The organism is Myxococcaceae bacterium, from assembly GCA_016000045.1.
GTDB lineage: Bacteria > Myxococcota > UBA727 > UBA727 > JABDBI01 > AER2-1.
In genome coordinates this window covers 1-56054 of sequence record JAECQY010000004.1, presented here as the reverse complement: position 1 = coordinate 56054, position 56054 = coordinate 1, and the positions used below count along the sequence as shown (strand labels likewise).

Genomic DNA, 56054 nt, shown 5'->3' with positions numbered 1-56054 from the left:
GCCCCGTTCGGACATTTTGAGCCAATTAGGTCGGATCTACTGCCGTTCGGTAGTGTGGATCTAGAATCCAAGCCGGAAACGGTTGCTCACAAGGATTGATCGCTTGTGCGAGACAAAAGCCTGACATCAAACACACTAGAAAAACATTGTACTTCGTCCGGTATTCCAATTGGGCATCAGCGTACTACTTTCTCTACCGGACGAGAATTCTGATAGTAAGGACGCAGGCTCAAAATCAGTTAGAACGTGCCAAACTAGCAGAGGACAAAACAATGCGACAGCGAAAATTCGATTCATAAAGCCAAGATTACTCTCGTTGACGAACTGATTTATGGCTGAGGCGCTTGAGGGAAACCGGAACGGTGACTGAAAATTCGGATGGCGGTGATACACCACCCAAATAAATTTTTCTGACCAACGTTTATGGAAATAGTTTCTCTACTAGATGGCCAGATGGTTTCGCCAGCGACCTGAATGAAAACGCCATTGAGTGCCAATCACTAGAACGGTTTCGTGTGCGATAAGAGACAGCCACATGCCGAAAACCCCAAGCTCCATGTGAATACCCAACAGATACGCTCCTGGAACCATGACGAACCAACTGCTGAGGATGAGAAGCACCATCGTAAATCGAGTATCACCGGTTCCGTTCAAAACTCCGGCGGTCACTAGTGAAAGAGCGGACAGAACTTGATAGCATCCCACCAGCATCAATACTTCGGACGCCACGAGCAGAACATCTGAATTATTTTGGAATAAACGGACCAAAGGGCCTGGGCTTAAAGCAAAAATCAAGCCGGTGATGATCATGATGCCAACCGATAGTTGCAAGGTTGCCCAATAAGAGCGCTTCAAGGCAGGGATATCTCCAGCTCCAACGGATTGACCCGCTAAAATGCAGGCAGCTTCCGAGATTCCATACACAGGCAGCAGGCTTAAACACATGATTTTGGTTGCAATTTGATTGGCAGCCAGAGGGACTTCGCCCAGCCGAGCGATCATGCCCACCACAAAGGTCCAGCCTCCGGTATCCAAGAGCCAACGAATTCCAACGGGTACTCCCAGCGAAAAAAGCTTGCGAATCATTGGCAAGTGGATCTGTGGTTTGAGGTCGACCCTTTTCAAAAAGGCCACTAAGATCACAACCATTCCCCCAAAATCGCACAAAATCGTAGAATAGGCCGAACCATCGATTCCAAACGCAGGAATGGGGCCAAGGCCAAAAATTAAAATTTGGTTGACTACCACATTGAAAAGACACATGAATAAGTTGATTCGCATGGGCAGGCGTGTGTTACCGGTCCCTTGGAAGTAGCTTGAGAGCACCAAAGTAACGAACCAAAAAGGGGTTGCCCAAAGACGCAGGCCAAAATAGTGCTCAGTAAGCGCCCGCAAAGATTCAGAACTTCCAAAAAATGAAAATAAAATGGGTCCCAAGTAGGTTAGCCCGATCACCGCAAAACCCATTGGAATGGCTAAGAAGAGCCCCTGCCACCCAGCAATCTGCGCAGTTTCTTGCTGTTTGGCTCCCATGGCTTGCGAGACCAAAATTTTAACACTTTCAAAAAAACCAATGAAAAAAGAATTGATTAAGAACATCACGGATGTAGACATTCCCACGGCTGCGAGTTCTCTCGTGCCGAGCCGTCCGACCATCAAGGTGCCTGTGACATCCATAATTGTAAACGAAAGCATCCCGACCATCAAAGGCCAAGAAACCTGAACAACTTCTTTAAAACTGCCGCGTGGATTCATATGAGTGTGCTTCTCTTGTTGTTTTGTTGTCAAAGGTTCCATTTAAAGATTTTTAAGCAAAGAGTCTATGTGTCGATCAAAAGCATTGGGATGAAGATGGTTCGTGAAAGCTGAAAAGGCACAAAGATTACCGGATTGGCTTAGAAAGTATCCTGCTAAAGCCCGGACGCCCTTCATCGTTCCGGTTTTGGCTCGGAGATGGTTGGTGGCAGCATTTCCTATCAATCTGGATTTCAAGGTACCATCTTTTCCTGCAATGGGAAGGGAAGCCATCAGTTCTGGAGAAATTTGAAAATTTTGAGCTTCTCGAAGTAAAAATTGAGTCATCTCCGTAGGAGTCACGCGATTTGAACGAGATAGTCCAGATCCATCCACAATTCCTTGAATCCGAGTAAAGGTTCTGACGATCTCCAGGCCTTTTTGAAAGCTTCCGTGTCCCAGAGTTTTCAATAAAGCTTCATGGGCTAAATTATTGGAAAATTTCGTGTAATTGATGAGCATTTGAGAAAGCAAGGGTGAATGATGATCCGTCAAAGTGGAAAGCCCACTGGGTACAAAGCCAATGCGTAGCTTGCCTTTGACCTGAATTCCAAAGCGTTTTAAGGATTCTTGAAACAGGGCAAGAGCCCATTTTTCCGGATTTTTGATCGCATAGCTTTTGTAGCGAATCTGATTCTCTATCGGTAAGGTATCCTCAATTTCGATGCCTGGGCCTTTCAGCTTGAATCGACGACCCTTTTGTTCCAATTGGATGAAAAAAGCCAAAGGATCCAGAAGAATTTTTCCATTGGGCAGAAAAGTCAGGATGAGGCGATTCAAGTTGAGATTAATCCCTGAAACGGGTGCGGAGTATGCAAAACTAAAATCTTCGGGCAACCAATCCTGGCCGTAGAGATCTTGATCAAAAACACTGGAATCAAGGACCAAATCTTGAATCGGGCCTGGAGCAAGTTGCTTAATTTGAGCCGCAAGGTTGTCTAAATCATGCAGTGAAAAACTAGGATCGCCGGAGCCCTTCAAATAAAGATTGCCATCGTAAAAAACATCCGTCCGAAAACGATAAGAAGGTCCTAATTTTGCTAATGCGGTAGCGATCGTTAAGAGTTTGACTGTACTGGCTGGAATAAATGGCTGATCAGCATTCTGTGAATAGATCACTTTGCCAGACGCAACGGAGCGAATTTCAATGCCTAGGTGGATAGAAGGGTGCTGCGTCACAGGAAGGGTTTGGCAGGCACTGAGCAGCATCAGCGCAAGCGCGTGTCCGGCTATTTTAGGATGAAAAAGGCCCGTAGCAAATATTTGAATTGCTACCCAAGACGCTTTGACAGTTGAAATTCTTATTCTCCACTCCACAAATACCATCTCCAAACTGGCATTTCTGCTTGCATGTTTGCAGGGTTTGATCAGCATCTTGAGCGTTGGTCGATGGGATAACATGAGGATAACAAAGCTGCCCGTTGGGGCACAGAGCAGAGCTACAATCTTTTTGGCAAAGAGGAAATGGGGCAGGTGATTGAACGCTTAAATCGCAGATGGTTCCCGGATCGGTGCAGTCTGTATTGCTGACACAGGTTTTTTGGCAAATGCCCGTCGGGTCACAGATTCTGCCATCCGGGCAGTTCGGATTCGTGACCGTCGGATCGCAAGTCACGGAGCTGCCGACACAACCAACCCAAAGCATTGTACTGAAAACGAGAACCTGCCTCCACATTTCGCCAAACCTCCTGACATCGTGTCAAGTAGTTTAGCATCTTTGGGTTCTGTTCCGATTTTAGGCGATCGATTTAATCATCAAGTCTCCTAAAGTACCAAGGCTTTTCGTAGAGTTCATAGGGGCTCCAGCAGAATTTTCAGCATCGGATTCTTTGAGCGTGAGTGAAATACGTTTCGTTGATGAGTCGGCTTCAAGAATTCGAACGGCTACGGTATCACCTAATTTGACAACTTCATCTGGATGACGGATGCGTTTTTGCGACAACTCGCTGATGTGAACCAAGCCATCGACTCCCGGGAACAAGGTTACGAAAGCACCGTATCCTTCGATCTTGGAGACAGTTCCGACGAGTGCTGCTCCAGAGAGCAATTGATTGCCATACACTTCAAATGGATTTGGGAGAGCTGCTTTGAGTGAAAGTGAAATGCGAGCTTGGCCGGGTCGTTTCGGATCGGGTTCAATGCGTATGATTTCTGCCAAAACGCGATCTCCTACTGAGACTTTTCCATATCCAATCTCGGACTGTGGAACGAGACCCTCAATTCCATGTCCAAAATCCACGAATACGCCGAAGTCGGCAACTCGTGAAACCGGTAATTCGAGGCGTTGACCCAGTGCCAGTGTTTCAAGGAGTTCCTTGGTCTTTTCTTGTCGATCTTTAAGAAGCAAAGCTTTACGGTTGAGAGTCAGGCGTTTGGCCGAAGATTGCGATACCAAGAAAGATAAAGTTTTGCCAATGAATTGGCTCGGATCCTCAATGTAACCAATATCCAACTGGCCAATGGGGCAGAAAGCTTTCTGACCAGCTAAATCAACTTCTACTCCACCCGAATTGGCTGCCGTCACTTTGCCTTCCACCAAGCTTCCAGTGGGACCTGCAGACTTTTGTCCTTTGAGAGTCAACCAGATTTGATCCTCGAAGGATGAAACCGTGGCTTCAATGATCTGTCCAATCGCTGGATTCTCCAATTCAGAGATAGGGATCATGGCCTCGTTTTTAGCATCCAGGCTTAAAAAAGCAGTATCTCTAGACAAATGAATGATGATACCTTGAGTTCGCTCGCCGACTCTGAGCTGCATTTTGGGTACGGAGGAAGAAGCATTAAATAGGTCGGCAAATGGGCTTTGTTCATTCCAGGTCATAAAAGATCCTTAACGCGTTCAAAGAAGCTTTTTTCGTGCATTTGACTATCGTCTGTTATCAAGACAGCAAATTGCTTCAGTGCTTCTTTCTGGGCGTCATTCAGTTTTTTAGGGACAGTCAGGGTTACTTGAATCAGTTGATCACCTCGAAGGTTTCCGCTCGACTTGAGTGTTGGAAATCCTTTTCCAGTCAATTTAAAAACGTGCCCCGTCTGAGTTCCAGGCGGGATAGACAAGATCGAAGGGCCGTAGAGAGTCGGGACTTCGATTTGATCTCCCAAAGCGGCTTGCGCAAAAGAAATGGGGAGGTCTATGAAGACGTGATGGCCATCGCGTCGAAAAATGGGATGATCCTGAACAGACAGAACAACGTAAAGATCGCCTCGAGGTCCCCCTTGAAGACCCTCATCGCCTTCTGCGCTAAACTTCAGTTTCATTCCGGTGTCAACGCCTGCAGGGACCTTGACTTTCAAAGTTTTCTCAACTTGTTTCAGTCGAGATCCTCGGCAATCGATGCAAGGATGTTTAATCGTCTGGCCCAGCCCTTGGCAGTGTGGGCAGGTTTGAGCCACAGCAAAGAACCCTTGAGAGATGCGGACCTCTCCGAGCCCACCGCAGGTTCGGCAGGGAACGGGCTTGGAGCCTGCTTTGGCCCCGGAACCTTGGCAAGAGCTGCAAGCATCGAGGCGTTTCAAGGTGATCTCACGCTCGATACCGAACGCAGCCTCCTCAAAACGAATGGCGAGATTGTATCTCAAGTCAGCTCCTCGTTGTCCAACCTGAGAACGGCGGTTTCCAGTCCCTTGGCCGAAGAGATCGCCGAGAATATCCCCAAAAATATCATTTAAGTTGATTGAAAAATCATCTTGATGATGGCCTGAGAATCCAGCATGGCCAAAACGGTCGTAACGAGCACGCTTTTCCGCGTCTGATAATACGGAATACGCCTCGGAAGCTTCCTTGAATTTCTCCTCTGCTTCTTGGTTGCCAGGATTTTTATCTGGATGAAACTCGTGAGCCAACTTTCGGTAAGCAGCCTTGATCTCGCGATCAGGCGCTCCTTTGGAAAGATTTAAAACATCGTAATAGTCGCGCTTCATAGCATGCTGTCGAGGACCCCATTGATAAATGAACCAGATTGTTCGCTACCATAACGCTTTGCCACTTCAATCCATTCGTTTAGGACGACTTTGGGTGGAAGATCGGGCGTAAAAGTAAGCTCGTAGGTTCCTAGCCTTAAGATGTTTCGATCGACCACGGGCATGCGGTCGAGGCGCCATTTGGGGCTGTGTGAAGTGATTTTCTCATCCAATAGGGCGAGTTGCTCAGTGGTTCCGTGTACCAGCTCGCGTGCAAAATCGATACCTTCTTGAGAGAGTGCAAAATGATTGAAAAAATCCTGGAGAGCCTGTTTGGGCTCCGTGCCCGCATCCACTTGATACATGACTTGAAGAGCCGATTCTCTGCCACGGTGCCTTTGGCCACTCATGCTGCGGCTCCCAATTTGTCCAATATCTGGACCAGATCAAACGCTGCTTGTGCTGCGTTAGAACCTGCATTCCCAGCCGTTCCTCCCGCGCGTTCGAGAGCCTGTTGAATCGTCTCTACGGTCAAAACGCCTGCGGTAATCGGCAAGTTTGAGTCTAGGCTGACTCGCGTCATACCCCGATACACTTCTCGACATACGTGCTCGTAATGGTCGGTATTGCCTTTGATGACGGCACCCAGACAGACAATCGCATCAAATCGCTTCAAACGAGATAGGCGTTGGGCTGTAATGGGGATCTCAAGAGCACCAGGTACCCATATGAACTCAATGTTCTGTTCCGGGATTCCTGCTTTCAAGAGCGTGTGCTGCGCTCCGCTCACAAGCGGGTCGACAATCAGCTTATTAAAACAACTTGCGACAATCGCAAACCTACTCATTGGCTTTCCTGTATTCGATTAACTGTTGAATGGAGAGGATAACCAAATTATGCTTTTTTGCAAACTCTTTCATCTCAGGCATCCGAGACATCGTTCCATCTGGATTGATCAACTCGCAAAGCACTCCAGAGGGAGCTAGGCCTGCGAGCTTCATTAAGTCAACCGAACCTTCCGTGTGACCGGGCCTTTCCAAAACTCCTTTGGCTCGAGCAATTAAAGGAAATACGTGCCCGGGTCTGGAAAGATCTGCTGGACGGCTATTCGGGTTGGCAGCGATTCGAATGGTCTGTGCTCGATCGGCAGCCGATACCCCTGTTGTGACACCGTGAGCGGCTTCAATGGAATGCGTAAAAGCAGCGACAAAATGGCTATGGCTGCTTTTTTTGGGTACCATTAGAGGTAACTCCAGCCGCTTCGCTTGCTCGATGCTCAGCGTCACGCAGACAATGCCACTGCCGTGCTGAATCATGAAATTGACAGACTCGGGCGTTGCCTTTTCGGCTGCCATCACCAAATCGCCTTCATTCTCCCTGTCTTGATCATCCACGAGCAAGATAAGCTTTCCTGCCCGTAGTGCGTCTAATGCAGAATCGATTGAGTCCATTCGGCTGCTCTATGACAAAAATTGTCGACAATGGCAATCGAGCCTCAAAGCCATAAAAGAGGGCTGGATAAATATTTTGCTTTAAATGGCTCGTTTTAGGTATTATTTGTGAATGCTTAGAAGTTTATTGGGCAGTTATTTTAGAAATCGCTTTAAAAATGCCTATTCAGAAGATTCAGACTTATTGCCGCGTTCGATGGATTCATACCAAGCAAATTCAGAAGGTTTTGCTAATATTGATCCGAAGTATTTTAACGATGACTTAAGAAAAGCATTCCTAGAAGTTCAACAAGCGAACGATGATCAGTCAAAAAACAGTGCTTTGAATAAATACATCATTGAACTTTCAAAAGAGACCGGATTAATTCAAGATCACGTTCTGAAGTCTGAGTTGCTGGGAGCCAAAGAAGAAAATAAAAAACTTAGAGACTTACATCCAGAATGGTACTCTGCTGCTCCTATCATTTTTCAAAATCAATCTAAAAATGATTACGATCCAGAACTCTTTGATGGGTTTGAACATCTCTTTAAAGTTCCTCAGACTCTTCGTGAAACCTACGAAGCGATAGGCAATGCCTTTGAGGATTCTCCCTCCACTGAGCAGCAACGATTCGATCAAGCCCAAATCTTCTATGCTCGCAGCAAACCCAAAATGACTCCAAAGGAATTTTCGAAAGAATCTGCAGAGCTGAGAGATGAAATTAAGTTTCTAAAAACGAAAAATGAACAATCCTTAGACTTAAGCGAAGCAATGAGTATTCAGGTTGATTATCAAGAAAAATCGAACAAATTAAAGAGATTAGTCGATGGCGCTTCGGAGGAAACCGTTGAAGCTCAGGCCGAACTTATCAAATTGATACCGGATTACCTCCGAGCCGCCTCTTCTTGGAAGCCCTTCGATATTTCACAAGGAATCTTTGCTTCGCTGCAAAAATGGACCCTTGGGTGGTTTGAAAGCAAGGAAGAAGCCGCTGGCAGAAAGCAAAGAGACGAACTTATCTCAAAAATTGGGCCGGATTTAATGGAAGCACAAAAAGTAGGGGCTGAGCTATTGTTGCAGCATATCCGAACGGATGTATTCGTGAATTTCGATTCGTCAGCCAGGCAATTTGATGCTGAGATTGAAAAGCTGAACCAAGCTCAAATACTCTTAGGTTCCTACATTCGCTTCCTTGCCAATGCTTATGGTTTGATAAATGGCAAAGTTTCAGAAATACAAGCTCAGATCAAAAACGAAATCATCCATGCTCAAGAGCAACTAGATCAAATCACGCATTATCTTGTATCAGAGAAAGAAGAAAAAATGCAAGAATTGAGAAAAAACGCTAGGATTTTTGCTGACTCTTCAGAAATAAACAAATTTATCGGTGAACTGATTGAAAAGAAAATGCTTTATTTACAAGCAGTCATGATTCGTACTGTGCCTGAATCGCATCTTGATTCCCTGGCCAATAATGAAGTTTTGTTTCATCGAGCTGTTCGTGACGTGTATCAGGAGTTCTCTCATCATCCAAATGCGATTGGATTTATTTCTCAGTTTACGCATGTCGTAGAGCAAATTGCAATCAAAAGAACGGTGATAAAATTTCAATTAAAAGAATATTTTTTATCTGAAAATTTTATTTGGAAAGAATCTGTTTATACTGGTTATAATTCGGATTTATCGCAAGAAATAGAATCCGAAATATTAATCAAAAGAAAAGACATATCAGATAGACAGAATGCGAATTTACTAAGACTTCAGGAAGTTGAGCAATCCATACCAGAAATGACAAACCAGGAACGTGTCGATGATGATATCCGTCGTGCGCTCGATACGCAAATGACCCAGGCAGAATGGGAACTCGAAAAATTTCAAGAGGATGCTGAATTTAAGAAATCAAAAGAAAATTTGCATGAATATTATCGAAATATTTTGCAATCAAAGCTTTCTGAAAATTCGAAAAAAATAATTGCGATTATAAATGAAAAAATGATACATCAAGACTCCGTTGAAACTCTGTTCGAGCTCCTGGCATCTGAACCAGCTGCCAACGTACCCGAAATTTCAAGATTTCTACATTATTCAGCCTTCGTCGAGAAAGCCCAGGAGCTTAAGCATTTTAAGAGTCAGCTCGACTATTTGAACGAAATCCAAAAGATACATCTCGATAAACGCGAAAAAGCTTATCGAGCTCGGTTTATCTATGAACAAGAGCAAAACGGTCTTGATATTGAAACCAATAACCTAAGAGCCCGCTGGCTCGTGCTTCAAAAAAAGTCAATCCAGTTCAGGCAAACTATGTTAGGCGCTGCGAAAGACCTGAATCAAACCGAAGCGTCAGAAAGAAAAAGCCTGGCCAGTGCATTAGAAGGCTTAGAAGAAGAACTTCAAAATCTTAACCTGCAATATCGTCAGTCCTTGCTCGAACTCCAAAAATTAGCCAATAGAGAAAACAAACGAAGGTACGACCGCGTTTCTCATTTTGAGAGTCTTCCGATTTGGAATCTGGTGAAGAATTTTGTGGTTCTCGATCGCCTGGATCTTGCTGAACAATTCCGTGAGATCGAAACCACTCGGCAACTCGCTCTCAATGGCTTAACCAGCCTCTCAGAAACAGTGCAAGGCCTTGCTCGAACAACCGTGAGCGCCCTGCGTAATTTGGTCACGATGAGACCGCTTCAATTAAATGGATTGAAGCCAACAGATCCGCTTTATCAAGTTGCAGAATACGCAAAAAAACTAACGAGTTGGGTGAACGCTCACCCTTTGGAGGCCCAAAAATTTGCCGGCAATATTCAGCATGCTTTCGATATCCTCAAGAACAAAGGCTTTATTGAAGCTGCTTGGAATCGGGGTAGCACAGAAAACATCGTGAAAGATATGCTTCTTGGATCGCGAGGCAATATTGCAGCGGCCAAGGAAATCGATGTGATGCCCCCAGAGGTCATTGCCATGCTGTATTTAGCCGATTGGCTTCCGGAGTCCAGCCGCATGGGTCAAGCATTGTTTGGCGAAACTCTTGCCAGTAAGACTGTGTTTGCCGTTGGTTCTTTGTTTGGGGGTCCCATATTGGGTGCTGTTGCTGCTTTGGGGGCTGGTTATTTACAAGGAAATGCGGAAAGAAAGATTGCGAAAGCAGCCACAGACCATCGCAATGCAGAAGTAACGGTGAATGCCTTAATCACCGGCGTCAATGCAAGTGGAACACTGCAAGATCGCGTTGCCGAAGCTGCGAAGTACGTGCTGATTAGGCAGAGTTTGCAAGCCGCTGGGAATTTGAACGTGGATATTCAAGAAAAAGGCATCCTGGCTGGCATCAGGCGAACCCTTCAAGAACGTTGGGCTTACATTCGAGAAGATTGGAAGCAAGCGGATCTGAGAGATAGGGCACTGAAAATAGCAGGCATTGTTTCCATGGGAATTGTTGGGGCTACGATCGCCATCGGAAGTGCCTTTGCACTGCCTTTTGCGCTGGTAGGCGCAGGGGCAGGATTGGTGGTGGGGGGAATTGCTTTAAGCATGCGGCAAGCCCTGTTTCCATCGGACCAGATCAAAGAGCCGATTACACGACGCCTTGAAGAAGAACGAATCCGCGAAACAGACGAACGACTCAAATCGGCTCTAGATAGGATGCAAAAAGAGATTCCTGAATTGGAGCAAAACTTTCAAGAGCGAGGGATTGATTTGGAGATGGTTAAAAAAGAAGCAGCACAAGAATTGTTAAAAGCCATTCAAGAGCAAAAGACCTCTAAGCAACTCGAAAAAGAACGTGTTGCCAAACTGGCTTTCCAGGCAAGGACTTCAGAAGCCGGAAGATCACTTCATCAGAATGAGAAATATTGGCAAGAAGAAGCACTCAAGCTCACTAAAGTGTTGGAAGATGAATTGAGGCACCGTTGAGTTTTGTTAAAAGTGCTTTGCAATTTGATCGTTCAAACCTATGTTCAACCTAACTTGCTTATCTACGAAGACAGCGATTGTGTGGCAATCAATAAACCAGCGGGTATGCCCTGTCATCCACTCTTGGCCTGGAAAGGGGATACCGCTTTGGAGTGGGTTGGGCAACGCTGCCCGGATGTCTTAAAAGCTTCGAGAGATTTGCGTGAAGGAGGGTTGGTTCATCGGCTGGACACCGGAACGTCGGGTATCTTGGTTTTTGCTCGCAACGAACAGACTTACGACGCTTATCGCGCAGCTTTTTCCCGAGCAGAGATTCGAAAGACTTATGTGGCGTTGGTGCAGGGTTTTGTGCAATCAGAACTCTGTATTGAATACGCGATTGCGCATCATTTGAGAAATCGATCGAAGATGATCGCGATAACGCCTAAGCATCGCTATTTTCGAGGCCATCCTCAGCCGGCTCAGACTTTTGTGAAGCCGATGAAGGTTGAAGGTCATTTCACACGAGTGGCAGTCCAAATTCGAGGAGGCCGCAGACATCAAATCCGCGTCCATTTAGCTGCTGTCGGGCATCCGTTGGTCGGAGATAGCCTATACGGCGATTCTCGTATCGATTGGAGGCAAGGCCATGCTCTTCATGCCGATTCTTTAGAACTTCGAAACGGAACACCGCTTTTTGTGGCAGCTCCGTTCTAGGCGTGTACGGCCTTCGAAGGCACCATATTGACTTTAATCCCGTTGCTGGTCTTTGATATGGTCAGAGTGAAACTTAGAATAGAAACGAATGAACACGCCATCACAGGCGTCTATTTTTCGGACCTTGCAATCAGCGATGGCCATCCGCCTCTCATTGCTCAGGTTTTAAAGGAACTCGAAGAGTACGAGCAAGGACTCAGGCAGGAATTCACGGTTCCACTGGAATTAAAAGGAACCGAGTTTCAGCTTCGTGTATGGGCAGCCCTTCAGCGTATTCCCTATGGGCAGACTCGAACTTACGCTGAGATTGCAAAAGAAATAGGTTCTCCGCAAGCAGCTCGGGCCGTTGGGTTGGCGAATTCAAAAAATCCCATATCGATTCTTGTTCCGTGCCATCGAGTGATTGGAGCCAATGGCAAATTGACTGGTTATGCCGGAGGAATTCCCAATAAAGCCAAGCTTTTAGAGATAGAGCAAAGATTTCGGCGTGGGGTAGCCAAGTCAAGAGCACAATGATACCTTCGGGGGTCTATGCGGCGTTGGGTTGAGCGAGAAATTGAACAAGAGTCGGTGAACCGTTTGGTGATAGAGCTGGATATTCATCGGCTTCTGGCTCGCATTCTCGTGGCGCGCGGCATGGATACTTTGGATAAAGCCAAGCTTTATCTCAAACCCAGCCTATCCGACTTGCCAGACCCCGATGCGTTGGCGGGAATGCAAGAAGCTTGTCAACGTTTGATGCAGGCTTTGAGCAAAGGTGAACGGATCGGTATTTTTGGAGACTACGACGTAGATGGAGTGACATCCAGTGTCACTTTAGCCGAGTTTTTGGAGAGCCTTGGAGCGTCTGTTTTTGTCACGCTTCCGAATCGCTTGACGGAAGGTTATGGGCTCTCTCAGGCGGGCCTTGAGCGCTTGGAGGCCCAGGGAGTTCATCTGCTGATTACAGTGGATTGCGGTGTCACCGCACACGAGGAAATTGCGCTTGCTCGCAGCAAAGGGATTGATGTGATCGTGATTGATCATCATACGGTTCCGGTGAACCTTCCAGAAGCGGTTGCTGTGATCAATCCTCATCGAGAAGACTGCCATCGAAATGCGGAGCATCTGTGCGCTGTTGGCGTCGTCTTTAATCTGTGTATTGCTCTTCGCAAGAGTCTGCGTGAACGTGGCTTTTTCCAAACACGACCCGAACCCAATTTGTTGAGGCTGCTTGATTTGGTGGCTCTCGGAACCGTGGCGGATGTGGTTCCGTTGATCGAGGACAATCGCATTTTTGTTCAGAAAGGTCTGGAATTAATTCGAAAATCCCCGAGGCCTGGAATCAAAGCTTTGCTGGACGCTGCAGGGGTGGATCTTCATAAAGTCAACTCAGGCACCTTAGGATTTCACTTAGGCCCACGCATTAATGCAGCAGGTCGCTTGGATAACGCGATGAGTGCTTTCGAGCTTCTGCGCAGCAAAGACTATTCAGCTGCTTTAACCATTGCCGAGCAGCTGGATGCTGCCAATCAAGAACGACGAGAACTCGAGCGACATATTGTTGCGGAAGCATTAAATGAAATCGCAACAAACGATCAACATCGAAATGCGATGATTTATGTCTTAGGACGTGATAGCTGGCACCCTGGGGTCGTGGGGATTGTCGCGAGTCGATTGGTCGAGAAAACGGGCAAACCGAGCCTGGTGATTGGAACCAATGGCAAAGGTTCGGGTCGTAGCATTCCGGGCTTTCATCTTCATGAGGCCCTCTGTGCGGTCCAAGACGTCTTGATTGGTTTCGGAGGCCATGCGCACGCAGTGGGGGTTCACGTCGATTGGGAAAATTTTGAACTTCTGCAAGATGCCTTGCAGGATCATGCTGCTCAAGTGCTAAAACCGGAAGACTTGGTGCCCCTTATTTGGCATGATGGTGAAATTGCTCCCGAAGATCTTGGCGAAGACTTGATTGATTGGCTCGCTCAGGCAGCGCCGTTCGGTCGATCCAATGCAGAGCCTGTATTTTGTTTGCGAAACGCTCGAGTCAGCCAGGTTCGAGAACTTAAAGGCGGGCATTTAAAAGCCGAATTGAATGCAACGCAGCCGATTGAAGTGATCGCTTTTGGAATGGCTGAACAGCGAGCGCTTTTCGATGAATCAGTGGATTTATTGGTCACTCCTGACCGAAATGAATGGATGGGAAGGCGTCGCATCCAACTTCGTGTCAAAGATATTCGTGCAAGCGATCGCTGAATAGGCTGGCGATGAGCCAAAAAAGATGTTTCGAAGAAAGTATCCGCTATGCTCGCTATCGTTCACTGCGCTACTGTTCAAGGAATTGACGCTGTTCCTATTCAAGTCGAAATTGATATTGCCAACGGCTTGCCAGGTTTTGCAACGGTGGGTTTGCCTGAAAATACGGTCAAAGAGGCCAGGGTACGCGTTCAAGCAGCCATTTCAAACTCAGACTACTTGTTTCCATCTGGGCGCATTACCGTCAACTTAGCTCCTGCCAATTTGCGCAAAGAGGGAACCGGCTTTGATTTCCCTATCGCCTTGGGCATCCTAGCGGCACAAGGGATTGTTCCTCCTCAAGAGCTTGAAGGAGTCTTTGTGTTGGGAGAACTGTCTTTGTCAGGTCAAGTTCGGCCGGTTCGAGGTGCACTCGCCGCAGCCCAACTGGCTAAAGAGATGGGGTTTCGCAGGCTGCTGGTTTCCCGAGAGAATGGATCGGAGGCTGCATTGGTCGAAGGGATCGAAGTCCGATCGGTAGAATGTTTTCGAGATGCCGTGGAGTTTCTGAATACTGGAAACGATGAGCGCGTTCCAAAAGCGGTTGCTCAATCGATGCCGGTTCATCTAGAACAAGAGCTTGATCTCGCAGATGTCCGAGGGCAGTATCAAGCACGGCGTGCATTAGAAGTAGCTGCAGCAGGGGGCCATAATTTGATTATGATGGGAGGGCCTGGTTCTGGTAAGACGATGATGGCTCGATGCCTTCCCAGCATTCTTCCAGCGATGGATCAAGTGCAGGCTTTAGAGGTAACTCGTATTCATTCTGCGGCTGGACTGACTTTAGCCAATGGTGGACTGATTGCGCAGCGTCCTTTTCGAGCTCCGCACCATTCGATGACTCGCGCAGGATTGATTGGGGGTGGCAGTGGAATCCCGAGGCCAGGAGAACTGAGTCTTGCCAGCAACGGAGTGTTATTTCTGGACGAATTACCCGAATTCTCTCGCAATGTTCTGGAAGTCCTTCGACAGCCTCTGGAATCAGGAGAAGTGGTTTTAAGCAGGGCCAATGCCACGATTAAATATCCTGCCAAAATCATGTTAGTCGCGGCGATGAATCCGTGTCCTTGCGGAAATTTTGGGAGCCCGAGGCGACGGTGTCGATGCAGCTTTATCGATATTTCAAGGTATAAAGGCCGTTTAAGTGGTCCGCTGTTAGATCGTATTGATTTGCACATCGATGTTCCACCGGTGGATTTAGTCGCTTTGCAAAGCGCTCGAGCGGGTGAAGATTCAGCGCGAGTACGGGAACGGGTGATAGCAGCCCAGAAGATTCAAACAACTCGTTTGGGAGCAGGAAAATTGAACGCGACCATGAGCAAAGCTCAGTTAATGGCATGCGCGATTCCAAGCCTTGGAGGGCAAGAATTATTGGCTCAAGCCATTGAGCGATTGGGGCTGAGTGCTCGTGCATACGATCGTGTCCTGCGAGTCTCACGAACCATTGCTGATCTAGAGGGATCAGGGGTTGTGGATGCACACCACGTTGGAGAAGCTCTTCAATATCGTGGGGATGAACGAATGCGATTGGCTGCCTAGACGGGCTTCGATCGATCAACGATCGCAGTTTTTTAACTCAACCAGCAGAGCAGTCAGTTCCATCGGTTGGCTATTTCCATCGGCTAGGCTTTTCAACTGAGCTGTTCCAGAAAGCACTTCGTTTTCGCCCAGAACAACCGCAAATTGCGATTGTTTTCGATCTGCGCGCCGCATTTGCGATTTCACGCTGCGATTTTTCGGATCCATGTCCAGATACAGACCTTGCCTACGACCTGCCATTAGAAGCTCAAAAGCTTTTTTTTGTCCGGGCTCATCGGCGTAAACGAGTGTGCAAACTGGGCGTTTCAGCTCAGGTTGATAACCTTGTTCTTCGAGGAGGATCACCAAGCGTTCAAGGCCTGCTGCCATACCGATTGCCGGAACCTTGAGGCCTCCAAGTTCCTCAACAAGTCCGTCGTAGCGCCCACCTCCAGCTATCGTATTTTGCGCACCAAGACCGGAATGCGACACAAATTCAAATACGGTACGCGTATAGTAATCCAGGCCTCGAACCAAATTATTCGAAACGCGAAAAGGAATGAAGAGATTTCGGAGGCCTTGTTGGACGGTTTCAAAGTGCGTGAGGGATGTTTCCCCAAGGTATTTTGATAGTTGCGGTGAATTCTCTGCGAGCGCGATGCATTTGGGCTCTTTGCAATCCAGAAGTCGTAAGACGTTTTTTGTTAGGCGCCGTTGACAGTCTGAGCAAAGCTTTTCTTGAAGCGGCGTGTAAAAAACTTGCAAAGCATCCAGGTAGTGTTGACGCTCCGAACTCTCACCGAGAGAATTAATGACCAATTCAATGGGTCCAATCGGAAGGCTGGAAAGCCAGTCGTAGATCATGGCTAAAAATTCAATGTCGGCTTCCGGAGTCGGGACACCGAAGTATTCAGCTCCAATTTGAGTAAATTCGCGCAAACGGCCTTTCTGAGGGCGTTCGCGTCGAAACATCGGTTCAATATAAAATGCTTTGACTTCAGGGTCTTGATTGAAATAACCCGAATCGACCAGCGCTCGAACAGCCCCGGCAGTCCCCTCAGGCCGCATGCACAGCAGCGTTCCATCTCGATCCTCGAGCGAATACATTTCTTTGGAAACAATATCGCTGTTTTCACCTGCGCTGCGCGCAAAGAGAGAAAGTTGCTCTAGAACCGGGGTTTGAAGTTGCTCGTAACCGTAAACCTGAAACGCATGAATCGCCTTGTCACAAATTACTTTTCGGATCTCGAGCTCTTTGGCGAATAAATCATTCATGCCTTTCATCCTGTGCACTCTGACAGCTCAAAGCCCTGTTGCAAAGGGGGGCCGAATTTCATGACCTAACACGGATTAGACGCTCTATAACGTTGATTTGACAGGAGGTAAACCATACTCGAAGAATACTCGGAAGCAGACAATGTATGTTGAACTTTTTGACAGGGAGAGTAGGTGCGATTGTGTACAATGAGAAACGAACGCCCTGTTTGTGTGGATACGAGTCGATCGTAAGCACGGCGATGCGATTCATCGGCACTGTGGACGGAACTAAGAACATACGCTGGTACACCTTTCTTCCAAAACCCCAATTGATTTTGGATGGCCTGAGCTTGGAAGGAGAGGAGAGGAGATCTTTCCGTTGAATTGATCAGCATGACGTGAGCGAGTCCGCGATCGATTAAATGTTTTGCCAAGTCGGGGCAAGAGACGAGCTGGCGACCGTATGTGTCTGAATGGCTTCCAGAATGGCAATACCAGCTTCCTTTGCGAGCTTCTTGGGTTGCTGCTTTGGCGATTCCAAAGAGTTCTTCCGGCGTCCATTGCCCCCACTGGTGGATGGGCCCGAACGACTCCAAAGTGTTGTACCCTGTTAAGCGAGCCGAAATGCGGGCTCCGTTCGAAAGATAATGAAAGGTATCGCCATCGTTAAAGTAGACCTGAATGGGCTTCGAATCGAGATAAAGTTTCGTGGGATACCACGTTCTTCCCGTTGCCATTGTGCTGATTAAAGTGAGGCTGACGAAAAAGAATATTCGCTTCAGCATTCTAGCACCTCAAAGGTTGGAGTTTTTCGAAACAGAGCTCCCACTCGAACACGGATCCCGGTTCGATAGCGATAGAGTCCCGATTTTTGGGTAATCACAAGCTCGTAGGTGTCTCCTTCACAAACTTCGTGAAGCCGTAAAATAGATTTTGAGGCGCTTTGAAATTCAAAGAAAACCTCGGAGACTAAAGGCAATAAGCCCGGGCTGCCTTTTATTTTAACAAACAAAGGGCCTTCCACAAAATACGGAGCAGCCTGAAACGGAAAGGAAGATGTGCCGCCAGAGCAGTAAGAACGATAGTAATTTAGGCAGCCATCCAGATCCAGTTCTTCTTGAGGTGTGCTAACGAGCTGAATAGAAAACGATTGATAAAAAGAACGGATTAATGATTTTGTATAAGGTACAATTGAATTGTCTTTTATGAGCTCATATCGAATCACCGACTCGTTCACTAAAAGATCGCTGAGGCTATTTTGCTGACGTAAAATCCAATGTTTGAGCTTTTCATAACTGACCAACGGAAGTTTTTGAATGAGTTCAGGATAGGGATCTCTTCGGTTAATATTAAAAAGAAGCCCGTACTTTGTGTTCGAAAGACAGGTGACAATTTGAGAAAGGACGAGATCTTGCGCTGCAATGGGCTTATTAAGATTTGCTAGAAATCGAAAATAGCAGGGCCAGTGGAGCATTTTCAATCCAAAAACGAAGGCTGCAGAAGGCATGGAAGGGAGATTAAGCGAAAGTACGACAGGAATCAAGTTTGTGTCTGCCTGGCTTCCATTTGATCACTTCGACTCATGGATCTTAAGTCGAAGGATCCCCAGGAAAAGGTTCATGCAGCGCGATTATTTTTTCGATGTTGAATATTCAAAAATTCAACAAATGCCGAAAATCCGAGCGCCGAGTAAACATAAGCTCTTGGAAAATGGGTTCCGAGTGCATCCGCAAACAACAGTACCCCGACTAACAACAAAAATGCCAGGCCTAGGATTTTCATAGAAGGATGCTTTTCGAGGAAATCATTCACATAGCGGGAGCCAAAGAGCATAATCACCACAGCAATCAAAATAGCAATCGACATGATCGCGATCTGGTTGGCTAATCCGACCGCAGTAATGATGGAATCCAATGAGAATACGATATCTAGAAGAAAGATTTGAACCAAAGCGGATCGCAAAGAAAGTACTTTGACTTCTCTTGCCTCTTCCCGGCCTTCGAGCGAGAGATAAATTTCTTGAGTGGCCTTGTAGATCAGAAATAGCCCTCCCAAGCCAAGGACCAGATCATGAGCCGAAAAAACGTAGCCCGCGAGAACCAATAGGGGCTCATGCAGAGAGAGAAGCCAAGACAAGCTAAATAAAAGTGACAAACGACCGATGAGAGCAAGAGAGAGTCCCAGACGCCTAGCGGTTTCTTGTTGATGTTTGGGCAGTCGAGAGGCAACAATGCTTAAGAACAAAATGTTATCGATTCCCAAAACAATTTCAAGCGCTGTGAGTGTCATCAGGCTGAGGTAGGTATTGGGGTCTGTGAGCAGGTCAAACATGAAGCCTCAATTTGGCATGAATTCCAAGCATTGACAATCACGCTGGGGTTCAAAGACTTGAAAGCTGGCACACATGGACGATGCTTTGATACACACCTTGGGTGATTGGACAGACGCTGAGTCGAGATTGTTTGACCAGTGAAATTTGGCTGAGAACCGGGTCTGACTTCAAGAAATCAAGCGAGACAGTGTTGGGAAATCGCGATCCCAGAGCAATGTCGACGCAAAGCCAGGAAGGGTCTTTGGGGTCTGGGTAGGCTTCTTGAGAGACTCTTGCCGAGCCTACGATTTTTTTGGGTCCAACGGATTCATAAATCAAGCAAGGATCGCCTGTTTTCATGGATCTGAGATTGTTGCGAGCTTGATAATTGCGGACTCCATCCCAACGGGTTATTTTCTCGCGTTCCAGATCCGCAAACGAATATTCAGAAGGTTCGGTTTTCAAGATCCAAGGCATAATGCAGCCTCCATGGCTTTCGAGAGTGTGCTTACCGAGATAACTTCGAACCCGCTGGGTACGCTAAGTCCTTCCAGGCTCACCTGCGGGAGAACAGCTCTTCGAAACCCCATGCGTTTTGCTTCTTGTAGACGGGATTCAACGCGGTGTATCCCGCGAATCTCTCCGGATAGGCCGATTTCTCCAAAACACACCAGATCCGCTTCAACGGCTTTGCCGGTCAAGCTAGAAGCCAAAGCAACTGCCACCGGAAGGTCGACCGCTGTTTCACTTAACATAGCGCCTCCTGCCACGTTGAGAAATAAATCATAGCCCGATAGAGCGATACCGGCGTGCTTTTCCAAGACAGCAGCGATCATGGCGCATCGAGTGGATTCGATTCCAACCGTGGTCCGTCTTGGGTTTCCGAACAAGGTCTGCACACAAAGAGCCTGAACTTCGACTAAGATTGGCTGAGAACCTTCGATGGCGGCGGCAATCGCAGAGCCAGGTCGGCCCACAGGGCGTTCGGCTAGAAAAAAAGCGGATGGGTTGCTGACTTCAATCAAACCCGTTGAGCGCATTTCAAACACGCCCAACTCTTGAGTGGAACCAAAACGGTTTTTGTGGGCTCGTAAGAATCGATACGGCCCTGAACGTGCCGTCTCAAAGTAGAGCACGGTATCAACCATATGCTCGAGCAAACGTGGGCCTGCGATTTGGCCATCTTTGGTGACATGGCCCACTAAAAAAGTTGCCATGTTGTTGCTTTTAGCTTGTTGAACGATTTGAGCTGTTACTTCTCGTATTTGCGATACAGAGCCCGCTACAGAACCAATTTCCGGAGAATAGAGCGTTTGAACCGAATCTAAAATCAAAACGTTCGGCCGAGTCTCTTCGATGGCTTGCCTGGCAGATTCTAAGTTGGTCTCAGCCAACAGCAAAAGTCGAGGATTTAAGGCACCGAGTCGTTCGGCGGTCATGTGAATTTGCGTGAGAGATTCTTCTCCTGAAACGTAAAGAACGGTTTGACCCAGCTCGGCAATGCGATGGGCGCAGGTGAGCAGCAAGGTGCTTTTGCCGATACCCGGTTCCCCGCTGATGAGGGTGACGGAGCCGGGAACAAGTCCGCCTCCGAGAACTCGATCGAGCTCAGCCAGACCAAAAGAGTATCGTTTCACAAATTCATGAACAACCTCTGTGATTCGAGTTGGTTTCGGCCCTGGAGTCCGTTTTGGCTTTTTGAGTCGGTCGGAAGAGACCTCTTCTGTTAGCGTGTTCCAAGATTGACAAGCCGGGCATTTGCCCATCCATTTTTGCTGTGTTTGACCACAAGATTGGCAACAGAACATAGGTCCTCGCAAACTATATTAGTTGTTGAACCATAGCAAGGCACCTACGATGAGTCCGGCCACCACAACCACCATTGATCCAATGTAGACATAGTCTAACCAGGGAGAGGGCATGCTCTGGGGTGTCGAGTCTTCCAAGAGCACGTTCGAATTTGCGATTGAAGAGCTCGAATCTGCCGTTTCTGCCTCATGGAACGCTGGAACAGTCGAGAGCTTTTTAAGAATTGCTGCATTGGAATCGGAAAAACGTAAGTGAATATCGCCCATCTGAATCTGCGCTTCATCTTGTAATAAAGCGGGCTTGGATATCTTGCTTCCATTCAACCAAACACCATTTTTGCTTTTCAGATCTTCAAGCCAAACGCCATCAATATCCTGCCGAATGAGGGCGTGTTTCCGTGAAACACTTTTGCTGTCTAAAACGAGGGTGCATGATTTTTCTCGCCCAATGAAAATTTCGGACTGCTTGGCGGCCAGCTCAAACACAAAGCCTTGGGAGGGTCCATCGGTAATAGTCAGTGATTGCGTCATTGGCCATTGCTGAGTGTGGTGATCACACGATTGCACTGTGCAGACTGCTCCGGGTCTTTGGTGGAGCTTGGGCAAAGTGCGAAGGATTGGCAATTCGTGAGGGATTGTGGGCTGTTTAAGGTTTTTTTGTAATACATGCCGAGTTGATAATAGGCCGAACAAAGCTTAGGGTTCAAAGCGATGGCAGCCTGGCATTCTGAGACAGCAAGGTCGTTCATTCCGTTTTCGAATAGAATGCTGCAATATCCATCGTGAGCATCGGCATTTTTGGGATCTTTCTTGAGTTGAGCGACATAGTCCTGGAGGGCTTGACTCTTGAACTGGATGCCTTGGTAAGATTGATCGATTCCGGAAATACAAACAGCATTCTTTGAATTGCTGGCTAAGCAGCCTGTAAATTGTTGCAGAGCTGCTTCGTATTGATGCTCAACCAATAGAAGTTGCCCGAAACTCTCGAGGCATGTTTCATGAGTAGAATCCAGTTGCAGGCAACTTTGAAAGTAGTTTGTGGCTTGTTTCAAGTCTTCTTCACGCTTGGCTTGCAAAGTTTGCATGGAAGCCCTGATGCTAAAGATCACGCCCAAATCCCGGTATCCGTTTACATAGGCTGGGTTAATGGCGATGAGCTTTAAATATTGGTGCAGCGAATCTTTAAAATTTTCGAGTGCTTTTTGAGAAGCTCCTTTGGCCAGGTTGGCTTGACCCATTCTGAGATAGCTAAGGCCCAAATTATATCGAGCATCTTCGTAACCTGGGTCAATTTCAACCGCTGCGCTAAAGTAAGGGATCCCGCCCGAAAAGTTATCTTCCTTAAAATAGAGGACGCCAAGATTGTTGCGAGCTTGCGCAAAATTTTTACTTTGCTTGATGGCTTTGGTAAAATAAGACACGGCCTTGTTACGGTTTCCTCGTGAATAAGCCACCAATCCGAGTCCATTCATGCATGCAGCAACGGATTCATCATACTCTAAGCACAATTCACAGCGGATTTGAGCTCCTTGGAAGTCTTCAATCTGAAGACTTTGGACGCATGCATTTTCTTGCGCTAAAGCCGCTGGGTTCAACGGTCTGGGCGCTGTACAAGAGAGAAAGACAAAACTGAAAGCACAGATCAGAAGTCGCATGAAATACCCTCGTGTATGAGGTTACAACGAAAGTGCGATAAGCTGCAAAGCAGAACCCCAACAGATTTTCAGAAAAAAGACTCCCATCAAGATGCAAACGATCGAATGCAGGTAACGAATTCCGTAAAATTTTTGGATACCCTTCATCATTAACATCAGAACCCAGATTTGAGCGATAGCAGGGCCAAGCAAAGGAATAAAAGAAAAAAGCCTGGGAAGCTGGCAAACAGCGACTAGATTCAGGGTCTTGTCGTAATCTAGCTCCGTTGGATTTGCTGAAGCAATTTTGAGGAACACATGCAGAAGGCTCGAAAACAGGTAAATTCCGAAAAAAGCGATCAAAGGAGATAGGACCAGCTGCAACACATTTTCATTCTGAATGAGATTGAATTGTTGAGCGGATATTAATTCAAGAATCCGTGGAGATGTCTTTGCGAGACGGGTTAAAAAGTAGAGAGTGGCTTGTTCGCTGAAAATGCCAAACCATAGAAAGAAAAATCCTTGAGTGATAAAGCGATTCCCTGGGGCGGAAAGCGATAAAGTCTCGAAGTAGGAAGAGGGAGACCGAAGAAGCTTGAACATAGAGCTCGCCATCTTGTCTTTTTTCGTCAAATAATCAAGGGCCAACGTGTGCCTGCTTGGCATGCTTGTTCGGATCACCGTTCATATCGTGTGGCTCAAAGTATGGAGGTAGGGTTTTCGGGGTGGGTTCTGGATTCGCCTTTCAAGAGGACTTTGGAGTAATTCGGGGTTGTTGGTTTTGAAAGGCGGTTCTTTTCCTACGGGCCAAAAGAAAGAGCCTGCAGGGCGTTTCGGAAGGGGTTCTGGAAGTGGCCGTTGATAGACGAGTGCTACCTTGGAACCAGAGATGCGAGCCAGTTGGTTGGCGTATCGTTCTGCGGCATAGCGACAATCATGTTGGAGTTCTTGATAGCTTTCGAATAAGTGATATTCGAAGATATGCTCTTGGGAGTCTCGAAACTGCCATACCCCGACGATTCTTCCTTGATCGACAATGCAACTCGAAGCATTGCCAAGTTGATCATAAACAAAATGAGAGTATTCGCTTTTGATCGTTCGTTTTCGATTGGCCCATCCGGTTGTAAAAGGATCCCAGGGGGGAAGAAAAATGGGAAAGCTGTGCGTTGTTTGGCTGGAGGCGAGCAGAGAAAGATTGTCTTTTAGGAACCATAATTCTTCCTTGTTGACCTCGGAAGATAAGACCGTGAGTTCGCGTTTGAGGTTGGAGAGAGAACGATTGACTTGATTGATATTCAACCCTGTCCACCAGAGAATATCTTGTTTCGATACAGGTCCATAGCAACGGATGTACTTACGAATCAATTGAACTCGAGCGCTCTCCTGGTTTTCGGTATTGAGCTTTAGATGAGGAATCCATCGCTTCATCAAAGCGTATGAAAAATCATTGCCTTTCCAGCCTTTGTGAAAAGTTCGTACGATAATGCCTAACTCGCAGAGTTTACGGATCAAGAGCTTCTGGGCATCCAGGGAGTAATGGTTACTTTGGTTCGGGTATAAGATGTCGATAATCTCTTCGTGCGTTTTAGAGTTGCCGAAATTGGACTCTTGTAATCGTATTTCGGCACGTTCGATATCGGCTTCAAGAATGCCGAACGGAGCGAGTTTTTCAAGTCCACTGGTCTTCAGAGGTTGATGCAAAGCACGGTAGTAGATCCCAAAGTCCTGTGAGTTCACGAGGGATAAAGAATTTCGGAAGACATTGGCTCGCAACAAAGTGCGATCTGTAAAAATAGCTTCATCCAAATCATTGAGACGCAAATTTGGTCGACGCGCATGGATCGAGAGAAAGGCAATGGGGTTTGCGCCGCACAGTCCCAGCATGTTGCTGATCGCTTCAATCAGAGTCTCTTGATCGTTAAAGTGGATTAAATTTCTATGATGGTAAAGTTGAATGGCTTTTTGGCTGAACTTTTCGGTGCGTGCATTCATAAACTAGGGATAATGGAAAGCCAAAGTGAAATGCAATCGATAAATGACTTAGAGATGTTTCGTTTAATTCCAAGGCCAGTTTACTGTGGGAAGTCTATGTCGATTGTGCTGATTGCTTTTGCTGTGTCCGTATTCATCACGCTAGGGAAGGGCAAGCTCATCGAGTTCTTCTGGACAGGATTCAATCTGCATTTTCAAGGCACTTGCGGCTTCATCGATCAATTCAATGGTTTTATCGGGTAGCTCGCGACCGGTGATATAGCGATTAGAGAGTACGCAGGCCGAAACAATGGCCCCGTCTGTGATGCGAATTCCATGATGCAACTCATGGCGTTCTTTAATGCCTCTTTAGAATGGTCACGGCATCTGTAAGCAAAACAGGCTGGAAACGATGTTCTAGCCCAGCATCTTTTTTTATGTGCTGACGATATTCCTTCCGAATCGTTGCTCCAATGTAGCGTCATTCTCCACGAGCCAGGGTTGCTGGCATTCATGGCTCCCCTTCCGCACCTCTTGCTCCTACGAGCGTGCGAAGCTCATCGATGTTAAATCGCTGTGAATAGAGCTTGTTGTTCAAACTCATTATTCTTAGGACTTCAATATATCTACTTCTTGTCCGGGTTCAAGACAAATGAGAGTGAAAAGAGCTCACCTGGATACCCAAGCCTTCTAGAAAATGTTGAGGGGTTTGTAAAGCAAGGCTTTCATGCGGTCAATCGTGCCGAGTCGCATTTGAGGGAAATCTCACCTAAACGAAATCAGTGAAGAAATAGGGCTTTGGCTTGCTCTCAATCATCACCCAAATAAGGAGAGGATCAGGGTCGTCAGGAACGAGACACTGAGGCTTTGAACCACCTCTCCCACGGGAATATGTGTATAATATTCTGCCCAATAGCCTAATTGGTAGGAAACCCATCCAATCCAAGGAGCTGTTATGGTACTTGCTACGAAAATAGTTTTGAGAGGAGAATGCATCGCAAGGTCATTAATAACCATCAAATGCATAGTCAGAAAAGCGAAAAACCCGCAGGCTAATAACCCAGCACCGGTTTTAGAATCGGTTCCCATTTCATAAGAAGCTTTGGCTGAATTGAGAATATGCTCTTGCGGAACTAAGCACTCTTGTTGCTTGTCTTGTTGTAATTTTAAAACAAGCTCTCTTGCTCCACCGTAATCCCCCTTCTCGACAAAATCCACCGTTATGAAATTTGGGTAAATCCCTTCTTGAGCAAAACATAGATCAATGCGATCCATCATTGCTTGATAGTTATTTATATCAGAATATTTCTTGCCATTTAATTCTGTGCTTAATTTGTAGAAATGATTAAACAAAAATAGATTTTTTATCTTTTTTTCATCTCTCCCCTCATTCAAACGCATTTGGCACTCAGGAGCCTCTCCTAGCGAGTAGCGAGTCTCTCTGAGCTCTCTGACATGATGAACGAGCTCGTGAGAATTATCGCTAAAAATGACGAGCCGATGATTGTGCTGGCGCATTCTTCCTAGAGTAAGAGTTACATCGTTTGGATCGATTTCTCGAGGCAAAAGATAGTTTTCAAGACCCGATTCTCTTAGGGCTTCAGCCAAGTATGACTGCCCTTTTTCACCGGTGTAACTTTCTAAATGAAGCGTGATGATATCATAGCTATTTCGTTCCAGTAGATGCGCTACTCGATGAAAGTAATCCTGTAACCGTGTTGGCGGGCTCAGACTCGTGACCCCAGAAGGAAAAGCCATACAGCGACCATGACAAAGAGCAACGTATTGCTCTGCCTCACTCGAAGAATACCAATGCAGATCGAGCATGAAACTTCTCACTCCATAATCATACTGCTGTTCTAAGCTCATAGTTTGCTGCGCATAAAGATAACCTTCATTCTTAGCAACAAAACTATTATGAGAAGCCAGAAATATCGCTGACGAATATGGAAGTTGATCTGGATAGTTTAACAACAATGCCAAACTAGAAGGTTGAGAATCTACACAAAATCCCAAGCTTGCTTGAACACCTTGCCCCAAGCAAGCCATCAAGCTCAAGGCAGAGGAAATCCTGAGCCATTTCGTCATTTTTTACCTCTCAGATCCTTCAAAAAGCAATTTACGCAATCAATCTTGGCTTAAAAATCGACAGCCAACCGATTCAGCGGCTTTCTGAAAGACACCTTGAGGAAACTTCAATAAGTCTTCTATCGCCATCTGGTTGTAAGGACTCAGAGAGTCAAATATTAGAGATTTTGGTTTCGGGCAATATCGCCTGTATATTTTTGCCAAATAATCGACACCCACCTGATCGTTCGGCTCATTTCCGATCGCCAACTCCAATAGAATGCTTGCAAATTCTTTATAAGCGATTGGGTGCGCACGTACATCCTCTAAAACGGCATAGGGTGGGTGATCATGCGCCTTAATGCCTAGAATCGCACTTGGATATTGGCTGTTGGAATGGAGCCCCAAGGCAGCTATGAATAGACCCAAAAATTGTAATGACTTCATCAACACCCTCCTGATTCTGCTCAAAAAGTATCGCAAACATCTCCTGTCTAACACTTTTTCATGAATACTACAAGCAAACTCGAGTTTGCATCAAACCCTGATTTGGGGGTGTCGTCCGCCTTTCTACAAAGTTCCAAGCGTATTCCGCTTTGACGATGATTATTACGCTCAGGGCTTATCGAATTCTCCCTAACTGATTGATTTTGCTAGGGTGTGCCCTCAGTTTGAGTTTGGCTAAAATTGGGGAGTAAGTTTCGTATCCGTTCGGAATATCGTGCAAGAACCCCGATCGACAAAGGTTTGAGACTCTGATCTATGGAAATTCGAGGATTTCTACATGGCTCATCGATTTTTAATCGATTCAACCTGGGATCAATTACAAACCGTTCTCAAAAAAGGTTGTTATCAATCTAAAAATGGATGCAATGTCATGGAAGCTATCTATAGAAGCTTCGAATTGGGGGCCGTGGCGCGATGTCCCTCAAGAATTTTGCGCCTGGAAAATAGCATTTAACCGCTTCAATTGCGCATGGAAATCCAATCGATTTTGAAATCACTGGGGGTGAAGTACAGGACGCAACTGCCGCCCATAAAATCATCAACCAGGCCCATGGAGCCGAGAACGTAATTGCCGATAAAGGCTGTGATTCAGATGAGATTCGGCAACATATCCGAAATCGAGGTGCAATACCAATCATTCCGTGCCGTTCGAACAGTATGAGGCCAAATGTAGAATTTGACTCCCATTTGTACAGGCACCGACATCTTGTTGAAAATCTATTCGCGAGACTTAAGTGCTTTAGAGGTATTGCGACTAGGTTTGAGAAATTAGCTCGCAACTGCCGGGCAATTATGTATTTGGCCTGTTCGATGATTTGGTTGAAGTTAGGAAAATGAAATGAGGACACGCCCTAGCAATCTCAAAAAATCATTGTCATCTCATTCAGCCGATTTTCACGAATTTGCGCCCCCCCTGTTGTCTAGGTAGACTTAGAACTCGATCGCCCTGTAGGGAAAAGGGCGCGTTCATTGAGACAAAGCATAGAGAAGAATCCAGGGGCTTGTCAGCAATAAAGCATCAATGCGATCAAGAAATCCGCCATGGCCTGGCAGGAGGGTACTGGAATCTTTGACTTGGCAAAGTCGCTTCACCTTACTTTCAAGCAGATCACCCGCCGGAGCCAACAGCACGCACGGTAGAGAAGCAAAGAACAGTTGCTGGCTTGATAAAGAGGGTAGGAAAGAGTGGAGCAAGAAGGGCATCGACAAAGTGCCTAAAGCCCCTCCTAAAAAGCCTTCCCAAGTCTTTTTGGCGCTTATGGTGGGAGCCATCAAATGCTTTCCGAAAGCTCTTCCTGCAAAATACGCAAAAGTATCGTTCGACCAGGTGGCAATGAACGCCAGTAAGACCCATTCAAATCCAGCAAATTCTCGAATCATCGCTAAAGAAGCGATACCTGAAAAAATGTACAGAAATCCGATCCATTTTTGAAAATGTGAAAGTCGCCCACAGAGCATGCAGGCGTATTCCCAGAGGCTAAAGCCAAGAAGAACAGCTAAGAGTCCGTACAGGGGAGCTTGGCCCACGTAGAAGGCCCAAAGAAGGACGGGCAATAGAAAGAGGGCAGTTGCTGTTCGTAAGAGTAGATTCATGAGGAGCGTCCAAAACGCCGATGGCGCTTCGCGTAGTCTTGCAGTGCCAGGTCGAAGTCTTTTTGAGTGAAGTCAGGCCATAAGACAGGAGTCATGTAAAGCTCTGCGTACGAGAGTTGCCAAAGAAGAAAATTTGAAATTCGCATTTCTCCACTGGTTCGGATCAGTAAGTCTGGATCCGGTACGCCAAAAGTTTCGAGACGCTGTTCGAATAAGGACTCTGTTAAGTCTTCAATCGAGAGATTGCCTAAAGACACATCTTGAGCCAAACTTTTCGTTGCTTCCACAATTTCGGATCGGGATCCGTAGGAAATGGCAAGGGTCAGGGTGAGTTTTGAACCCAGCGCGGTTCGATTGCAAATCGATCGGAGCGCTTTTTGCAGCGCTTGAGGGAGTCTTGCGAGATTGCCGATCAATTTGATGCGAACGCCGTTTTCAATCAATTCATCGGCGCCTTTAGTCAGGTAATTGCTCAATATGCGCATGAGTCCACTGATTTCTTGGAATGGACGATTCCAATTTTCAGATGAAAAAGCAAAGAGCGTTAAGTAAGGAATACCGAGTTCGCCACAATGTCGGACGATGGCCGTAGCGGCATCAACGCCTGCTTTGTGGCCCTGCAGACGTGGTAGGCCTTTTTGAGAGGCCCAGCGTCCATTTCCGTCCATGATAATCGCGACATGACTAGGGACGCGAGGCATGATGTCGAGCTAGGCTGATAAAGTCGTTTGAAAAGGTATCCATCTCGCTTGCAATCGATCGAATTTGATTGGAAAAGTGGTTATAAGCCATCACTGCCGGAATGGCTGCAAGAAGGCCTGCTGCCGTAGCGATAAGAGCTTCCGAGATACCAGGGGCTACTGAAGCCAGGCTGGCGGAACCTCGAAGTCCGATTTGCTCAAAGGAAGCCATGATCCCAATAACGGTCCCTAAAAGCCCAATGAAGGGCGAAGTGGAACCAACCGTCGCCAAGAAAGGCACCATCGATTCAAGCTGCTTGAGCTCTTGTCGTCCTGCTTTCCTTAACGCTTGCTCTAAGCCAAGTTCGTTTAGTTGAAGCTCACGATAGCCTTGCCGGAACATGCGTGCCACAGGGCTATTTTCATGATGCCTGGATTCGTCAAAAAGTTGATCAAATCGACGAATTTTCCAAAATAGATCCGTGAATTCAGACGAGTTCTTTTCGGCTTTTCGTAAAGAAAACCACTTCAAGAGGATAATGGACCAACTCGTTATCGAAAGGATAAGGAGAAGGGCCAAGATCACCAAAGCTACTGGGCTCGTCTGATGGATCCACGGAATCATTGATCACCTACTTCCCGGAGTAGTATTCCACAATCAATTGCTCATTGACAATCACCGGGATATCTTCTCGTGCAGGAACCATGGCGACTTTGAATTGATCGCTGCTTTCGATCGAAGTGAGATAGGGCGGGATTGCGAGGTTGTTGGGATCTTGCCGATTTTGCTGAATGGCCTCTTTCATCTTGGAGTTTTCACCAGGAGCAATCACATCGCCTACTTGAAGAGAGTAGGATGGGATGTCGACTCTGCGACCGTTCACCGAGACGTGACCGTGGCGTGCCATTTGGCGAGCTGCTGAAATCGTTGGGGCAAACCCTGCTCGGAAAAGAACGCTGTCCAAACGGCGCTCTAGGGAGGTCAACAGGGTCAAACCTGGATTTCCTTTCGAGCCAAAAGCCTTGGCAACGTAACGTTGGAATTGCTTTTCGCTGAGTCCATAGTGAAAACGAACTTTTTGTTTTTCTCTGAGACGCAAAGCGTAATCCGAGAGCTTGGCTCGCTTGGTAGGTCCATGTTGACCTGGACCATAAGGTCTACGCAAATCCGGATCGGTTCGCATGAGCCCTGGAAGCGGGGTGCCGAGACGGCGAATAATTTTTAAACGAGGTCCTCTATAACGTGCCATTTTGTATCTCCTATTCGAACCAGACCGCTTGAGATGAGCTTGGTCTATGGGTCAGGTTGCTGGTTGTCCTTAGGGGATTCGGAGGCTTTGGTCAACCACGTTCCAATGGCGCGTGCGTGGCATGTGTAATCGGCGCAAAATTCGTGAGTTCCGTTTCCTTTGCTGACAAAATAGAGAAAAGAGCTTTTGGCAGGCCAAAGAACCGCTTTAATGGCAGCTAAGCCAGGCGATGCGATGGGGCCTGGTGGAAGTCCAGCGTGAAGATAAGTGTTGTATTCGTGAGCATTTTTAAGGTCTTTTTTACGAATCCTTCCTTTGGGACGCTCAACGCCGTAAATCGTGGTGGGATCTGTTTGGAGTTTCATGCCTTTGCGAAGACGGTTATAGAATACGCTGGCGATCAAAGGCCGTTCCGCTTCGTGCCCGGTTTCTTTTTCGATGAGAGAAGCGAAGGTGAGTACTTCGCTAAAACTGAACCCGAGCTTTTTCATGCGTTCGAGCATGTCAGGTGTGAATTGCTTCTTGAGCTCTGCGTTCATGTGCCGAAAGATGGTGATGGGCAGTGTGCCTGCCTGAAACACGTAGGTGTCTGGGAAGAGATAGCCTTCGATCCCGCCTTTTAATCCGTTCGGAATATTGAGTTCTTCTAATAAAAGGGGATTTTGCAGGGCTTGTTGCAGGGCTTCGGCTGTAGCCAGTTTTGTTTTTGCAATGATTTCAACAATCTGGCTTAGGTTTGAGCCTTCTGGAACGGTGAATCGAAATTCTTTTTGGAGGCCACGCGATAAAATATAGATGATCCGTTTGGGGGTTGTGTCCTTCGGAATCAGATAGTCGCCACTTTTCAGCTTCTGAGTGTCCTTTGTAAAGAGCTTCAGATAAGCAAAAAATAGAAATGAGCTTGAAATAGCGCCCGACTTCTTCAGCTCTCTGCCGATTTGATGTGCACTGCTTCCTCGCTCAATAATGACTTCGATTTCTTGGGGGTTAAGCTTAGTATGTCCCCAGTGCTGAACGTAAGTGCAGATGGCCAGGAAAAATACAGAGAGAACGCAGGATAATAGGAAGCTAAGGCGTATAGTCTTTTTCATGGAGATAGGTCTCAATCAGGATTCGAGCAGATTCCCCATCCAACGGTTTGCGTGAACCGATCCTTCGAGCCGCTTCAAGCGACGTATAAGTCTCGTCGACGAGAAGAATGTCAAGATCTTGTTGGTTTAGACGAAGCATGGTTTCAAAAAAACCTCGGGCTCTTTTAGCCATCGGGCCTTCTTCCCGGGATTGTGGAAGCAGTGGGTAGCCAATCAGAACGATTTTAACTTCCAGATCGCGACACAAAGAAAATAAGTGCTCGATATCTTCCAATCGGCTTTGGGGGATGCGCGTTGGAAGAGCGCGAGTCGTCAAGTGTCGCTCATCGCTGACCGCGATTCCGGTTCGCTTGATGCCTAAATCGACAGCCAAGATTCGGGTCATTTTAGTGTAAACTGCATGGGAAGAAGCGTTTCGAGATTGGTTTCGAGAACATCTCCTTGTATGTTGGCTAAGAGGATGGGAAGTGTCGGAGCGAATTCCGCTAGGACCTGGCGACAAAGTCCACACGGAGCCGCTGGATGGGGGGAATCGGTGACAATGGCGATGGCCTTAAATGTTTGAAAACCTTGCGAAACCGCAGAAGCAACTGCCGAGCGCTCGGCGCAAAGAGTCGCTCCATAGCTTGCGTTTTCAACGTTGACGCCCTGGATTATGCTCCCGTTGTCTAAAAGAAGAGCCGCCCCTACTCGGTAGTGTGAGTAAGGAGCGTAGGCTTTCTCTCGAGCTTCTTGAGCCTGAGCGATGAGTTTTTTAGTGGGTAGCATGTTGTTTCAGAGAAAAAATACCAGATTGCTCACTGCTTTTATCGTCAACCCTGCGCGCTTCGTAGGTTCCGCTATGAGGGTCGGTGAAATGCAGAAATACTTCGATGGTTTCGTTCGGATGCAATGGGAAGTTCGATTGCAAGATGAGTCGATTTTTCTTGAAATCGTATTGCCCAAGGCTTTCGATGGCTCCTTGATTGTTTTTTGTTTCAAACTGATTTTTAGAGGTAAAAAGAGTTCGAAATTGATAGCCTTCTAGATCTGAGAAGGTACCCGAACTTGAGGTAACGGTGCCAGTGAGAACTTTTCCTTCTAAGCTGGCAGGTCGAAATTGGCTTTTCTTTGAACAGGCTATCGCCATCAAAAGAAGAGAGGCAACGAGAAGTCTCATAAAAGCCTTTTAGCGGAAAATAGCATTCATTGTCAAACGCAGCAGTCGGATGGGTGCCTACCTCTGAATCGTTAGGCACCCGGTTGCCAATTGGGTTTTAATTTGGAGGTACTCCACGCTATGATTCTATTATTGTTAAGTTGCGCTGCTCTGTGCAGCGGTCCGGCCATTTTAGCTTGGATTGATCATCATCATCGAGCCGTTCGTTGGGTGGATTATTTGGTGATTGCTTCGATTCTACCGTTGGTGCTCTTTCACATTATTCCTGAAAGCATTGAACATGCGCATTGGATGGCAGCCATCGGAATCGGGATTGGGCTTGGGTGGCCGTTCTTGTATCAAAAGTTGACTCATTCTCGAAGCTGCCAACTTCAACGTTCGCTGCTGTCCTTAGCGTCGATTGGAGTTCTAACCCACACTTTTTTAGATGGCGTTGCTTTGGCGGATAATGCTTATTTGGGAGCGGCTGTGGTGTTGCATCGTATTCCTGAAGGGTTCGGAATTTGGCGTATTGCTGAGGCTGCATTCAGCCGAACTTGGGGTCTTGCCATGCTGGGAGTCATTACTCTAACCACCACTTTGGGCTATCTTTTTGGGACAACGTGGGTGCTCTACGCTTCGGATGGCTTTATTGGAATTTTTGAAGGTTTGATGGCAGGAGTTTTGTTGCATGTTGTGTTTCATCAAAGTCAGCATACGCTACGTCATTAGCAGGAGTGTTTAGATGAGTGATTTGCCATTAGGTCGGTTGTTTATGTTTGGTTTTGAGGGAACTTCCTTGCCCAGGCAGGCTCGGGATTTACTGGAAAAAGACCAAGCTTTGGGGACGATTCTATTTAAACGAAACATCGATTCCCGAGAGCAGCTTTGCGATCTAAACGGTTCGATTCCAGGCCTTGTTTCCGTGGATCAAGAAGGGGGGCGTGTGGCGCGCCTCAAAGGGATTTGTCGAGAGATTCCTTCGATGCGGGAATTGGGTTTGAAGGCGAAAAAAGATCCGGAACTGCCTTATAAAGTCGGCTCTGAAATGGGTTTTGAATTGAAAGAATTGGGTTTTGAGATCGATTTTGCTCCAATCATGGATGTCGATACAAATCCTAAAAATCCAATTATTGGAGATCGAAGTTTTAGCCGAGATCCAGAGGAAGTTGCTCGTTTTGGAGCTGGTTTTATTCGAGGTATGCAAGCTGCAGGAGTTCATGCTTGTGCCAAGCATTTTCCTGGCCATGGTGATACGGAGGTGGACAGTCATCTGGATTTGCCGGTGATTATGCACGAGCGAGATCGCATCGAGCGGATTGAGTTGTTGCCGTTTCAAGCTGCGATTGAGGCTAAAGTCGCTTGCATCATGACCGCTCACATTTTGGTGCCTGCGCTGGATTCTCGTTATCCTGCGACCTTAAGCTCCGAGGTGCTCACAGGAATTTTGCGTCAGCAGATGGGCTATCAGGGCGTCATCGTTTCAGACGATTTGGAAATGCATGCGGTAGCCGATCGTTATTCCGTTCGAGAGTTAGTGAGGTTAGGGCTCTTAGCTGGTGTTGATCTGTTTTTGGTTTGCAAAGAGTTAGACAAGACGCGTGCGGCAATCGATGCGGCTCATGACTTAGTGGATACGGGACAAATTCCGAGAGAGCGTGTTTGGGAAGCGCTTGAACGAGTCGAAAAGCTGCGGTTATGATACAGTGCCCTTAAGGGGCTTTGAGCATGATGACCGATTTATTTCCTACGCGTCCGCGAGACTCATTGGACATACTTCCTGAATTTTCGATTTCGGAGGAAAAATCGGATCAAACCATTCCAGCTCCAGATGCGCCTGATTTGGAGCGTGCGCCAAGAGCCTATTTTCAACGAGCGCTCTTTGGAAGAAAGCTTTTGGTTGGCTTGGCAGAAAGTTTACGCAAACCCTGGGATTGGCTAAAGCGTTTAAGGGGCCAAGAATCCGAGATTGGAGAGCCCGGAAAGCGCTTTTCCTGGTTTAATCGGATTCAAATTCCCCACTCTTCAGAATCGAAAAAACTGTACTTGGGCGCAATTCCAGATCGCATTGCTCAGAGAAAAATTCCATCCAATGCCCTCTTTGTATCGATTTTACAGCCCTTTGAAGCCGAACACATGGATCCTCTCACACGCTCGTTCCGCCGAGTTGTTCGCTCGAAAGATAACGTCGGAATGAAGCCAAGCGAAATTCAACAAGGAGTCCTAGCGCTTGATGCAGCAATGAAAAGCAATCCCAATTTTCCGGTTTACCTTCATTGCAAATCGGGTGTTGGACGCAGTGCCACTGTCCTCGCGGCTTATTTGGTGAAACACCAAAACCTTTCTTTAGAGGAAGCCATTTCTCTGGTTCAACGTGACCGACCGGATGCTCAACTGCGCGGTTGGTTTGGAGTGGATACGAAACATACGGTAGCTTTGCGAGAATGGAGCAGAATTCAGGATCAACTGGCTGATTTGAAAAGATTTTTACTCTTTTCAAAACAAGATGAAGCCGTGTTAAGCGACGAAATGCAGAGAGATTCCCGAGTCTGCGATCTGATACATGATTTTAATCGAGGTGTTTTGAGCGAAACGGAACTTTCAAGGGTACTCTTGTTGGCACAATCTGTACCAGCCATAAGCCAAGCCATGATGGCCCGTATATCGACGCCTCCTATTTTGATTGACTCCATTCAAGTGGGGCAGATGGAAGAGGCTCAGTTAGATCCTCGATCCAAGGCATATGCCACTAAAAGTTTCGAAATCTTTGACGCAGGCTATCAAGTCGCAACCGGATGGCAATCAGAGCCCGAATTGAAGCGCTGGTTTGAATTCAGCGGTGCTCAGAAAAAAAGCGTCCGAAGAGAGATCTCGTGCTCGGTTTTATCACATGCTACAGAAAGCAGGAGAATTGCAATCCTGCGCACCTTGCATTTGATGCTCAGTGTTTCGAACGCCGAAAGGCCTGCTTTAAGCTTGAAAGAGCAGAACGGTTGCGGTGAGTTTGTCGAAAACTACCGCAAAGCCATTCGAGAGGCGCAGCGCGAATTTATTGGTTGGAGCAAAGACTGAGAAGCTGCTCAGGGGTCTTGAAACCCAAATCTTCGCCCAAACGCGTTCGGACATTGGCTCCTTGCTGTTCGACTTCTTTGTCCCCAACCACCAGCATGAGCGGCACTTTGGCCATCTGAGCATCTCGTATTTTGGCTCCCAATTTATCGCTGTTGGTGGGTGTTTTGACTCGATAACCCGCGTTCATGAGCGTGCTTTCCAGTTTGCGAGCGTAGTCTAAATGGCGATCCGCAATGCTTAAGATGCGAATTTGCTCTGGAGCAAGCCAAAAGGGCAGAGCGCCTGCGTGTTCTTCGATCAAGATTCCCATGAAGCGTTCCAGAGAGCCAAGCAATGCGCGGTGGATCATCACCGGCTGTTCTTCTTTGCCTTCGGAGTTCACGAAACTAAGATGAAAACGCTCAGGATTATTAAAGTCCAGCTGAACGGTCGAACACTGCCAGAGTCGGTCTAGGCAGTCTCGAAGCTTGATGTCAATTTTGGGACCATAGAAAGCCCCTCCGCCTTCATCGACTTGGTAAGTTAGATGATGGCGTTCAATGGCTTGTTTCAGACTGCTTTCGGCTTTGTCCCACTGATCGAGTTCGCCAACGTACTTTTCTGGGCGGGTCGATAGGTTGACTTCAAATTTGGAAAACCCAAACTTGCGTAGGATGGTGATCACGAAACCGATAACACGGTCTAGCTCTTCATCAATTTGATCCCAGCGACAGAAAAGATGCGCATCGTCTTGGGTGAAACCGCGTACACGCATCAACCCGTGCATCACACCCGCGAGTTCGTAGCGATAGACAGTTCCAAATTCAGCGTAGCGAAAGGGGAGCTCGCGATAGCTTCGAGGTTTATTTTGGTAAGTTAAGATGTGAAAAGGGCAGTTCATGGGCTTCAAAACATATTCTTGCCCATCCACGTCCATCGGTGAAAACATGCTATCTCGATAAAATTCCCAATGGCCCGAAGTTTTCCAAAGATCGGATTTGGCGATATGAGGTGAAAAGACCATTTCATAGCCATGCTTAAAATGCATGTCACGCAAGTAATCTTCGATTGCAATGCGGATGCGGGCACCTTTTGGCAGCCAAGTCACCAACCCCGGTCCAATCAAGGGATCTGAGATGGAGAAAAGCTCCAAAGCAGGTCCCAGTTTTCGATGGTCTCGTTTTTTCGCTTCTTCTAAGCGACGAAAGTGCTCATCGAGCTGTGCTTGCGTCGCAAAAGCAACACCTGAAACGCGTTGGAGCATTTCTCGGTTCTTATCGGCTCGCCAATAAGATCCCGAGACACCCGTGAGCTTAAAAGCGCCGATTTGACCCGCATGATCCAGGTGAGGTCCTCGACACAAATCAACAAAATCATCGTTTTTGTAAAGAGTGACCGTATCGCTCGGGATCCAGTCCAGGATCTCTTTTTTGTAACGTTGGCCGAGCTTTTCAAACAAAGGGTAAGCTTCTGCTTTCGTGATTTCGGATTTTTCGAAAGGCGTATTGGCTTGGATGATTCGAGCCATTTCTGCTTCGATTTTTTCCAAGTCTTCCGGTGTTACGGGTCTGCCAATATCAATGTCGTAATAAAAACCATCGCTATGGTCCTTAGGGCCCATCGTAATCTGAGCGCCTTGATACAAGTGAATAACGGCAGCAGCAAGAACGTGTTCGGCGCTATGGCAAAGGGTATCCTGGGCGTGCATTGGTAGGCACGGCCGGTATCGAACCGGCGACCCCTACCATGTCAAGGTAGTGCTCTACCACTGAGCTACGCGCCTAAGTGAGCGGCAGAGAATCAAATTTTGCTGAGGGTGTCAAGGGACTCGACGAATCGTCAGGGCAATCGCAAAGTCGGATATCTCGGGATGGATCTTCCCTCTCCTGTTGGGAGAGGGTTCCTCCTATAGCCCTTCTCGAAGTCGGCCTAAGCGGCTCAAGCATTGACGGTGCTAAGTCGAAAGTCTAAGAACAAAGAAAGTAGGTTTTTGAATAGCCTCGTCAATGAGAGGAGAGTGTTTATTTGTATGAATCAAATCTTCGTTTCTATTTTCTTTGTTTTTGCTTTATCCCCCAACTTGTTCGCTTGGAATCTGCTGGGATATCGCCCAGCTTGGTTGCAAGATGCTTACTCGGAAGTGGCTCGAATGGGTCGGCAAATTCGAGACAGCGTTCGAGAGGTAAAGCCCCTTTCGCTCGGTTCGGCTTGGGTGCCGCTCACTCGCATCGGTGACGACTACATCGCGCAAATGATCCAGCGGGACCAGCGCATGAAAGAGCTCCGACAAAAGATGCACAGGCTGCGTCAAATAGACAAAGCTTCGGAGGCTTCGGCCGCAGAAGAAGAGCTCTTGCGATTGATCGAGCTGGGGGCTTTGCCTGAGAAGCGTTCGAAGACAGGAGCTTTGAAGATTGGGCTGGAACTTCGAGATGCAACACCCGGCGAGTTGTCTTTGCCTGCCTCTGGAGCCAAGGATTCGGTGCCGGGGCTACGGTTGGTTCCCGCCGGTGGCCCGCCGCCTCAACCGGAGCCTTTGCCGGCAGGCGTGCGTCAAGATTTGCCCGATCCTTGGATTCCTTGGGGAATCAGCGAACGCGTTTTTAAGAACAAAACGCTTGTTTCAAACGCTACCTACGCCAAGGCGGAAGTACTTCCTACCGATCCGGAGTGGCGTTTTATTTGGCGTTGCTTTTATCACGACAAGCCTACCAAATGGGGACTTTCGCGGGTATATTGTATCCATAACCGAGACCAAACAAGCGCTTTTGAAGCAAATATCGCTCTGCTCGAGAGAGACAACAGCGCTCAGCCAACTTGGAATACGGAGCCTCTGGCGGATCAGCGGGCTAAAGTGATCGAGCGCTGGAAGGAAGCCGTTGCACCTTTCTCGCCTTTTCACACAATGGAAAGTGATGGGCGACGTAGAACCTTTAAAAACACCAAAGTCTTGCCTCTTTGGCACGGCAGTAGCCTGAAGAAGTGTAATGGAATCGCGAATAGTGGGTTTAAGTTCTTTGGAAAGTTCAATCTCGAGGACGAACCCGAGGGCGAATCGTTAAGCAGTACGGACGATGGGTATTTCGGCAGTGGAATCTATTTTACGAACAGCGCTCGTTATGCGGCAGACATTTATAGCAGGGGGCATTTGATGATGGGTTGGGTCTCTATGACGGAACCCTTTCCGGTTGTTGGAGATCCCTATCAACCAGACATAGCGTTTTTGCGGGGGGCAACAGCTTATCGGAACTACAATGCACACTACATCCCAGTGGTTCCGATAGATCCTAGTTTTGATTGCGAACATTATTACCCTTGCCTAAAAGATGAAGCGCCTGTTTGCGATGAATTGGTGGTTTTTCAGTCTTCGCAGGCCTTGCCGCGTTATTGGGTGGAACTTCAAGTAGAGCATCCTGGGATGGCGCGCCCGAGCCAATCACCAGCCTTTGTGGAAGATTTGATCCCGGTCTTGATGCAAGTCTTGCAGCAGCCTGAGGTGGATAGAGATAAGAAGCTTCGCAATGTGCTAAATCAGCACCTTGAGCGGCTCTTGAAGCAAGCGTCTGATGATGACTTGGAAGAGGATCAATTGAAGATGTATCAGCAGCTCGCTCAACTTTTCAATGGACAAGGGAAGGTGGATAAGTCTGTGCGCCAGGCCTTGACAGGAGCTTCGAGGGGGCCTGCAGCCGTCCCTGTTCAGGTTTCGCAGGCTGTTGCTCCTGTTCTTGCTCAAAGCGTATTGTTATCCGATATCATTCACACCCAGGCGATGCGATCGGATCCGCTCAGCCGAGCTAGGGGTTGGTATGAAGGCCCGCGCGATGCCCAAGATGTCCCTGCTTTGGAATGGGGCCCTAAAAGTCCTAAGGAGATGACTTTTGAAGAGGCCAAGGTTTACGCAGCGAGTCGCTTATCAAAAGGGTGGAGGTTACCAACAATTTGGGAATTAGAGATGCTGTATCAGCAAGATCGTTTGTTGAGAGATGATGGTTCTTATTGGTCTGGCACTTTGATTCACGATCATCCTGACGCATGGGTGCTCTATTTCTTTGATGGCGATGTCGACCACGGCTTTATGGGCGATGGTAGCTATGCCCGTTGCGTGCGAGATGTTGACGTTTTTACCTTTTAGCCTTTTTTGCGCGACCGAAGGTCTGTGCACTAGGCGAAGCCTAGTAGCAGGTGTGAAATTTAAAGAGTTGTACGAAAACGTTTCAAACTGAAGCCGATGGATAGTATCGCTAAAATGAACAGCACGCAGAGATGGTAAATAATGTACTCGGTTCCTCCTCCTTTGAGCAAGATGTTTCGAAGCAGGCCAATGAAGTGGGTGAGTGGGTCTAGGGTGGACAACCATTGAAGGTAGATGGGCATGTTTTCGATGGGGAACATCAGACCTGAGAACATAATCATCGGAAACATGAAAAGGAACGCGGCCAGCGTTGCTTGTTGTTGGTTTTTACAGAAGGTTGAAATCAAGGTGCCGGAGGCAACGGCTGTGCAGACGAAAGCAAATGCTGCGATGAGCAGGGCTATGAAAGAACCTCGCATCGGAACCTTAAAAACGAAAACAGCAAGCGCTAAGATAAATGGAAAGTTAAGCATCCCTAGGAGGATGTAAGGTGGTTTTAAAATAAAGTAATGCGAACTCGAAAAAGCCTGAAGCAGCTGTCTCGAGCTCATGGACTGATCCAGGTTCACAACACCAATTTTTATGTTTTGGATATTGAACTCGATTGCAACCCCAAAGACAAGGACCATGAAAATGGGCAGACCCATCGCTGTGGCTAGCGTAAAAGGATCTCGAAAAATATGAAAAAGTTCTTTTTGGGCAACCGCAAAAATTCGTTGGTAAGAAACAAAAGTCATACTCGACTCTCCACTGCTTGAATAAATACGTCTTCCAAGGAAGCTCGAATGGGTCGAATATGAAAGATTTCTTCCAGTTTGGTGCGTTCTGTTTTTTCAAAATCATCTTTGTTTTTAAGAACTGCATGAAATCTTAATCCATAAGGTGCAAAAAAGGAAAATAGAGATTTATTGTTTAAATTTGTCATATCTTTATAGCGTAATGTGCTCTTGGGTTCGAATTCATACAGATTGTCATGAAAATAGTTGTTTTTCAGATTTTCTGGGCTATCTAAAGCGATGATTTTTCCATTTCGCATCAGAGCGATTCGGTCACATTGCTCTGCTTCGTCCATGTAGTGGGTTGTGACGAACAGGCTTACGCCTCGCTCGGAAAGTTGCCGGATCAAGTCCCAAAAACGTTTGCGTGACACGGGTGAAACGCCAACCGTAGGCTCATCTAAGAAAACGATTTCTGGATTGTGTAGAAGCGCTATCGCGAGAGAGACTTGCTGTTTAAGCCCTCCTGATAAGTGGCCGACGCGAGTGCTGAGAGGCCGATTGAATTGAATAAAATCGAGTAATTCCTGGCGATAGTTGAGAGAGTGGGTACGATCTAATTTGCGAAGAGAAGCGGTAAAATTGAGATTCTCTTCAACCGTAAGATCGTTGTAGAGCATAAGTTTTTGAGACATGTAGCCGACTTTGGATTTGATTTTCGCTTCGCCCTCTTCAAGCAAGGTATTACCGATTCGAACCGTTCCGCTGGTGGGCGTCAACAGTCCGCATAGTACTCGAATCGTGGTTGTTTTGCCGGCTCCGTTGGCTCCTAAAAATCCGAATATTTCTCCTCGCCGTACCTTAAAAGAGATGTTATCCACCGCGCAAAAATCGCCAAACTCGACCCTGAGTTTCTCGACGGCAATGCTGATGTCGTTCATATTTTTTCTCGATTCAAATAGAATTCATCGAAATTGAAAGCACCACAGGATGCTAGCAATTGCTGAGGAGGGCCGCTTCCAATCACGTTCCCCTCTTCGAGCAGGTGAACCCGCCCGCAACGCTCTGCTTCATCCATGTACGAAGTCGTTAAAATGATTAAAATGTCTTCGTCCGCTAGACGGTATAGGAGATCCCAAAATTCGCGACGGCTGATCGGATTTGAGCAAATGAAGCATGATTCGTAAAAGAGTTGTCTTTCCTGCGCCTTCAGGTCCAATAATTCCGTGCATCGATCCGGATTCAATGCTTAAAGAAACACGACTCAGGGCACGAGTCTTTTGGAATGATTTTTCAATTTCTGAAACGTCAATTTTCATGTGTTTTTAAAGTTGGACTTCGATGGTCATTCCGGGTTTCAGAATTTGATCGATATTGGAGTCTGAAAAACTAATTTTTATCCCATAAACTAAGCGAGTTCGTTCCGACTCGGTTTGTATGTTTTTGGGTGTAAACTCGGCTTCTGAATTAATTTTGATGATCTTGCCAGAAAATAGCTTTCCAGGCATTTCAGGAAGAGAACCTCTGACCGTCATGCCTACTTTAAGTTCTGCAATTTTGGGTTGAGCAACGAAGATGTACGTCCAAATATCTTCAAGGTTGGCAAGGGTGAGAAGTTTCGTTCCGACCGGAGCCCATTCTCCCGGTTCATGGTAGCGATTGAGGACAGTGCCTTGAATGGGTGAAGAGATAGAACACCACTTGAGTCGAAGATCGGCTTCTTCTTTGCGGTTTTGAATTTGATCAAAATCATCTTGGGAAAGGGTTCCGGTGCTGAGAAGCTTTCTGGAACGTGCGTAATTTTGGTTCAGGTATTGCGAGGCAATTTTAAAATCTTCACACGAAAGCTCGATTAAAAGCTGTCCTGGATGGATGAAATCGCCTTCTTGAACAAGGACGCTCGCAATTCGAGAGGGTAATTGCATGGAGAGATCGATTCGAGTGGTTTCGAGCGTTCCCGCGTAAAGAAAGGGCTTGGGCTTAATGAGGAGTTTGGCACCGAATGCCACAAGGCCGATGCCAGCAAGAACAAAGAGTATTCGAGAGATTTTCATGAGTTGATCTTTCCACCTAAAGCAATCAGAGTGATCATTTGGCTTAAAAGCTGTGCGTTGATTCGAGCCTGCGCAATCTGTGACTGAAGAAGTTGATGATTCGCCGCTAGGACTTCGAGAAAGGTCGATTTTCCCGTTTGATAGGAAGCGTAGAACAGTCGGGCTGACTCTGCGATATTGCGATTTTCTTGCTTGGATTTTCTCTGTTGAAGCAGCAAGCTTTGGTATTGAGCAGTGGCTTTTCGGGTGTCGCGTTGATGTTCGATCACCAGATGTGCTGCTTGATGTTTCATGGCTTCCGCTTCTCTTTTTTTGGCTGAGATCAAGCTCCAATTCGGATCTCCGAGCCACAATGGAAGGGATAGATTGATGGATATCGTGTTCTGGTTGATATTTTGAAGAACCGGTCCATTTGGGTAGACGAGAGCTGTGCTGGTATCGAGTGTGATCGAAGGATAAAGCCTTGAAACCAGGCTCCTGGCTGTATGCAAAGTGGCTTTCGAAAGCAGTTGTAAGCTTTGTAGGGCAGGAAAATCAGAGGGTTGGATGGAGGGTTTGAAGCTTTTCCACTTTTCCAAAAGTTTCCTTAAGGAATCCAGTTGTCTTATTTCTAAGGTCTGAGTCAGCGCTTTCAGATCTTGTTCTTTAGACTGATGCGTGTACCCAATTGCCTGATACGAATGCCAGGTGCTGAAATGATCCCATAAGACATAGCTTAAGCTTAGACCCATGCTGTAATTGCTGTGGTCTCCCAAGGGGATGGGGGCAATTGCTGGATTCACCGTGAGCGATGGAAGCTTGCTCAGGTAAGTATAGTTGCTTTGGAACGCCAGTTTGGGAAAAAAAGTCGTCAGAACCGCTTGCTTTTGTTGCTTTGCCACCCACAAATCGGTTTCGGCGACTTTTAAAAGTTCAGAGTTTTGAAGAGCGGATGTTTCTGCGTCTTCCAAACTGAAATCATTTCCAAACGTGGTGTTGGCCATGAAGAGCAGCAGGAAGAGTCTCATGACTCTCTCTAGAAGGATTTTGCTGTTTTTGGCTTTTTAAAGATCAAAAAGGTTTTGTTGAATCTTGCGAACGTAATCTGCTACAGCGGTGTTGTACCAAGCAACGGTCGTATGGGTGAAGCCGGACACGAGGAGTCCGATGCCCACAGCCTCTTGGATGCGTTTGGAGTAAGAGCCTGCTGACCGAGCTCCTCTCAGATAGCGAATCAAGGCGTGCTGAAACGAGCTGATCGCAATTTCCAGGGCTACGAACTCGAGAGTCGGAGATTCCTGGCTTCTGCTATGCGAGGTTGCTTCGTATGCCCCAGCGTCACAAGCCCCTAAAATGGGAGCAACGTAGTCAAAGGTTTGGGCCAGCTCGCTACGAACAGAATATTTCAGTGCCCCTCCGGCCAAGCCACAGAGTGCAGAGGTTTGCCAGTCTTTTGTTTGTGCCGTATCCTGGTAATCGTTGCAAGTCTTTCGGACCAGGTAACCGATTCCATTCGATAAAGTTCGGGCGGGTATTTCGTGCATATGGGGCCCGATGTGGAGAGTCCAGAGAAGGAGGTCCATCGGAAGATCAAAGGTCATCAAATCTGCTATCGCTTTGGGAAAAGCGCGTTGGGTGCTGGCTTCTAGGGAAGGAGCTGTCTCGGCTTGGAGGTCTATAGAACCAAAAACCAGGCAGAAAATGAGCAGAGTGAAAGAATGTTTCATAAAGGCAAATCCCTGAGAGTAAAAGGTTGGTTTGTTCTGTCAAGATGGCGAAAGAGTCGACGCTCTTAAAATTTCGATTTTGGATCGGGCTCAAGAGCAAATTTCCAGAAAATAGCGGAATGCGATCTCGTTTTGTGCTAGTATCCCCGGCGTGAGTTCTTCGAATAATATCCGTGAAATATCCATATCGGAGTTTTTTAGTAAAAATCGACATTTGCTGGGTTTCGATAGTCCTATCAAAGCTTTGTTAACAGCGGTTCGGGAAGGTGTCGATAATTCCCTCGATGCTTGTGAAGAAGCAGGCATCATGCCTTCGATTACGGTTCAGATTGATTCCGAGTCTGAAACCCAATTTGCTGTGACCATATCGGATAACGGTCCCGGTATTTCGAAGGTGCACCTCGGTAATATCTTTGCAAAGCTTTTGTACGGCTCAAAGTTTCATCGCCTGCGACAGAGTCGAGGGCAGCAGGGAATTGGGATCTCGGCAGCTGTCATGTATGGGCAAATGACCACGGGAAAGCCTGCGTTGGTGATTAGTAAGACTAGCGCTCAGGCAGTGGTTCATGAAATCGAGCTTCAAATTGACACGAAAAAAAACGTACCGAAGATCCTGAAAGAGCGCGAAAATAAAACTTTAGAGTGGCAAGAAAAAGAGTCCGGAACGATGATCCGGATTCATATGGAAGGTGCTTATAAAGAAGGTCGTCACGGTGTTTTGGCTTATTTGAGCCAAACGGCGCTTTCCAATCCTCATGCCAGCTTTCTTTTCATCGATCCAAAACATGCTCGTCACCCTTTTCCACGGCTCATGCACGCTTTGCCAAAGGCACCTGAAGAGATCAAGCGTCATCCTCATGGGGTTGAGATCGGCCTTTTAATGCAACTTTTGCAAGACGCGAAGAAGGAGAGCGTCGTCGGATTTCTTCGAAAAGAGTTTTCGAGAGTCTCGGAAAATGTGGCAACGGATATTGTTAAACGAGCGGGGTTGTCTCTTTCTCGCAACACACAAGGGATCCATCGAGCAGAAGCTGAAAGTTTGGTCAAATCGATCCAGGCCACTAAGCTGCTGCCACCGCCCACCAATTGCTTATCTCCCTTGGGGGAAGATAGTCTCATTAAAGCGCTTTATTGGCTATTTGTTGAGTCGAAAAAATGGGATTCAGAAGAACAAGTCGCTTTGATTGCGCCGGAGCAACGGCTTGAGAAAAAGGGGCAATCTGAATTTGCTTTTGATTGGCCTAAAATTGAGCCTTGGGCGCAAAATATTGAAACGAATGAGGATAATTCCCTGTCTTCAAAAGAAGACAACTATTTCGTGACGGCCGTGACACGCCCTCCCAATGTGTACCGAGGAAATCCGTTTCAGGTGGAAGTGGGACTTTTTTACGGAAAAGGTCTTAAAGATGGTTTGATGCAAGTTTATCGTTATGCGAATCGAGTTCCGCTTCAGTATCAAGCGTCGGCTTGTGCGATGACTAAAGCGGCGATGTCGGCTCCTTGGAAAAGCTATGGGCTCGATCAATCCAAGGGGGCTTTGCCCTCAGGACCCGTGGTGCTTGTGATGCATGCGGCTTCCGTATGGGTTCCTTATACCTCTGAATCCAAGGAAGCGATTGCGCACTACGATGAAATCCTAAAGGAGTTTCGATTGGCAATCCTGGAGTGTGGGCGCCGTTTACAACGCTATCTAAGGCACCAGAAGCGTCAAGCAGATGAAATGAAAAAGCGCAGTTACATTGAAAAGTATCTGAATCCTATCAGCGAGGCCTTGTCTGATATTTTGGGACTGCAAACTCTTGAAAAGCAAGAAATTGTTTTAAATTTAACTCATATTTTGGAAAAAAATTATGGTGAAAAAAAGCCCAAATAAGCAAGCGCTGGTAGCTATCGAGAAAGCTGCTTCAGGCATCTATCGCGAGATACAAAAAAAACAAGCACCGAGCGTGAAAATGCCCATTCGTTCCTTAGGGAATGTTAGTTATGAGGCAGCGGTCGGATTCTTCGAACTTGGCGACAATTTTAAAAAGCGAACGCTGAGCGTGAATACGGTCAAGACCTTTGCTCAGACGCTGAAGATGATGGCTCTGAGTCGAGAGTTGGTGACGGGGGATGACTTTGCAACCAAACGAGATGCTTATTATCAATCTAAAAATTGGGGAGATGCTCGCTTTAACGAGCAAACAGAATCGGATACCGTCATGGATGATATCGAAGCGCTATTTGCTCTTGATGGCTTGACGCGAGAGGAACTTCGATTCGTTCCAGACCAACACGGAGGCTCGGTCGCAGGGGAGCTAACGGTTGTGGATACCGATTTGGAGTCCGGAGAACGGATTGCCATCGATTGCACCAAGTTCGGTTCGGGTGCCTATGCAGTGCCATCCTGGGTCGAACATCTGGAATTTAAGACCCAAGCGAAGTTTATTTTATGCATTGAAACCCAAGGTATGTTTCAGCGACTTCAGAGCCATAACTATTGGCGTAAAGCAAATTGCATTTTAGTCAGCATGGGAGGAGTTCCCACCCGAGCTTGCAGGCGTTTTGTTCGAAGGCTTTCCGAGTCTGCTAAGGTTCCCGTGTATGCGTTTACCGACTGTGATCCGTATGGAATTGGCAATATTTATCGAACCTTAAAAGTAGGATCGGGGAATGCGGCTCATATTAATCAGTTTTTCTGTGTTCCCCAAGCGACGTATCTGGGCCTGATGCCACAGGATATTGACTGGTATGACTTGAAGAAAGCGACGCATCCGCTGGGAGAACAAGACAAGAAGCGTGCATACGACGCTCTCAAAAATGACCCCTTTTTTCAAGCTCATAAACCTTGGCAGGATGCTTTGCAAAAAATGCTTAAAATGGGAGTTCGAGCGGAGCAGCAGGCCTTAAGCTTGCATGGTCTTAATTTTGTGATTGAAGAGTACTTGCCACGGAAACTCAAAAGCCCAGAAAAATTTTTGCCGTGAAGTTGGTGGGGCTTACGGGAGGAATTGCCTCCGGCAAGAGTGTCGTGGCAGCGATATTTCGGCAATTGGGAGTTCCTGTTATTGATGCAGACGAGCTATCTCGAGAAGTGCTCACACCCAAGCTGGTCGTGGAGCATTTTGGAGCGGAGTTTGCTCAAGAGGGTCAAGTAAACCGAAAAAAATTAGGGACTCTTGTCTTCGCAAACCCCACTGCTTTGCGTCGTTTGGAAGATTTAACGCATCCCTTAATCATGCAACGCTTCCTGGATCGTGTGTGCGAGCTTGGCCAGCAAGGCCACGAATGCGTGATTTACGAAGCCGCGTTGATCTTCGAAAAAAACCTTCAAAATCGCTTCGATGCGGTGATTTTAGTGAGCGCGTCTGAAGAAGTCCAGATCGAACGTCTGCTGAGCAGAGAGTTGACTTTGACACGCGCAGAAGCATGGGCGCGAATCAAGCTCCAAATGCCTAACGCTCAAAAAAAAATGCTTGCAGACCACGTGATTGAAAACATCTAGGGCTTGTTCTCTCGGCAAGGTCTTATTTAGAACATCGTTTAAAACAGTTCCCAATTCTGAGGCCCTACGTAGAGAGTCTCGAGTTGACCTTCCTCGTTGATCAGAATCGATTCCGGAAACTGATAGACGCCATATTTCTCAGCAAGCTGGCTTTTTAAATCGTATAGTACCCGAAAGGGCGGTTGTTCAGCGCCAAAGAACTCTTGTACGCTTTGAGGGCTTGAATCAACTGCGATGGCTAAAATTTCGAGTTTGTCCCCCTGTCGTTGAGCGAGTGAAATAAGGAGAGGCATTTCATCGCGACAAGCCTTGCACCAAGTTGCCCAGAAATGCAAAAGCACTTTTTTACCCTGAAACTGAGTCAGTTCGACACCGTCTAATTTGAAATGAACAGCTTCAGAGGCTTGCAGAGGGATACCTTGTAGAGCCAACTGGCTTCTCTTGCTGACTTGAAACAAGATCAACGCAGTGATGAGTGCGATAGAAAACCAAAAAAAGAGGGCTTTGACGGTTTCTGATTTCATAATTTTTTCTCAAGATCTAAAAAAAGCGTCCATTGTCCTAAAGTGCGAATCCAATTGTGCTCTTGTCGTGATTCAAACCGGTTCGAATCCCATCCGAAATAACAATCTTCAAAAATATCGGTCATGAAACGGGCGCAGAGCTCGAGCGTAATCATCTTAATTCCCATCGGAAGAGCATGGCGTTCTTGGGAAGTCCAATGTTCCCATACCTCGCTTTGATAGCCATCCAGAGAGGCTCGATAGATGTCTAAATCAAACTGACTGTTGGCTTGATCTTCTCCCCGCGGGTTGCACCAAGAGCGAAAGGCGTCGCCCATCTCAATAGGCCAGGGCATTTGGCCAAGAGTATCCAGATCAATGAGGCAGATCGCTTCATCGGAGTCATTAAATAAGAGATTGCTAATTTTTAAATCTCCGTGGCAATGCCTCAGCGGAAGATTCCACAGATCCGGGAGCGTTCGAGCAATCGTTAATAGGCGATGAGCAATAGGAGATGCCTTGGCATAATAAGGGCTGTTTTTGTGATGGCTGAGGGTTCTTTCAAGCGTATCTAAGTACGTTGGTGTACGATGAACCAGAGTGCGAACCGATTGGTAGCGATAGTTCCATTCGATCAACAAGCGATGAAAGCGACCCAGGAGCATTCCTGCAGAAAAAGCATGTTTGAGTGCAGGAATTTGGTGGTAAGTTTTGCCTGCGATAAAGCTTAACATGCGCCAGCAGTCTGCTCCCTCTCGTACACAGGGCTCATTCGAATCGGTCGAGATCAGATTCGGTGCCAAGAAATCGTGCGAATGGAGGTAATTCGTGATGGCTTGGATATCTTCGTTGACTAGGGGTGAGAATACAGGATGCAGCTTCTGAAGAATGAAAAGCCCACTTTCAGCTTCGATCCGAAAAGTCTGATTGATCAAACCGATCGAAATTGGCTGATGCGAAACCGGCTTAAGACGCTGCCAGTGCTTTAGAACATCCATGATGGGCCAATCCGTGAGTGTCTGCAATCGCCTCTAAACCCAGGCCCGCGTGCATTCGCACGCAAGGCAGCTGGTGATCATCCATATTCGTCAAACTTTTCGAACGATAATTTGATCTTTTTGAAAAACAACGGAAACCACTTCACCCTTATCGATTTGAAGAGCGCCGAGCGGAAGACGGAGAAAAGGTCCGCTGGTCTTAATCTGTTGTGCTCGGTAGATTCGTTCCTGTCCAGCGGATGGAGCGGTTCTTCCGCGAGTGCCGGCTCCAAGATTTTCTCGAATCCATTTCTCAAGACTAGCAACCTCTCGGCCACCTTCCTTGAGATTCGAGAATGCGCGACGAATGGTGATGTTCGATGCCTGTCCATCTTTATGAAGTTTTGCGATCGAGCTGATTCCATCCATTAGGTATGCAATCTGAATATCTTTAAAGGAAACGGTAGAACGCTTTTTTCTTTGTTTTGCCATGGGACTGAAACAAATCAGATTTAGGGGTAACTTTCAAGAAAAAAAAACTCCCACTTGTACAAAATGTTTTGGTTTTCTAAGATGCCTGACACTATGTCCACCCAATGCGCCAGCTGTGGTTGTCTTTCCATGTCAACGTTTTGTTCGAAGCGTTGTCAAATGATCGACCTCGGAAAATGGCTCGCAGAAGGGTACGCAATAGCAGTAACAGGAGATGATAATGACGATTCAGTTGACCGAGAAAGCGATCGAAGTGGCGAAAGCGGCCCTTTTGGAGACAACGAGTGAAGAAGGCGAATACCTTCGCATCAGCGTTCACGGAGGTGGGTGCGCCGGTTTTAAATATGGTTTAAGCTTTTCGGCTGATACGGATGAAAATGACTTGGTCATGGATTACGATGGCCTAAAGGTCGTGACGGATGTTTTTACCGCTACACAGATTTCTGGAACCGTCATTGATTACGAAGAGACGCTGAGCGGATCTGGATTTCGCTTCAATAACCCGACTGCCAAACGCACCTGTGGCTGTGGTTCAAGTTTCGGTTGAGTTCAATCGGGGCTTGAGAGTGCCCTTGCAGGAAGCTTGAAATACGATTAAGCCTCACTGTCCATGAACAAACATTCCATGCTGTTTACGAGTGAATCGGTTACAGAAGGGCACCCGGATAAGATGGCTGATCAGGTGTCCGATGCGATATTGGACGCCATGCTAACGGGGGACATGGAGTCTCGGTGTGCGGTTGAGACGCTTTTTAAAACAGGGGTCTGCATTGTCGCAGGCGAAGTTCGAACCCGATCGTGGGTCGATATTCCTAGCGTGGTTCGACGCACCATCAATCGCATTGGCTATACTTCTTCAGAGGCTGGATTTGATGGTTTTACCTGTGGGGTCTTGGTTGCGATTGAAGGTCAGTCGACCGATATTGCCGTAGGCGTTGATTCAACAGACACGAAGGAACAAGGCGCGGGCGATCAAGGTATGATGTTTGGGTACGCCTCGGATGAAACTCCAGAGCTCATGCCGATGCCAATTGCTTATGCGCATCGTTTAACACGGCGTTTGGCTCAAGTGCGTCACGATAAGGTTTTGAGCTGGTTGAGACCCGATGGAAAAAGCCAAGTAACGGTTGCTTACGAGGCTGGAAAGCCGATTGGAATTCAGGCGGTTGTCCTATCTGCGCAGCATACTCCCGATGTAGACACAAAGTCCTTGAGGGAGGCGATGATGGAAGAAGTCATCAAACGAGAAATACCTGAAGAGCTTCGTATGCCTGGGATTCAGTATCACATTAACCCAACGGGGAAATTCGTGATTGGAGGTCCTATGGGAGATACTGGGGTGACAGGTCGAAAAATTATTGTGGATACTTATGGTGGCATGGGGCGTCATGGCGGCGGAGCTTTTTCGGGGAAGGACCCTTCCAAGGTCGATCGATCGGCTGCTTACATGGCTCGGTACATCGCGAAAAATATTGTTGCAGCAGGATTGGCGAAACGGTGCGAGATTCAGCTTGCTTATGCAATCGGTGTCGCAGAACCGGTGAGCGTGATGGTTGATACCTTTGGTACGGGAGTTCGCGAAGATGCTCTCTTGGCTAAGCGTGTGCAGGAGCTCTTTCCCTTGACGCCAGCGGGTTTGATCAAGCATCTCGATCTCTTGAAGCCCATCTATGAAGCAACCGCGGCCTATGGTCACTTTGGCCGCGTTGATGAAACGTTTAGTTGGGAAAAAACAGATTATGCAGATTTTATCTAGTATTGGAATTCTTGCGCTCAGCTTAACTTCGATTTCAGCGTCTGCTTGGTATAAGATGGGGCACCGTGTCGTTGCGCAGATTGCTTTGAATCAGTTTTCAGAGGCTGAGCAGAAACAAATCCAGGATCGATTTGGAGATCTTGTTCAGATGGCGGATGAGCCTGATGGATATCGATCGATCTCAACGACTCTCTCAGGCTGGCACTATATTGACTATCCTTTAGTAGAGGAACCGATCCAAGCAAAAATCAGTCTGGTCGAAGAAAAAAACAATATCGTTTGGGCGCTGAAGGAATCCAAGCGAGCTCTGGAAAACCATTACAAAAAAGATAGAAATCAGTACCCTCATTTCTCAAAAATTTTTCAATCGAATCTCGTCCACTTAATGGGAGATATTCATCAGCCGCTGCATTGCATCTCTCGCGTGACAGCCAAATTTCCCAAAGGCGATAAGGGAGGAAATTTATTCTTCGTTCGATATCAAGGCAAGAAGCAGAACCTGCATAGCCTTTGGGACAGCGGATTTGGTTTTATGGATGAGATCTCCGAAAATTCATTGATCCGTGCTGCGCAAGAGATTCAGGCCGAATTCCCCAAAGAAAAGAAGATCTTAAACGAAAAAATAGATTTTCATGCCTGGTCTAAAGAAAGCTACGAGATTGCAAAATCCGAAGCCTATGCAACACCCGAGGATCAAGAAGTGAGCTCAGCCTATGTGAAGCAAGCAAAATCGACCATCAAGAAACGCTTGTCACTCGCTGGATACCGTCTGGCGGCTGTTTTGAGGAAGATTATTTGGTAACTGCTGAAATCTCATTTCAAGGTTCGAATCTACTGCCTAGAGCGATACGAACACTTGTTCGTCATCGTTTTAAGAAGGTTTCGATCGAAGGAGCTGTTGCGCTTACTTTCCTAGACGATGCTGAAATGAGGCAGCTCAATTTTCAGTGGAGAAAGAAGGATCAAGCAACAGACGTCTTGTCATTCGCCGCTCAAGAAGGTCAGCCGATGCCGGGCCTAGAGGGTATTTTGGGAGACATCTTTATATCGGTGGAACGCGCGCAAATTCAAGCTCTTCAGTTTGGGCACTCGCTCGAAGAAGAGCTCGACGTGCTCTTTGTTCATGGATTGACTCATTTGCAAGGCTATGATCACGAACGCAGTGAGTTCGAAGCGGCTCGCCAGGTTGCTGCGGAAATGGTTTTGTTGGAATCGATGGGGGCGAATCCGGAACTCGCCCTGTGTGGGAGGCGATCTCGTCCCTTGCGAATGACGCCAGCACGAGAACTGATCCGGGATGCTCTTCGAAGCGGTGGAACTCATAAAACGGCCGATCAAATTTTGGATTTGGTTCGCAAACGAAAAGCCCGCGTGGGGCAGGCGACCGTGTACCGAACTCTGAAGCTATTTCAAAGCGAACATTGGGTGCGAGCTCATCACTTTGGTAATTCGGAGGCTCGTTTCGAGTGGGTGGATAACCCAGCGGAGCATCATGATCATCTCATTTGCGAAGAATGCGATCAAATTGTTGAATTTGAGAATTTGGAAATCGAAGTTCTACAAGAACGCGTTGCAAAACAGAAAGGATTTCGTTTGATTCACCATCGAATGGAGTTGTATGGAATTTGCGGAGATTGCGAATAGTGTTTTTGAATCTCACGGATTGGGAATCATCAGCTGGCTTTGCAATCGTTTTTTTTGGCCTTGAAGTTTCAAATTATCTGGATAAGTCCCAAGCAAACTGAGGGTGAGTTCAAGCGCTCGAGCAGTTTGATGATCTCTTTCGTAAAGATCGATTTTTTCAATCTCCCAATTTTCAAAACACATCTTCATGGTTTCAAGCTCAAGCAATCCTTCACGAGCCGGCAGGGCTCCAATACGCCAACGTTGCAGTTCGCAAGGTGACTTCAATTGAGTAGGCCATTCTCGAGTTTGTTCTAAGGTCGCCGCTAGGCCTTGTTGGAGAACGAGAATTTGAGCAAAGCAAACGGCTGCAAAACCATCGGGTGAATTTCCCTTCGTATCAGCAGACAAAGCTAAAAGTGCGGACTCAGGGTCTTGTTCTTGGAGGGCTATTTCCACCAAGCGCTGCCAATTTTTTGAGTCTTGGTAACATTCTCGCGAGGGAAGAATGCTGCAAAGCATGTTGAGTGTCTCAAGAGAGTCGTCCGGTAAAACTTGCCTTCGTTCCACATAACTGGGAGCTATGGGAGCGATTTCTCGTAATATGAATCCAAGATAATTGGGTGCGGAGGCCGCGGCGAGTCGATAGGTTGCAAGAGCTTTCGGGTAGTCACGTTCCTTCCATTGAGTTCGGGCCAGTTGCAACCGAGATGAGAAATGGGTCGGGCGTCGATGCAGCGCAAATTCGAGCCAAGGTTTGCTTTTGTGGCTAAAGGCGTAGCGTGCTTCTAAATCATTCACAGGGCCTTGAAACGAAACAAACCACAAACACATGAGCGTGATGAAAACAACACAGGCGAGAATGCCGGTTAGCCAGCCGGGCCTCAGGAGGATCGTTTTAGGGAGAGGTGAAATCGCTGCAAAGATAGCGCATAGATACACAACGGTTCCCGATTCAAAACTAAAATCTGCCCAATCAGCCAGCCACAAAAAGAGAAAGGGCAGTGTGTATAAATAATTTATCTTCGAAACGCGGTAAAGAATCCAAATGGTTAGAAAAATCAAGACTCCGCCTTTTAATAAGCCGTGATCAATCAGTGTTTGAAGCGTTGTATTCTCAAGATAAGTAATTCGGTAATGGGCAGAAAAAAGCTCATTGGCGTGAAAGTTTGGCTGAACGTGTTTGTGATATTCGACGGGCAGTGCGCCTTGCCCAATTCCCCACAGCCAATGTTCTTGAATAAGTTGCGGGAGCTGTTTGTAAAGCTCGATCTTTCCGAAGTAGCTTTGGCTGTCCAGCAAGGTCAAAAGCCGATCGCGAATCACCTCGTAGCCTAATAAAGACGCTCCGCACAGGATTGCGAATGTAAAATGCCATGATCGTAAAAAGAGCAAAAGCGAGAGCGTATAAGCAATGATGCCCCAGCGACTTTGAGTTAAGTAGACGAAGGCTCCAGAAATGACTGCTGTGGCAAAGAGCGCGTACCGTTGCCACATTGGTTTGGACTCAGACTCTAGTACAAAACAAAGGATGGAAAGAAGCCCGAAAATACGAGCGACATGGTTTCGATTCACCAAAGGCGGATGATCCAGGGATAATAAAATAAATGCCCAACTGGCAACCAGCATCCAAACGACGAAAGCCTGTCGGTATTGCCTATGTTTTTCTTGGTCGCACACAATCAAAAAAAGACAAAACGCAGTGAGAATTTGAAGCAGTCGTAAAGCTGTTTGATAGGGTGCGTAGCTCAAAAATCCAAATTGTGTTCCAGAGTTAAGAAGTTGTGCGATTTTCAAATTATCCGGATCGGTCCAAGCAATCGGAATGGGGCAGATCATCGTTAGCGTGAAAACGGCTGAGAGGCCCCATAAAATCGAGTAGGCATTCAGCAAAGTCGGGTGTTGGAGTCTGGATTTGGAAAAAGAAAAGAGAAGAGCCGTTGAGACACTGCCTAAAGCAAGCCCGATAATGACCGAAGCGTGCCAGGCTCCCATCAAGAGCCCAGATGCACTGACCATCAGCATGGCAAGATGAAAGCAAATGGAGTTGAGCAAAGGCATTTGGCAGTTATACAGCGCATCCAAGAATGAGTTCTAGGAAATGGCTTCAGAATTCGACGTTCGCCCATCCCTTCAATGGGCAATCGGTGCTCTAAGTCAATTTGCCAGGATCCCCGCTTGACGGATGCCTCGTCTTGTTTCATGACACTCCCCGAAGATCTGTGCGGCGATGGTGGAACGGTAGACACGCTACCTTGAGGTGGTAGTGGCCAAAAGCTGTGGGAGTTCGAGTCTCCCTCGCCGCATTGTTTTCCTGGATGCCGGTGTAGCTCAACGGTAGAGCATCTGCTTTGTAAGCAGGCGGTTGCGGGTTCGATTCCCATCGCCGGCTCCAGTGTGTTGATTTTTGTGGAGGGATGCCCGAGCGGCCAATGGGAGCAGGCTGTAAACCTGCCGGCGCAAGCCTTCGAAGGTTCGAATCCTTCTCCCTCCACCAGGCGCGGGAATAGCTCAGTTGGTAGAGCGTCAGCCTTCCAAGCTGAATGTCGCGAGTTCGAGTCTCGTTTCCCGCTCCACTTGCTGCTGTAGCTCAGTTGGTAGAGCACGTCCTTGGTAAGGACGAGGTCACCAGTTCAATCCTGGTCAGCAGCTCCACCTGTTTTGCTTGAGGAGTGCATAGAAATGTCAAAAGAGAAATTTACCCGCGATAAACCCCACGTCAACGTTGGGACCATTG

55 protein-coding genes, 6 tRNA genes and 2 pseudogenes are annotated in these 56054 nt (G+C 47.1%); 23 read left to right on the top strand and 40 right to left on the bottom strand.

Features of this window, described 5'->3' with window-relative positions; all coding sequences use genetic code 11:
* Positions 1-441 precede the first annotated feature (441 nt).
* The 7 genes from I8H75_03050 to ribB all read right to left on the bottom strand — a co-directional run bounded on the left by I8H75_03050 (position 442) and on the right by ribB (position 7145).
* Positions 442-1755, bottom strand: coding sequence for an MATE family efflux transporter (locus tag I8H75_03050; protein MBH2006307.1), 1314 nt, complete (start codon positions 1753-1755; stop codon positions 442-444).
* A gap of 42 nt (positions 1756-1797) precedes the next feature.
* Positions 1798-3195 carry a D-alanyl-D-alanine carboxypeptidase/D-alanyl-D-alanine-endopeptidase gene (dacB, locus tag I8H75_03045; protein MBH2006306.1) on the bottom strand — a complete coding sequence of 466 codons (1398 nt, stop codon included), beginning with the start codon at positions 3193-3195 and terminating at the stop codon, positions 1798-1800.
* A gap of 334 nt (positions 3196-3529) precedes the next feature.
* Positions 3530-4615, bottom strand: coding sequence for a S1 RNA-binding domain-containing protein (locus I8H75_03040; protein MBH2006305.1), 1086 nt, complete (start codon positions 4613-4615; stop codon positions 3530-3532).
* Positions 4612-5715 (bottom strand): molecular chaperone DnaJ, encoded by a 1104-nt coding sequence (gene dnaJ, locus I8H75_03035; protein ID MBH2006304.1) that lies wholly within the window; start codon positions 5713-5715, stop codon positions 4612-4614. Before dnaJ ends, I8H75_03040 begins: the two co-directional genes overlap by 4 nt.
* The gene (gene nusB, locus I8H75_03030) at positions 5712-6104 is read right to left on the bottom strand and encodes a transcription antitermination factor NusB (protein MBH2006303.1); all 393 of its coding nucleotides are present in this window, start codon (positions 6102-6104) and stop codon (positions 5712-5714) included. The genes dnaJ and nusB overlap by 4 nt, the downstream gene beginning before the upstream one ends.
* The gene (locus I8H75_03025; protein MBH2006302.1) at positions 6101-6541 is read right to left on the bottom strand and encodes a 6,7-dimethyl-8-ribityllumazine synthase; all 441 of its coding nucleotides are present in this window, start codon (positions 6539-6541) and stop codon (positions 6101-6103) included. The genes nusB and I8H75_03025 overlap by 4 nt, the downstream gene beginning before the upstream one ends.
* Complete coding sequence (ribB, locus tag I8H75_03020) at positions 6534-7145, bottom strand: 3,4-dihydroxy-2-butanone-4-phosphate synthase (GenBank protein MBH2006301.1); 612 nt, start codon at positions 7143-7145, stop codon at positions 6534-6536. Before ribB ends, I8H75_03025 begins: the two co-directional genes overlap by 8 nt.
* Positions 7146-7257: 112 nt before the next feature.
* On the opposite strand from ribB, the gene I8H75_03015 reads away from it, so the two are divergent.
* The 5 genes from I8H75_03015 to I8H75_02995 are packed head-to-tail and all read left to right on the top strand — an operon-like array spanning position 7258 to position 15534.
* On the top strand, positions 7258-11028 hold the full coding sequence (locus tag I8H75_03015) for a hypothetical protein (GenBank protein MBH2006300.1): 3771 nt from the start codon (positions 7258-7260) through the stop codon (positions 11026-11028).
* A gap of 54 nt (positions 11029-11082) precedes the next feature.
* Positions 11083-11724, top strand: a complete 642-nt coding sequence (locus tag I8H75_03010; protein MBH2006299.1) for an RNA pseudouridine synthase — start codon at positions 11083-11085, stop codon at positions 11722-11724.
* A 57-nt stretch (positions 11725-11781) separates the two neighbouring features.
* Positions 11782-12240: a methylated-DNA--[protein]-cysteine S-methyltransferase gene (locus tag I8H75_03005; GenBank protein MBH2006298.1), complete on the top strand. Its 459-nt coding sequence runs from the start codon at positions 11782-11784 to the stop codon at positions 12238-12240.
* Positions 12241-12255: 15 nt separating this feature from the next.
* Positions 12256-13956, top strand: coding sequence for a single-stranded-DNA-specific exonuclease RecJ (gene recJ, locus I8H75_03000; GenBank protein ID MBH2006297.1), 1701 nt, complete (start codon positions 12256-12258; stop codon positions 13954-13956).
* A gap of 48 nt (positions 13957-14004) precedes the next feature.
* The gene (locus tag I8H75_02995) at positions 14005-15534 is read left to right on the top strand and encodes a YifB family Mg chelatase-like AAA ATPase (GenBank protein MBH2006296.1); all 1530 of its coding nucleotides are present in this window, start codon (positions 14005-14007) and stop codon (positions 15532-15534) included.
* 15 nt (positions 15535-15549) lie between these two features.
* Here the strand turns inward: I8H75_02995 and I8H75_02990 are convergent, their stop codons facing one another.
* The 13 genes and pseudogenes from I8H75_02990 to I8H75_02930 form a co-directional block, all read right to left on the bottom strand.
* Positions 15550-16788 carry a histidine--tRNA ligase gene (locus I8H75_02990; protein MBH2006295.1) on the bottom strand — a complete coding sequence of 413 codons (1239 nt, stop codon included), beginning with the start codon at positions 16786-16788 and terminating at the stop codon, positions 15550-15552.
* 65 nt (positions 16789-16853) lie between these two features.
* A complete protein-coding gene (locus I8H75_02985) occupies positions 16854-17555 on the bottom strand; it encodes a nuclease (protein MBH2006294.1) in 702 nt (233 codons plus the stop codon).
* Complete coding sequence (locus tag I8H75_02980; protein ID MBH2006293.1) at positions 17549-18277, bottom strand: GH3 auxin-responsive promoter family protein; 729 nt, start codon at positions 18275-18277, stop codon at positions 17549-17551. Before I8H75_02980 ends, I8H75_02985 begins: the two co-directional genes overlap by 7 nt.
* Positions 18278-18387: 110 nt before the next feature.
* On the bottom strand, positions 18388-19101 hold the full coding sequence (locus tag I8H75_02975) for a TerC family protein (protein MBH2006292.1): 714 nt from the start codon (positions 19099-19101) through the stop codon (positions 18388-18390).
* 49 nt (positions 19102-19150) lie between these two features.
* Positions 19151-19558 (bottom strand): EVE domain-containing protein, encoded by a 408-nt coding sequence (locus I8H75_02970; GenBank protein ID MBH2006291.1) that lies wholly within the window; start codon positions 19556-19558, stop codon positions 19151-19153.
* A complete protein-coding gene (gene radA, locus I8H75_02965; protein MBH2006290.1) occupies positions 19543-20889 on the bottom strand; it encodes a DNA repair protein RadA in 1347 nt (448 codons plus the stop codon). The genes I8H75_02970 and radA overlap by 16 nt, the downstream gene beginning before the upstream one ends.
* Positions 20890-20907: 18 nt before the next feature.
* On the bottom strand, positions 20908-21420 hold the full coding sequence (locus I8H75_02960; GenBank protein ID MBH2006289.1) for an FHA domain-containing protein: 513 nt from the start codon (positions 21418-21420) through the stop codon (positions 20908-20910).
* Positions 21417-22544, bottom strand: a complete 1128-nt coding sequence (locus tag I8H75_02955) for a tetratricopeptide repeat protein (protein MBH2006288.1) — start codon at positions 22542-22544, stop codon at positions 21417-21419. The genes I8H75_02960 and I8H75_02955 overlap by 4 nt, the downstream gene beginning before the upstream one ends.
* Positions 22545-22565: 21 nt before the next feature.
* Complete coding sequence (locus tag I8H75_02950) at positions 22566-23126, bottom strand: YIP1 family protein (protein MBH2006287.1); 561 nt, start codon at positions 23124-23126, stop codon at positions 22566-22568.
* An 81-nt stretch (positions 23127-23207) separates the two neighbouring features.
* Complete coding sequence (locus I8H75_02945; GenBank protein ID MBH2006286.1) at positions 23208-24515, bottom strand: winged helix DNA-binding domain-containing protein; 1308 nt, start codon at positions 24513-24515, stop codon at positions 23208-23210.
* Between the two features lie 141 nt (positions 24516-24656).
* Positions 24657-25098: pseudogene (locus I8H75_02940) on the bottom strand (hypothetical protein).
* 212 nt (positions 25099-25310) lie between these two features.
* The gene (locus I8H75_02935; protein ID MBH2006285.1) at positions 25311-26582 is read right to left on the bottom strand and encodes a hypothetical protein; all 1272 of its coding nucleotides are present in this window, start codon (positions 26580-26582) and stop codon (positions 25311-25313) included.
* A gap of 39 nt (positions 26583-26621) precedes the next feature.
* On the bottom strand, positions 26622-27008 hold the full coding sequence (locus tag I8H75_02930) for a hypothetical protein (protein MBH2006284.1): 387 nt from the start codon (positions 27006-27008) through the stop codon (positions 26622-26624).
* A 337-nt stretch (positions 27009-27345) separates the two neighbouring features.
* Here I8H75_02930 and I8H75_02925 point away from each other — a divergent pair.
* Positions 27346-27905, top strand: a pseudogene (locus I8H75_02925) (IS5 family transposase).
* A gap of 129 nt (positions 27906-28034) precedes the next feature.
* On the opposite strand, the gene I8H75_02920 reads toward I8H75_02925, so the two are convergent.
* The 8 genes from I8H75_02920 to I8H75_02885 are packed head-to-tail and all read right to left on the bottom strand — an operon-like array spanning position 28035 to position 32841.
* Positions 28035-28661, bottom strand: a complete 627-nt coding sequence (locus I8H75_02920; protein MBH2006283.1) for a phosphatidate cytidylyltransferase — start codon at positions 28659-28661, stop codon at positions 28035-28037.
* Positions 28658-29362, bottom strand: a complete 705-nt coding sequence (locus I8H75_02915) for an isoprenyl transferase (GenBank protein MBH2006282.1) — start codon at positions 29360-29362, stop codon at positions 28658-28660. Before I8H75_02915 ends, I8H75_02920 begins: the two co-directional genes overlap by 4 nt.
* Positions 29346-29966, bottom strand: a complete 621-nt coding sequence (gene tolQ, locus I8H75_02910; protein ID MBH2006281.1) for a protein TolQ — start codon at positions 29964-29966, stop codon at positions 29346-29348. The genes I8H75_02915 and tolQ overlap by 17 nt, the downstream gene beginning before the upstream one ends.
* 7 nt (positions 29967-29973) lie before the next feature.
* On the bottom strand, positions 29974-30591 hold the full coding sequence (gene rpsD, locus I8H75_02905; GenBank protein ID MBH2006280.1) for a 30S ribosomal protein S4: 618 nt from the start codon (positions 30589-30591) through the stop codon (positions 29974-29976).
* 44 nt (positions 30592-30635) lie between these two features.
* A complete protein-coding gene (gene mltG / locus I8H75_02900) occupies positions 30636-31682 on the bottom strand; it encodes an endolytic transglycosylase MltG (GenBank protein MBH2006279.1) in 1047 nt (348 codons plus the stop codon).
* Entirely contained in the window at positions 31660-32067 is a 408-nt protein-coding gene (gene ruvX / locus I8H75_02895) for a Holliday junction resolvase RuvX (GenBank protein MBH2006278.1), read from the bottom strand. Before ruvX ends, mltG begins: the two co-directional genes overlap by 23 nt.
* Complete coding sequence (gene cdd / locus I8H75_02890) at positions 32064-32450, bottom strand: cytidine deaminase (protein ID MBH2006277.1); 387 nt, start codon at positions 32448-32450, stop codon at positions 32064-32066. Before cdd ends, ruvX begins: the two co-directional genes overlap by 4 nt.
* Positions 32437-32841, bottom strand: a complete 405-nt coding sequence (locus I8H75_02885) for a hypothetical protein (GenBank protein MBH2006276.1) — start codon at positions 32839-32841, stop codon at positions 32437-32439. The genes cdd and I8H75_02885 overlap by 14 nt, the downstream gene beginning before the upstream one ends.
* A 120-nt stretch (positions 32842-32961) precedes the next feature.
* On the opposite strand from I8H75_02885, the gene I8H75_02880 reads away from it, so the two are divergent.
* From I8H75_02880 to I8H75_02870, 3 genes are read left to right on the top strand one after another with little or no spacing between them, the layout of a single operon-like run.
* Complete coding sequence (locus I8H75_02880; GenBank protein ID MBH2006275.1) at positions 32962-33552, top strand: hypothetical protein; 591 nt, start codon at positions 32962-32964, stop codon at positions 33550-33552.
* 13 nt (positions 33553-33565) lie between these two features.
* Positions 33566-34522 carry a beta-N-acetylhexosaminidase gene (gene nagZ, locus I8H75_02875; protein ID MBH2006274.1) on the top strand — a complete coding sequence of 319 codons (957 nt, stop codon included), beginning with the start codon at positions 33566-33568 and terminating at the stop codon, positions 34520-34522.
* Positions 34523-34548: 26 nt separating this feature from the next.
* Positions 34549-35892, top strand: coding sequence for a dual specificity protein phosphatase family protein (locus I8H75_02870; GenBank protein ID MBH2006273.1), 1344 nt, complete (start codon positions 34549-34551; stop codon positions 35890-35892).
* On the opposite strand, the gene I8H75_02865 is transcribed toward I8H75_02870, so the two are convergent.
* Positions 35870-37579 (bottom strand): threonine--tRNA ligase, encoded by a 1710-nt coding sequence (locus I8H75_02865; GenBank protein MBH2006272.1) that lies wholly within the window; start codon positions 37577-37579, stop codon positions 35870-35872. The two genes, I8H75_02870 and I8H75_02865, sit on opposite strands and share 23 nt — an antisense overlap.
* A tRNA-Val gene (locus I8H75_02860) sits at positions 37580-37654 on the bottom strand. It lies immediately after the preceding gene.
* A gap of 246 nt (positions 37655-37900) precedes the next feature.
* Between I8H75_02860 and I8H75_02855 the strand changes: the two genes are divergently transcribed.
* On the top strand, positions 37901-40006 hold the full coding sequence (locus I8H75_02855; GenBank protein ID MBH2006271.1) for a hypothetical protein: 2106 nt from the start codon (positions 37901-37903) through the stop codon (positions 40004-40006).
* A gap of 59 nt (positions 40007-40065) precedes the next feature.
* Here the strand turns inward: I8H75_02855 and I8H75_02850 are convergent, their stop codons facing one another.
* The 6 genes from I8H75_02850 to I8H75_02825 all read right to left on the bottom strand — a co-directional run bounded on the left by I8H75_02850 (position 40066) and on the right by I8H75_02825 (position 44482).
* Positions 40066-40743, bottom strand: a complete 678-nt coding sequence (locus tag I8H75_02850) for an ABC transporter permease (protein ID MBH2006270.1) — start codon at positions 40741-40743, stop codon at positions 40066-40068.
* Entirely contained in the window at positions 40740-41663 is a 924-nt protein-coding gene (locus tag I8H75_02845) for an ABC transporter ATP-binding protein (GenBank protein MBH2006269.1), read from the bottom strand. Before I8H75_02845 ends, I8H75_02850 begins: the two co-directional genes overlap by 4 nt.
* 129 nt (positions 41664-41792) lie before the next feature.
* Entirely contained in the window at positions 41793-42041 is a 249-nt protein-coding gene (locus tag I8H75_02840; GenBank protein MBH2006268.1) for an ATP-binding cassette domain-containing protein, read from the bottom strand.
* A gap of 6 nt (positions 42042-42047) precedes the next feature.
* On the bottom strand, positions 42048-42776 hold the full coding sequence (locus tag I8H75_02835) for an efflux RND transporter periplasmic adaptor subunit (protein ID MBH2006267.1): 729 nt from the start codon (positions 42774-42776) through the stop codon (positions 42048-42050).
* The gene (locus I8H75_02830; protein ID MBH2006266.1) at positions 42773-43783 is read right to left on the bottom strand and encodes a TolC family protein; all 1011 of its coding nucleotides are present in this window, start codon (positions 43781-43783) and stop codon (positions 42773-42775) included. The genes I8H75_02835 and I8H75_02830 overlap by 4 nt, the downstream gene beginning before the upstream one ends.
* A gap of 36 nt (positions 43784-43819) precedes the next feature.
* Positions 43820-44482, bottom strand: a complete 663-nt coding sequence (locus I8H75_02825) for a hypothetical protein (protein ID MBH2006265.1) — start codon at positions 44480-44482, stop codon at positions 43820-43822.
* Positions 44483-44633: 151 nt separating this feature from the next.
* Here I8H75_02825 and I8H75_02820 point away from each other — a divergent pair, with 151 nt between their 5' ends.
* From I8H75_02820 to I8H75_02810, 3 genes are read left to right on the top strand one after another with little or no spacing between them, the layout of a single operon-like run.
* On the top strand, positions 44634-46355 hold the full coding sequence (locus tag I8H75_02820; GenBank protein MBH2006264.1) for a DNA topoisomerase VI subunit B: 1722 nt from the start codon (positions 44634-44636) through the stop codon (positions 46353-46355).
* Complete coding sequence (locus I8H75_02815; GenBank protein ID MBH2006263.1) at positions 46333-47448, top strand: DNA topoisomerase IV subunit A; 1116 nt, start codon at positions 46333-46335, stop codon at positions 47446-47448. Before I8H75_02820 ends, I8H75_02815 begins: the two co-directional genes overlap by 23 nt.
* Complete coding sequence (locus I8H75_02810; protein ID MBH2006262.1) at positions 47445-47966, top strand: dephospho-CoA kinase; 522 nt, start codon at positions 47445-47447, stop codon at positions 47964-47966. The genes I8H75_02815 and I8H75_02810 overlap by 4 nt, the downstream gene beginning before the upstream one ends.
* 38 nt (positions 47967-48004) lie before the next feature.
* On the opposite strand, the gene I8H75_02805 is transcribed toward I8H75_02810, so the two are convergent.
* The 3 genes from I8H75_02805 to I8H75_02795 all read right to left on the bottom strand — a co-directional run bounded on the left by I8H75_02805 (position 48005) and on the right by I8H75_02795 (position 49938).
* The gene (locus tag I8H75_02805; protein MBH2006261.1) at positions 48005-48490 is read right to left on the bottom strand and encodes a TlpA family protein disulfide reductase; all 486 of its coding nucleotides are present in this window, start codon (positions 48488-48490) and stop codon (positions 48005-48007) included.
* Complete coding sequence (locus tag I8H75_02800; GenBank protein MBH2006260.1) at positions 48487-49494, bottom strand: phosphotransferase; 1008 nt, start codon at positions 49492-49494, stop codon at positions 48487-48489. Before I8H75_02800 ends, I8H75_02805 begins: the two co-directional genes overlap by 4 nt.
* Before the next feature lie 63 nt (positions 49495-49557).
* A complete protein-coding gene (locus I8H75_02795) occupies positions 49558-49938 on the bottom strand; it encodes a hypothetical protein (protein ID MBH2006259.1) in 381 nt (126 codons plus the stop codon).
* A 63-nt stretch (positions 49939-50001) separates the two neighbouring features.
* Between I8H75_02795 and yacG the strand changes: the two genes are divergently transcribed.
* The 5 genes from yacG to ybeY all read left to right on the top strand — a co-directional run bounded on the left by yacG (position 50002) and on the right by ybeY (position 53338).
* Entirely contained in the window at positions 50002-50226 is a 225-nt protein-coding gene (yacG, locus tag I8H75_02790) for a DNA gyrase inhibitor YacG (protein MBH2006258.1), read from the top strand.
* Entirely contained in the window at positions 50159-50485 is a 327-nt protein-coding gene (locus I8H75_02785) for an iron-sulfur cluster assembly accessory protein (protein MBH2006257.1), read from the top strand. Before yacG ends, I8H75_02785 begins: the two co-directional genes overlap by 68 nt.
* A gap of 63 nt (positions 50486-50548) precedes the next feature.
* Positions 50549-51694 carry a methionine adenosyltransferase gene (locus I8H75_02780; GenBank protein ID MBH2006256.1) on the top strand — a complete coding sequence of 382 codons (1146 nt, stop codon included), beginning with the start codon at positions 50549-50551 and terminating at the stop codon, positions 51692-51694.
* Positions 51678-52496 carry a S1/P1 nuclease gene (locus tag I8H75_02775; protein ID MBH2006255.1) on the top strand — a complete coding sequence of 273 codons (819 nt, stop codon included), beginning with the start codon at positions 51678-51680 and terminating at the stop codon, positions 52494-52496. Before I8H75_02780 ends, I8H75_02775 begins: the two co-directional genes overlap by 17 nt.
* Positions 52490-53338, top strand: coding sequence for an rRNA maturation RNase YbeY (gene ybeY / locus I8H75_02770; GenBank protein ID MBH2006254.1), 849 nt, complete (start codon positions 52490-52492; stop codon positions 53336-53338). Before I8H75_02775 ends, ybeY begins: the two co-directional genes overlap by 7 nt.
* Positions 53339-53350: 12 nt before the next feature.
* Here ybeY and I8H75_02765 read toward each other — a convergent pair whose 3' ends face one another.
* Positions 53351-55378 carry an O-antigen ligase family protein gene (locus I8H75_02765; protein MBH2006253.1) on the bottom strand — a complete coding sequence of 676 codons (2028 nt, stop codon included), beginning with the start codon at positions 55376-55378 and terminating at the stop codon, positions 53351-53353.
* A 163-nt stretch (positions 55379-55541) separates the two neighbouring features.
* On the opposite strand from I8H75_02765, the gene I8H75_02760 reads away from it, so the two are divergent.
* From I8H75_02760 to I8H75_02740, 5 genes are all read left to right on the top strand, one after another.
* A tRNA-Leu gene (locus tag I8H75_02760) sits at positions 55542-55623 on the top strand.
* A 14-nt stretch (positions 55624-55637) separates the two neighbouring features.
* Positions 55638-55712 (top strand) — tRNA-Thr (locus I8H75_02755).
* 16 nt (positions 55713-55728) lie between these two features.
* Positions 55729-55814: transfer RNA gene (locus I8H75_02750), tRNA-Tyr, on the top strand.
* Positions 55815-55817: 3 nt separating this feature from the next.
* Positions 55818-55893: transfer RNA gene (locus tag I8H75_02745), tRNA-Gly, on the top strand.
* A gap of 3 nt (positions 55894-55896) precedes the next feature.
* A tRNA-Thr gene (locus I8H75_02740) sits at positions 55897-55972 on the top strand.
* Positions 55973-56054: the final 82 nt, after the last annotated feature.

Bases quoted from the DNA above. Each gene is read 5' to 3' on its own strand.
- mltG (MBH2006279.1), bottom strand. From the start codon at position 31,682: ATGAAAAAGACTATACGCCTTAGCTTCCTATTATCCTGCGTTCTCTCT.
- tolQ (MBH2006281.1), bottom strand. From the start codon at position 29,966: ATGATTCCGTGGATCCATCAGACGAGCCCAGTAGCTTTGGTGATCTTG.
- I8H75_02825 (MBH2006265.1), bottom strand. From the start codon at position 44,482: ATGAAACATTCTTTCACTCTGCTCATTTTCTGCCTGGTTTTTGGTTCT.
- I8H75_02780 (MBH2006256.1), top strand. From the start codon at position 50,549: ATGAACAAACATTCCATGCTGTTTACGAGTGAATCGGTTACAGAAGGG.
- I8H75_02830 (MBH2006266.1), bottom strand. From the start codon at position 43,783: ATGAGACTCTTCCTGCTGCTCTTCATGGCCAACACCACGTTTGGAAAT.
- I8H75_02785 (MBH2006257.1), top strand. From the start codon at position 50,159: ATGACGATTCAGTTGACCGAGAAAGCGATCGAAGTGGCGAAAGCGGCC.
- I8H75_02915 (MBH2006282.1), bottom strand. From the start codon at position 29,362: ATGCCTCGCGTCCCTAGTCATGTCGCGATTATCATGGACGGAAATGGA.
- I8H75_02950 (MBH2006287.1), bottom strand. From the start codon at position 23,126: ATGTTCAAGCTTCTTCGGTCTCCCTCTTCCTACTTCGAGACTTTATCG.
- I8H75_02955 (MBH2006288.1), bottom strand. From the start codon at position 22,544: ATGCGACTTCTGATCTGTGCTTTCAGTTTTGTCTTTCTCTCTTGTACA.
- nagZ (MBH2006274.1), top strand. From the start codon at position 33,566: ATGAGTGATTTGCCATTAGGTCGGTTGTTTATGTTTGGTTTTGAGGGA.
- nusB (MBH2006303.1), bottom strand. From the start codon at position 6,104: ATGAGTGGCCAAAGGCACCGTGGCAGAGAATCGGCTCTTCAAGTCATG.
- cdd (MBH2006277.1), bottom strand. From the start codon at position 32,450: ATGCTACCCACTAAAAAACTCATCGCTCAGGCTCAAGAAGCTCGAGAG.
- I8H75_03040 (MBH2006305.1), bottom strand. From the start codon at position 4,615: ATGACCTGGAATGAACAAAGCCCATTTGCCGACCTATTTAATGCTTCT.
- I8H75_02775 (MBH2006255.1), top strand. From the start codon at position 51,678: ATGCAGATTTTATCTAGTATTGGAATTCTTGCGCTCAGCTTAACTTCG.
- I8H75_02815 (MBH2006263.1), top strand. From the start codon at position 46,333: ATGGTGAAAAAAAGCCCAAATAAGCAAGCGCTGGTAGCTATCGAGAAA.
- I8H75_02765 (MBH2006253.1), bottom strand. From the start codon at position 55,378: ATGCCTTTGCTCAACTCCATTTGCTTTCATCTTGCCATGCTGATGGTC.
- I8H75_03005 (MBH2006298.1), top strand. From the start codon at position 11,782: ATGGTCAGAGTGAAACTTAGAATAGAAACGAATGAACACGCCATCACA.
- radA (MBH2006290.1), bottom strand. From the start codon at position 20,889: ATGTTCTGTTGCCAATCTTGTGGTCAAACACAGCAAAAATGGATGGGC.
- I8H75_02850 (MBH2006270.1), bottom strand. From the start codon at position 40,743: ATGACTTTTGTTTCTTACCAACGAATTTTTGCGGTTGCCCAAAAAGAA.
- I8H75_02920 (MBH2006283.1), bottom strand. From the start codon at position 28,661: ATGAATCTACTCTTACGAACAGCAACTGCCCTCTTTCTATTGCCCGTC.
- yacG (MBH2006258.1), top strand. From the start codon at position 50,002: ATGTTTTGGTTTTCTAAGATGCCTGACACTATGTCCACCCAATGCGCC.
- I8H75_02985 (MBH2006294.1), bottom strand. From the start codon at position 17,555: ATGCTGAAGCGAATATTCTTTTTCGTCAGCCTCACTTTAATCAGCACA.
- I8H75_02845 (MBH2006269.1), bottom strand. From the start codon at position 41,663: ATGAACGACATCAGCATTGCCGTCGAGAAACTCAGGGTCGAGTTTGGC.
- I8H75_02805 (MBH2006261.1), bottom strand. From the start codon at position 48,490: ATGAAATCAGAAACCGTCAAAGCCCTCTTTTTTTGGTTTTCTATCGCA.
- dacB (MBH2006306.1), bottom strand. From the start codon at position 3,195: ATGTTATCCCATCGACCAACGCTCAAGATGCTGATCAAACCCTGCAAA.
- I8H75_02980 (MBH2006293.1), bottom strand. From the start codon at position 18,277: ATGCCTTCTGCAGCCTTCGTTTTTGGATTGAAAATGCTCCACTGGCCC.
- I8H75_02995 (MBH2006296.1), top strand. From the start codon at position 14,005: ATGCTCGCTATCGTTCACTGCGCTACTGTTCAAGGAATTGACGCTGTT.
- I8H75_02935 (MBH2006285.1), bottom strand. From the start codon at position 26,582: ATGACGAAATGGCTCAGGATTTCCTCTGCCTTGAGCTTGATGGCTTGC.
- I8H75_02865 (MBH2006272.1), bottom strand. From the start codon at position 37,579: ATGCACGCCCAGGATACCCTTTGCCATAGCGCCGAACACGTTCTTGCT.
- I8H75_02835 (MBH2006267.1), bottom strand. From the start codon at position 42,776: ATGAAAATCTCTCGAATACTCTTTGTTCTTGCTGGCATCGGCCTTGTG.
- recJ (MBH2006297.1), top strand. From the start codon at position 12,256: ATGCGGCGTTGGGTTGAGCGAGAAATTGAACAAGAGTCGGTGAACCGT.
- I8H75_02975 (MBH2006292.1), bottom strand. From the start codon at position 19,101: ATGTTTGACCTGCTCACAGACCCCAATACCTACCTCAGCCTGATGACA.
- I8H75_03015 (MBH2006300.1), top strand. From the start codon at position 7,258: ATGCTTAGAAGTTTATTGGGCAGTTATTTTAGAAATCGCTTTAAAAAT.
- I8H75_02990 (MBH2006295.1), bottom strand. From the start codon at position 16,788: ATGAATGATTTATTCGCCAAAGAGCTCGAGATCCGAAAAGTAATTTGT.
- dnaJ (MBH2006304.1), bottom strand. From the start codon at position 5,715: ATGAAGCGCGACTATTACGATGTTTTAAATCTTTCCAAAGGAGCGCCT.
- I8H75_02880 (MBH2006275.1), top strand. From the start codon at position 32,962: ATGATTCTATTATTGTTAAGTTGCGCTGCTCTGTGCAGCGGTCCGGCC.
- I8H75_03025 (MBH2006302.1), bottom strand. From the start codon at position 6,541: ATGAGTAGGTTTGCGATTGTCGCAAGTTGTTTTAATAAGCTGATTGTC.
- I8H75_02885 (MBH2006276.1), bottom strand. From the start codon at position 32,841: ATGAGACTTCTCGTTGCCTCTCTTCTTTTGATGGCGATAGCCTGTTCA.
- ribB (MBH2006301.1), bottom strand. From the start codon at position 7,145: ATGGACTCAATCGATTCTGCATTAGACGCACTACGGGCAGGAAAGCTT.
- I8H75_02960 (MBH2006289.1), bottom strand. From the start codon at position 21,420: ATGACGCAATCACTGACTATTACCGATGGACCCTCCCAAGGCTTTGTG.
- I8H75_03050 (MBH2006307.1), bottom strand. From the start codon at position 1,755: ATGAATCCACGCGGCAGTTTTAAAGAAGTTGTTCAGGTTTCTTGGCCT.
- I8H75_02855 (MBH2006271.1), top strand. From the start codon at position 37,901: ATGAATCAAATCTTCGTTTCTATTTTCTTTGTTTTTGCTTTATCCCCC.
- ruvX (MBH2006278.1), bottom strand. From the start codon at position 32,067: ATGACCCGAATCTTGGCTGTCGATTTAGGCATCAAGCGAACCGGAATC.
- I8H75_02840 (MBH2006268.1), bottom strand. From the start codon at position 42,041: ATGAAAATTGACGTTTCAGAAATTGAAAAATCATTCCAAAAGACTCGT.
- rpsD (MBH2006280.1), bottom strand. From the start codon at position 30,591: ATGGCACGTTATAGAGGACCTCGTTTAAAAATTATTCGCCGTCTCGGC.
- I8H75_02970 (MBH2006291.1), bottom strand. From the start codon at position 19,558: ATGCCTTGGATCTTGAAAACCGAACCTTCTGAATATTCGTTTGCGGAT.
- I8H75_02930 (MBH2006284.1), bottom strand. From the start codon at position 27,008: ATGAAGTCATTACAATTTTTGGGTCTATTCATAGCTGCCTTGGGGCTC.
- I8H75_02795 (MBH2006259.1), bottom strand. From the start codon at position 49,938: ATGGCAAAACAAAGAAAAAAGCGTTCTACCGTTTCCTTTAAAGATATT.
- I8H75_02870 (MBH2006273.1), top strand. From the start codon at position 34,549: ATGATGACCGATTTATTTCCTACGCGTCCGCGAGACTCATTGGACATA.
- I8H75_02945 (MBH2006286.1), bottom strand. From the start codon at position 24,515: ATGAATGCACGCACCGAAAAGTTCAGCCAAAAAGCCATTCAACTTTAC.